Genomic DNA, 56151 nt, shown 5'->3' with positions numbered 1-56151 from the left:
TTGATCGTCTGCTCGATGCGCGAGGCGCTGATGCCCGACACCTCGCCAAGGAAGCTGGAGCGGTAGTCGTCGCTGACGCGGGCCTCGAAGCCCTGGTGCTGGTAGTACAGCGTGGCGTTGGCGACCCACTTGGACAGGCCAGGCACCGTGAGCGGCTCGGGATTGCCGGCGTACACCACCGAACTCTTGGTGCGATTGCCGGTGAGGATCATGCCGAAGCCATCGAGCGGTTGCGCGATCACGTTGAACGGCAGGTTCAACGTCAGCTGTGCGCCCTTGACGTAGCCACGGCCATCGTTCTCCGGACCGGTGTTGGTGCCCAGCGTGGTGCCGAGCTGGGACAACTGGGCCGGCGTCAGGCCGAACGGCAGGTAGGCGCTGAAGTCGTACAGTTCAGCACGGTTCGGGTTGATGTAGTCCTTCAGTTTGATGAAGTAGCCCGACACCGAGAAGTAGCCGCCGCCACCGCTGCGGCACAGATCGGAGTTCTTCTGGTCGGCGTTGTTGCACTCGAAGCCGTTGCCGCCGGAGAAGTAATGCTCATAGCTGACGTTGTAGTTGTCCGCCATGGTCGGCTTGAGCGTGGGATTGCCATGCTTGGCGCTGAAATACGACTGGTTCGGGTCGGTCACCGTGAGGTTGTTGACGTTGCCGGTCACCGCGACGCTTGCGTTCATCTGGTCCATGCGAGCCCGGGCCAGGGTGCGCGCCGCGCTGACGCGCAGGTCGTCGTTGTCGCCGAAGCCGAAGATCAGGTTGGCGCTGGGCAGGTACTTGTTGTAGCTGGTGCTGCCGCTTACCGGAACCAGATCCACTGCATTGCCGCTGGACGGGGTTCCCGGCAGGGCCTGTTCGCCGCTGGCGGTCTGCGAGGTGTGCTGCGCCTGCACGCCGACGTTGCCGCGCAGGCTGACACCGCCCAGATAGGTGTCCAGGTTGAGTTGCACGTAAGGCGTGAGCACCTTTTCGCGCACCTTCCAGTTCGGCGGCAGGTCCAGCGACGAGCCGAAGGTGGGCACGGCCACCAGGGTGCCGCTGGCGATCAGGTCGAACGGGTTGTAGCAGAGCTGCTGGCCCACGCCCGCCCACGACAGCGGATCGCAGGTGTTACCGGTGAACGGTGCGGTCTCGACCGCATTGCCACCGCTGATGGTCCCGCCGCCCAACGTCAGGAAGTCCTGATCGATGTGGTAGGTCTTGTTGCGCGTGCTGTGCGCCACGCCGAACTCGATGCTGGAGAACGGGCCGCTGCCGAAGCTGCGTTCCACCGCCAGGCGCAGGTTGGCGAGGTAGTCGACGGTATGCGGTGCGTTGATGAAGCCCGCCTGCACCACGTCGTTGCCGCCGCCCCAGCCCTGCGGGTCGGTCAGCACCACACCCTGGGTGTAGTCCAGCGAGGGGCTGAAGTAGGTGAGGCCGTTGCTGTGCTGGTCGAAGCCGATGGTGTCGGTGGCGCCGTTGGCCGTAGTGAAGCCGGTACCGGAGTAGCTCTCCAGGTTGATGTCGCGGCGGGTGGCGCGCGAGTAGTTGCCGTCGAGGTCGACCGACCAGTCCTCGTTGATGGTGAACTTGTTGTCCCAGTTGAGGTTGTAGACCCGGGCACTGGTGCTGTTGAAGTCGTTGCGGATGACCGGCTTGACGTTGGTGTAGGTGCCGCTGTCGTCGAAGCCGTTCTGCACCACGCTGCCGGGCTGCAGCTGCGCGGAGCTGTAGAACAGCGGGAACTCCATGCCCTTGGCCTGCTGCACTTCCTTGAAGTTGTCGTAGGTCAGGTCGATGGTGCCGGTGTAGTGCTCGTTCGGCTGCCACTGCACGGTGGCGAGCACGCCGCGGCGCTTCATCGAGTCGGAGATGCCGTAGTTCTTCGAGCCGCCGATGGCCAGGTTGCCATCGGCGTCGGTGGCATAGCCCCACGGCCCTTCGTGCTGGATCTGGGAGGGGTTGTTTTCCAGGTCCACGCCCAGGGTCACGCCCAGGGTGTGGTCGGCGAACTGGTGCACCCAGACGCCGTTGAGGTTGTAACCCTTGTCGCTGACGTTCGGGCCGTCGGCGAGCTGGCCCATGCCGTCCCAGATGTAATGCGCATTCACCGCCGCTTCGGGGCCGCTCTTCTCGAGCGGGCGGATGGTATGCATGTCCACCGTGCCGGCCAGGCCCTGGCCGATCAGGTCGGCAGACGGCGACATGTGCACGACCACGTTGTCGAACCAGCTCGACGGGTACTGGTCGAACTGCACGTCGCGGTTGTTGGAGGTGGACACCTGCTGGCCGCCGTTGACCAGCGCGGTGGATAGATCGGGACCCAGGCCATGGATGGTCAGCACCTGCGGGCGACCGCTCACGGTCTGCACCGCCAGGCCGGGCAGGCGGCCCAGCGAGTCGGCGATGGAGACGCCAGGCAGCTTGCCGACCTGCTCGGCCGAGACGGCTTCGACGATGCCGTTGGCGTTGCGCTTGAGCGCCGTGGAGTTCTCGATGCTGCTGACGAAGCCGCTGACTTCGACTGCCTGCAGCGTCTTGGTCTTGCCCTGGCGGGTCTTCTGATTGGTCTTGCCGTTGTCGGCCTGGTCTGCAGACTGGTTCTGTGCCTGGTCCTGCGCCGGGGCGAGGCCCTGGGCCGTGACGGGCGCGGTCGCGGCGGCTGCCGTCGAGCAAAGCCCGAAGCATGCCGTGGCGATCGCGACCGCAAGAAGGTTGCGTTCTGGTTGTTTCATTCTCCCCTCCGGAAAAACCGCTGAATGGTTGCAAGTCTCTTTGTCGGCGGATCGCGCTCGCAGTCGATCGCCACGTCTGGCAGCGTTATTAAGACGTGGTCCGATCATAAAGACGTTGTTTTGGGCGCAGCGCAGGAGTGCATACGTATTCATGGCGAGCGCGCATGGGCGCGCACCGCACTGCAGCAAGCTGAGTGCGATGCCTGGCCGATCGGTTCGTTGGCATGCACGGAGTGCGTGGTGGCAAAGGGTGCTGGCGCCCGAGGCACGCCCTGCGCTGGATCGCCTACCAGCGTGCAGTGCGCCTGCGATGCTGCAGACCAGCACGAATGAATACGTTTGCACTGCCGAGGCCGGTCTCGCGGCCAACCTTTAAGCTGCCGGCAACCCACGCCGGATATGCCTTGCGCTTTCCGCGTAAAACGTTGCGAGATACGCGAATGAGTGATGCACCCTGGTGGCGAGGCGCCGTCACCTATCAGATCTATCCGCGCAGTTTTCTGGATACCAATGGCGACGGCGTGGGCGATCTGCCGGGCATCATCGAGAAGCTCGACTACGTGGCGAGCCTCGGCGTCGATGCGATCTGGATATCCCCGTTCTTCAAGTCGCCGATGGCCGACTACGGCTACGACATCGCCGACTATCGCGACGTCGATCCGCTGTTCGGAACGCTTGAGGACTTCGACCGCCTGCTTGCCAAGGCGCACGGCCTGGGCATCCGCGTGATGATCGACCAGGTGCTCAGCCACACCTCGGTGGAGCACGCCTGGTTCCAGGAGAGCCGTGCCAGCCGCGACAACCCCAAGGCCGACTGGTACGTGTGGGCCGATGCGAAGGAGGACGGCACGCCGCCGAACAACTGGCTGTCAATCTTCGGCGGTGGCGCCTGGCAGTGGGAACCGCGGCGCGGCCAGTACTACCTGCACAACTTCCTGGCCTCGCAACCGGACCTCAACTTCCACAACCCGCAGGTGCGCGCGGCGATCCTGGATTGCGTGCACTTCTGGCTGAAGCGCGGCGTCGACGGCCTGCGCCTGGACGCGATCAACTTCTGCTTCCATGACGCGCAACTGCGCGACAACCCCCCCAAGCCCAAGGAGCAACGCACCGGCCGCGGCTTCAGCCCGGACAACCCATACGCCTTCCAGTACCACTGGCACAACAACACCCAGTTGGAGAACCTTGCTTTCCTGGCCGAGTTGCGTGCGCTGCTCGACCGCTATCCGGGCACGGTGGCGCTGGGCGAAATCTCCTCGGAGGATTCGCTGGCGACGATGGCCGAATACACGCAGGCCGGCCGCCTGCACATGGGTTACAGCTTCGAACTGCTCACCCACGATTTCAGCGCCGCACACATCCGCGGCACCGTGCAGCAGCTGGAGATGCAGATGCGCGAGGGATGGCCATGCTGGGCCATCTCCAACCACGACGTCGAGCGCGTGCTCAGCCGCTGGGGCAGGGCGCAACCCACCGCAGCGCTGGCCAACCTGTTCACTGCGCTGGTCTGCTCGCTGCGCGGCTCGGTATGCATCTACCAGGGCGAGGAGCTGGGCCTGACCGAAGCGCAGGTACCGTTCGATTCGCTCAAGGATCCCTACGGCATCGCCTTCTGGCCGCAGTTCAAGGGCCGCGACGGCTGTCGCACCCCGATGCCCTGGAACGACGGCGCGCACGGCGGCTTCAGCCACGGCGAACCGTGGCTGCCGGTGCCGGGCGAACATCGCGCACTGGCCGTGTCGCGGCAGGAGGCCGACGCAGCTTCGGCGCTGCACGGCTTTCGCCGCATCCTGCGCTGGCGCAGCAATCAGCCTGCGTTGCGATGGGGCGACATCCGTTTCCTCGATACGCCCGAGCCGGTGCTCGCGTTCGTACGAAGCCACGGCGGCCAGACGCTGCTTATCGCCTTCAACCTCGACCGGAACGCAGCCGAGGCGGAACTTCCGCTGGCCGGCCAATGGCGAGCCGCCGAAGGGCACGGCCTGGCGCAGGGCTCGTTCGCCGGCGGCCGTCTGCGCCTGCCCGGGCACGGCGTCCTGTTCGCCAGCCAGATGTAAGGTCGCTCGGCAGGACGTACCTGCGCGCGGCGTCACGCGGCCATGAACGTGCCTCCCGTAGGCTTGCTGCACATTCCGCCGCGGAGCCCAAGCCATGCCCAATCCCATGCCTCCCGCCAGCCGCAAGCACGGGACCGGCGACCGCAACGACGACGACGTCGCGCGGCGCGACCACAAGCTGCAGGAAAGGCGTGACGCGGAGGAAACCCGCGACGCAAAGGAAGCGAACCGCGAGGCCAAGCGCGAGGAAGGCTTCAACCATCCTTAGTGCGCCTGCGTTCGCCGCAACGGCCCGGCCGCAAACCGAAAGCCCCGGTAGCTCGCGCTACCGGGGCTTTCTTGTCTGGAACGATTGGTGGAGTGGAGGAGGATCGAACTCCCGACCTTCGCATTGCGAACGCGACGCTCTCCCAGCTGAGCTACCACCCCACGCAAGCCGCGCATGTTAGCAGCGTCATGCGGTGCCGCCAAGAGCCCCGCCAGGGTTCCAATGCATTCGCGAAGCGAGCCAGCCTTTGGGTGAGGCACAACGCTCCGCGACCTTCCTCACATGGCGACAGTGGCGTCCGGCAGCAGCGTGCTGAGGCGCTCGTGCAGCACGCCGCGGCGCCAGCCTTCGAGGAACTCCGGCCATTCGCCAGTGGTGAGGTATTCCTCCAGCACCTTGCGCGGACACAGCAGGCCCGGCGGCAGGTCGAGCTCGCCGGCCAGCCGGTCGACGGCCTCCTTCATCGCTGCGAGTGCTTTTTTTGCCGGTCCTGGCATGGACGCTGGGATGGGGGCCGTGGCGGCCAATTCGTCTGCATCCGGGGTACGCGCGAGCAGTTCGAACAGTTCCGCGCGCTGCGCCGAACGCAGAGCGCGCTGTCCGCGGCTGCGCTGTTCGAATTCGGCGAGGCTGCGTGGCAGGTCCTGCACCAGGCTGAGCGCCAGCGCATCCTCCAGCAGCCATGAGCGTGGGCGGTCCAGCGTGCGGGCGCTGCGGTCGCGCCAGAGAAGGATGCGCCGCAGCAGCGCCTGGCGCGCGCGGGACCAGTCGGCCGCGGCGCGAAAGCCGCGCTGCGGCTGCGGGTCACCCTCGTGCACGTCGGCGCGGCGCTTGAGCCGCTCGCAATCCTCCGCGTGCCAGGCGGTACGGCCGCGTTCGGCCAGGCGCGCAGCCAGTTGCGCGTGCACCGGCTCCAGGTAGACCACATCGAGCGTGGCATAGAGCCGCTGCGATTCGGTGAGCGGGCGTTGCAGCCAGTCCGAGCGGGTCTCGCCCTTGTCCAGTTCCACGCCCACCAGTTCGGCGACCAGCGCACGGTAACTCAATCCCAGGCCCATGCCGACGAAGGCGGCGGCGATCTGCGTATCGAACAGCGTGGCCGGACCCTGCGGAAGGAGCGGTGCGAGCGCCTCGAGGTCCTCGCCGGCGCTGTGCATCACGGTCACCATGGGTCCCTCCGCCACCCGCGCGCGCAACGTATCGGCGATGTCGAAGGCGAGCGGGTCCACCAGCGCGTAGCGGCCGCTCCAGCCCAGTTGCAGCAGGGCCAGTTGCGGATGGAAGGTATTGCGGCGCATGAACTCGGTATCGACGCCCAGCGCGGCGTCGGCCGGCAGGTGCGCGAGCCACGCTTCCAGTGCGTCGCGGCGGTCGATCCATGGGGTGGCGGCCGCTTCGGGCACGGACATGCGGAAGATTCCTCGGCGTCGGACCGGCGGACCTCGGGGTGCGCGGCGCGCATTGCCCTGTCATCGGCCCTGCCATATGGTGAGCAGCGCACGATAACAGCCCACGCCCAGAGACTTCCATGCCGAGCAACGAGACCGTCCGCCGTCAGCGCACCATGGGGGGCGCATTGGGCGTGATCGTGCTCGGTTCGGCGCTGGTGTATCACTTCTTTCCGCGGGTATTCCATGTGGATCCGGCGACCCTGACCGCCCACCGCCCGGCCTCGGGCGGTTTCTCGCCTGCTGGCGGCCGACGCCCGGCACGGACGCCGCTGAACGCCGAGCTCGACGCCGGACCGCCGCTCACGCTGGCGCCGGCCGCGGTCATCGCCGCGCGCATGAACCGGGGCAACCAGCACCTGCCCGAACAGCTGAGCGCAGACACCCCTGCGGTGCAGGCATTGCTCGCCAGGGGCGGCAAGGCCCTGCAGGCGGGGCGGCTGGTCGGCGGCGAGGAAAGCGCGGCGTTCCTGTACGCCAAGGCGCTGCACGACAAGCCGGACAGCCGCGCGGCCGCGCAGGGACTCAACCAGGTGCGGGCGCAACTGGTGGCGCAGATAAGCCAGGACATCGCGGTGGGCGATGCCGATTCGGCGCAGGAGTTGCTCGACGGCCTGCGCGGCCTGCCCAACAGCGCCAGTGACGTGGCCCAGCTGGAGCAGGGCCTCAAGACGCTAGCGACGGTCCGTCCGATGCTGGCCCAGGCCGCCTCGATGTTGCAACGGGGCAAGGCCGACCAGCCTCAGGGCGCCAGTGCGTTGGACCTGTACCGCAAGGTGCAGGAGCTCGATCCGCAGAACGCGATGGCCGAGCAGGGCATCTTCCAGGTGCAGCGGGCGGTGCTGGACCGGGCGCTGGCGGCCGTCGCGCAGAACGACTTCGCCGCCGCCGACCGGGCGCTGGCCGAGGCTGACACGATCCGGCCCGGCTCGCGGCAGCTGGTCGACGTGCGCAGCCGCGTCGAGGGGATCCGCCAGCAACGCGCCAGTGGCCTGCTGGCACAGGCGCGTTCGGCGCTGGATGCCGGCAACCTCGAGCTTGCGCAGCGGCTGGCGGGGCAGGCGCAGGCGCTGCAACCCGACCTGAAGGGCATCGACGAATTCGAGCAGCAGTTGACGAATGCCCGGCTGTACGCCAGCTATAAACCCGGACAGGTGTTCAGCGACCGCTTCGTCGACCTGCCGGGCCACACTCCATCGATGGTGGTGATTCCCACCGGCAGCTTCCAGATGGGGGCTCCGGACGCGGAGGACGACCGCACCGACGCCGAAACCCCGCGCCACCAGGTCACTATCGCCAAGGGCTTCGCGATGGCGCGCAGCGCGGTGACCGTTGGCCAGTTCCGCGAGTTCGTGCGCGCAGCCGGCTATCAGCCCGACTCGATCAAGCTTGGCGGCGCCAGCGTCTACGACGAACGCAGCGGAGCATTGCGTGACGATTCGCGCGCCAGCTGGCAGGACGATTACGCCGGCCACCCCGCGCAGGACGACTTGCCGGTGGTCAACGTCTCCTGGCGCGACGCCAAGGCCTATGCCGACTGGCTGAGCCAACGCACGGGCAAGCATTACCGGCTGCCTAGCGAAGCCGAGTTCGAGTACGCGCTGCGCGGCGGCACCCAGACCCGCTACTGGTGGGGCCAGCGTGCGCCAACCAGCAAGGTCGAAAACCTCACCGGCAGCGGAGACCGCTCGCCCAGCGGCCGGCGCTGGAGCAACGCCTTCCCGAGCTACCGTGACGGATATTGGGGTCCTGCGCCGGTGATGAGCTTCGCCGCCAACCCATTCGGGCTGTATGACATCGATGGCAACGTCTCGGAGTGGGCTGCGGACTGCTGGCACGACAATTACGTGCGCGCGCCGGTCGACGGCAGTGCCTGGCTCAATCCCGGCTGCAGCGTGCGCGTGGTGCGCGGCGGGTCGTGGGGCAGTTCGCCCGAACAGGTGCGCTCGGCCTACCGGCAGGGAGCCGACGGCAAGGTGCGCAGCGCGCGCGTTGGGTTCCGTGTCGTTCGCGAGCTGTAGACGCCCCTCTGGCGAGCATCAGGCGGGAAGCCCGAACGGAGGCCAACAAGGCTGCCTTGGTGCCTATCCAAGCCTTGCGACATCTGCAAAACTGCCGATCCGGCCAGCGGAACATGCGGCCCGCCGGTAGCCCGGCAGGCCGACCCATCCGAGGGAGGGACGCGATGAACCCGGAAACCGTACGCCTGTTCGTGCCGTTCAGCGCCGAGGCCCCCTGGATCGTGCGCGGCGAGGCTTCCCGAGTGGGCACCTACCCGACCCGGGCCGAAGCGATCTCGGCTGCCGTAAGGGTGCGTGCCAAGCTGGTGCGGGCCTGGGGGCTGCAGCATCCGCCCGTGCGGGTGCAGGAGAGCGACGGCAGCTGGCGCGAACTGTCCGATCCGGATGCCACGACCTTGTTGCAATAGGTAGCACCATGGAAAAAACATCCGGCCCCTGGCGGATACTGCTAGTCGAAGACGAGATGCTGGTGGCGATGTTGCTGGAAGACATGCTGGCCGAAGCTGGCCACACCATCATCGGGCCCATGGCCCGCATCGACCAGGCCGTGGAAGCGGCGCGCAGCGCAGCGATCGACCTGGCGATCCTGGACGTGAACCTCGGCGGCGAGGAGGTTTACCCGGTCGCCGAGGCGCTGGCCGCCCGCGAGATCCCGTTCGCCTTTGCCACCGGCTACGGAGCCCATGGCCTGCGCGAGCCGTGGCAGGACCGGCCCACGCTGCAGAAGCCGTTCCATCGCAATGACCTGTTCCGAATGGTGGCCGAGCTGGCTTCCTCCTGTTCCTGTTGAGGCTGCCTGCCGGGCTCCGGGGGTGTATGGGATAGCGCCCCCGCTGGGCGTCGCCCCTCCAAATGCACGTGCGGTGGCATCCGATGGGCCACCCGGAATGCGACGCGGGGCACGGCCCGCGCAAGGCACTCACGCGTCCCCAGCACAGGTGCGCTAAGATAATTTACAGGCCGTTGGTTTCACTAACATTTCACGCTTCGGTCGGTTCAGTATCGGGTCAATGTGCCGATACATCGGTAGCGGGCGATTCGGGATCAGCCAGGGGACGGAAGATGCCAAAGGGGATAGGGACAAACATTTGGCTCCGGCACGTCGCCGTGGCCTTGGGGTACGCGCTGGCGTACACCCTTTTGCGCCACGTCTCTTTTTCGTTCTGGCTGATCTTCGCCGGATGCCGTCTCGGCGTCCTGCTGTTTGTCCCTTATCGGTATTGGCCTGCGCTCGCCATAGGCGAGTGCCTCGCCTTGGTACCCCATGGCATGGCGTGCGCGCCCGAGTACGGCTGGCTCTGGGGCGTTGGCTACATGCTGCCTCCGATACTGTTCGCCATGCCGGTCGTCCGGTGGTGCCGCGAACGGCGTCGCATGTTCCCTTCGCGGAACGCGACGAACATCAACGTCTTCTTGTCTTGCACGTTGGCCGTTTCGGCTATCTGGACGGCGGTGAACATGGTCACCTTCTCGGTGATGCAGTGGCCGGCAGGAGCGTTCCACTACCAGCTCAGGTCGGTCGTCGGCTGGTATTTCCTGGGCAACTACATCGGCATCCTCACCCTCGTCCCGCTGATCCTGTTTGTCCGCGAGGAACTCCCGATCGCCGACCTGCGCCAGCTGTGGGCGAAGTTCTCGGAAAGCCGCCTGGTGATGGATTCGGCGTTTTTGCTGGTTCCCGCACTGGTTTTGTTGGTGTGGCTGGTACGGGGAGCATCCGGGGATGTGAGCCGCGAGGCACGGGTGGCCATGTTTTTGCCCGTGGCCTGGTTGGCGCTACGGCATGGGTGGCGTGGCGCGGCTTTGGGTGGGACGGCCGCCAGCATCGCCGTGGTGCTTACCGTTACGGGCGTTCGCGACACGGACACAGTACAGGCTTTGGTATTCATCGCGTTCACCATTACCACCATGCTGATGTTGGGCGGGCGCATTGCGCTGCTCCACGAGGGGGAGATGCGCGAGAAGACCGATGCCCGGTTGGCGCTGGCCATGGCACAGCGGAATGTCTTCATGGGGGAAATGCAATTACGGCAGACCTCCTACGCCCTGGAACAGGTCAGCGGCGCCATCCAGGCGTCCTACACGCAGCTGGTTGGGCGCCTACGTGGCCTGCTTCCGGGCCTCGATGAACGTACCTACTATCGCCAGGCGGCACTCACGCAGCACCAGATGTACCGCCTGGCCGACTCGTTATATCCGTTGGCATGGCGCGAGCGTGGCTTGCTGGCCGCCCTGCGCGAAGGCTCGATGCCGCGCGCCCTGGACGAAGCTGGCATCGTCTACTGGTGCGACGTGCGCGACGGGAAATTGGATGAACTTCCAACCAGCGTGCACATCACGCTTTATCGTCTCGCCTGTGAGGCAGTTGCCCTGGCTTGCTCCAAGCGCAATATCAGCCACATCCACGTGCGGCTTCGCGGGGGATCGTTCGGAGGTCGCCGCTGGGTAGCGCTTTGCGCGGACACTCGTGTCGAGTACGAGCGACTTAGCCGCGTACGTTGGGATGACCTGGCGTCGGCTCTTGGCGGGAGCGGGTTGGGCTTGGGCGCCATCAAGGACCGCGCCGCAATCTTCCGCGGTAAAGTCCGGGCAAGGTCGCTGCCAGGTGGCGAGCGTTTGAGCCTCATGCTCTTCGAGCCGGACCTGCTGTAATTCGCGTGAAAAAAAAACCGCCTTGAAGGCGGTTTTTTTTTTCAATTCAAGTGGGCATTGCATTCCACTGGATCGTTGCATGGGGCAACTGCCGCAGCCGTCGTCGGCGTGGTAGCGCTGAATACGGTCGTGCCATCGCTCATGGGCACCGCATTGAGCTGGACGCTGTCGTCGCGGTAGACGGTTTCGGTGTACGAGCTCAGCGGTACCACGGTGTTGGACGCCGTCACCGGCTGCTGCGGGGTCGAAAGGCTGTTTGCGTTGCGGCCCATCGGCAGCACCAGGAACTGGCCGTTGGCGGTGGCGAAAGCCACGCGCACGTTGCCATCGAGGTCGTTGACCTGGATATACCTCACGCCATTGCTGGCAAACGTATAGACGTGCCAGTGCGCGCTTGCACTCACGTCCTGCGCATTCGGCCAGCTTTGACCCAGGCCAGTGCCCGGCGCCTGTGCCGCAAAAGCGGGAGCCGAAAGGCTCATGACAACCAGGCCGGCGCAGAGCGCACGGCGCGGCAGGAATTTGATCATAGCCATGTCCCCTTGTTGGACTGCTCACTAATTGAGCAATGTCACTCTAACAGCAGCAAAAGTGATTTTTTTGAGAAACATCATGGAAAATCGAGCGCATGAGCCATTGCGGTTGCCCATCCGATCGTTTCCATTGCCCGGCGGCAAACAAAAAGCCCGCACGCGGCGGGCTTTTCCGGCGCGAACAGCACGCCTTCTTGTGGTACCGGTGATAGGACTCGAACCTACACTCTGTCGCCAGAAGCGGATTTTGAGTCCGCCGCGTCTACCATTCCGCCACACCGGCACAAGAACGCGAATTATGCCCGGGTCAGTGCACCGGGTCGAGTCCCAGCTGGCGTTCGCAGCGCTCGTAGCCATGGTCTTCGGGCAACGGCTGGAAGATCGCGCAGCGCGTCATGTTGCCGGAATAGATGTGCAGGCTGACTGCGATCGCGTCATCGCTGGGATTTCGGATGGTGTGGTACTCGTGAGGCGGTATCAGGCTGCCGGCGGAGCCGGGGCCGGCCTGAATCGAGCCGACCGGCTGGAAGCGGCAATGGCCGTTCTCGTCGGCCAGGCGCTCGTACTGCACCACTTCCAGCGCTCCGCTCCAGACGCCCTCGACGCACCACATGCCGCAGTGGTCATGGATCGGCGTGCCCTGTCCGGGACCCCACGTCATCGCCACCACGCAGTAGCCATGCTGCTCGCTGCGGTACAGCTCGCGGCGGGCGTACCGGCCCTCGGCGGTCTCGAACACGCAGTCGGGCAGTTTCACTGCGCCGCTGCGCATGAGCTTGCACAGGCTGTTGCGCAGGGTATCGGTCACCGCGAACGTGGAGTTCATGGCGACGGCATGGTCGATCGCGTCGATCAGCTCGCGGCAGCCGGGGAATTGCGTGGTGAGCATGGGGTTTTCTCGCAGTACAGCTTCACGCCGAGTTTAACGCACCGGTGTTAGCAGGCCGAGACAGGCCCGTCAGTAATTCACAGACCGGCCAGAAAACCGCCGATGGCGCGGCTGTAGTTGGGGATGTCGACCAGGAAGGCGTCGTGGCCCTGCGGCGAGTCCAGTGCCACGAAGTCGACGTGGGCGCCAGCGGCGGACAAGCCAGTGGCGATCTGCTCCTGCTGCTCCAGAGGGAACAGAATGTCGGTGCTCACGCCGATCACCAGCGCGCGTTCGATCTGAATGCGCTTGAGGCCCTGCATGATGTCGCCACCGCCGTACTCGCCGATATCGAACCAGTCGCTGGCACGTGAGAGGTAGAGATAGCAGTTGGGATCGAAGCTGCGCACGAAGCGTTGCGCGTGGCCCTGCAGATAGGATTCGACCTGGAACTCGAAGCCGAATGGCTCCCCTTCGCGCTTTTCCGGGTCCAGCCGGATGCGCGCGAAGCGGCCATTCCACTCCATCGCGGAGCGATAGGTGATCACACCCAATTTGCGCGCGATGCTCATGCCCATCTCCGGATAGCGCGTGCCGTGGCCATCGTGGATGTCGTAGTCGCCGCCGTTCCATTGCGGGTCCAGCCGGATCGCCTCGCGTTGCAGCGAGCGGATGGCGATGGCGAACGGCTGCGCCTGCGGTGCGGTATCGACGCTGACGTGTGCGCGCACGCTGCCGGGGTGCAGAACCATGTAGGCCAGCGCACCCATGCCACCCATCGAGCAGCCGACGAGACAAGCCAGGCGTTCGATTCCGAGGCCATGGTGGACCAGTTCGAAGGCGGCATTGGCGACATCTTCCAGCGCCAGTTCGGGAAAGCCGAGGCGGTAGGGCTCACCGGTGGCCGGATCGATCGAGGCTGGACAGGTCGAGCCCTTGTCGCTGCCCAGCGAGTTTGCGCAGATGACGAACCAGCGGTCGGTGTCGATCGCCTTGCCGGGACCGAGCATGCCTTCCCACCAGCCGGGGGTCGGATCTTCCGCGTTCGAGGCCGCATGCGCGCTGGGCGACAGGCCGGTGAGGATCAGCACGGCGTTGTCGCGTGCCGCGGTGAGCCGCCCCCAGGTCTCGTAAGCCACCTGTGCCCCGAGCAACCGGCCGCCGCGCTTCATCGCGAATGGCGAGGGCAGGGCGTAGTAGCGGCGGGCGTCAGGGGCTCCCGTGTTCATGGGTGAACCTTGTCGATGACGATCCGTATCGGGCCGGCATGGTCCACATCGACCACGCCCGCATCACCTTCCAGGTCGCCCGCCTGGGCGATCGCCTGGCCGCTGGCGCTGACCCGGGCGCCGACGAAGACCTTGTCGGTGGAGGAGAGCTTGAACTGCGGCGACATGGCCATGGCATCGGTAAGCGTGACGGTGGCCGGCAGCCGTGAAGCTTCGAGGCGGGCCACCGCCAGCGGCATCGGAGGGCCTTGCTCTGCGCGCGCATAGACGAACAGCACGGCCCCTGGCCTGAGCTTGCCGCGCAACGACGGATCGAGCTCGACCTTCACCGTCAGGCGCGGGCCCTGGGGCGCGGCGGCAGCCGCCGGGGCCGGCTTGCCGCCAGCCCTAGCCTCGGCCACGGCAATCTGCTCGGTCACGGCCTTGGCCACGTTGGAGCCGGGATCCAGCAGCGGCTGCAGGCGGCGCCAGGTGGCGGTGGCGGCAGTGTAGTCGTCATGCTGGAACTGGCTGATGCCGAGCAGCCACAGACCGCGCTGGTTGGCTGGGTCGGCCTTTACGGCCTGCTTGAGCAGGTCCAGCGCACGGCCCTCAATGCGATGGTCGCTCCGCGCCATGGAATCGGCTTCGGCCCAGCCGACCATGGCCGTGCTGCTGTGGGGATCCAGCCGCAGCGCCTGGCCATAGGCGCTGCGTGCCTGCGCGTCCTGGTGCATGGCCGCCTCGGTCTGCGCCAGCAGCAGCCAGCCCTGGAGATCGTCCGGCTGCTGCTTGAGGTGGTCGCGCAATTCGGCCACCGCCTGGTCGATGTCCATGGTCGGCTGCGCCGCCACGCCGTCGAGCGTTACCGGTGTACCCACGAGCAAGTAGAGCCCGCCGGCGGTCAGCGGCAGCACGAAAGCGACGACCAGCGTCAGCGCGAAGATGCCAGCTGGGCGGCCCTGCCGTCGGCCATGCCGCACCAGGGGCCAGAGCAGCAGGGCGAGCGCCACCGCGATCATCGCGGCAGCGATCAGGTAGAACGCGAGCTTCACCAATCATCCCCTTGTTCGATCGTGGCGTTGTCGACCAGGCGGCTGTCGATGCGCGTGGCACGGCCGCGCTTGCGGATGGTCACCAGCACCACGGCGGCGCCGAGCGCCAGGAACAGGCCCGGACCGAACCACAACAACCAGGTGGACGGCTTCACCGGCGGGTCGTACAGCACGAAATCGGAGTACCGATCGACCAGGTACTGTTTGATCTCATCGTCGCTCTTGCCCTGCTGCATCAGCCCGAACACCTCGTGGCGCAGGTCGCGCGCCAGGTCGGCGTTGGAGTCGGCGAGGTTCTCGTTCTGGCAGACCAGGCAACGCAGCTGCCGGGTGAGGTTCTGGAAGCGCACTTCCTGGGCTTGATCCTTGAACGGCAAGGGGTCGATCGCCTGGGCCGCGGCGAGGCCCGCAAAAGCCAACAGCAGCACGGCGAGCAACCGGACAAGCGCACGGCTCATGGCGCGGTCCCCCGCTTCAGCTGCGCGATCAGCGGCTTCAGCTCGCGCTCGATCACCTCGGGCGTGAACGGACCGATGTGCTTGTAGCGGATCACGCCCTTGGCATCGATCAGGAAGCTTTCCGGCGCCCCATATACTCCGAAGTCGATCGCCGTGCGGCCGGGCTGGTCGGCCACCACCATGTCGTAGGGGTTGCCGTGTCGGGCGAGCCAGGCCCTGGCATCGTCGGGCGCGTCCTTGTAGTCGTAGCCGACCAGCGGTACGCCCAACGTGCGGCCCTCGGCCATCAGCACCGGGTGCTCCTCGCCACAGGCGACGCACCAGCTGGCGAACACGTTGACCAGGTAGGGCTTGCCCAGCATGGAAGCCTTGCTGACGGTCGTCGCCGGATCTTCGAGGAGCGGCAGTACGAACGCTGGCGCCGGCTTGCCGATCAACGGCGAGGGTACTTCGCGCGGATCGTGCCGGGTGTTCCACCAGATGCCGAAGCCGAACAGCCCGACCAGCAACAGGAAGCCGATCAGCGGCAGCGAACGGGTCATGCGCGCGATTCCTTCGCCAGCAGCGCCGGCTCGACCGCGACCTTGGCGGGCGCACGCCCGGCGCGGAAGCGCCGGTCAGCCGCGGCGACGAAGCCACCCAGCATCATGAACAGGCCGCCGCCCCAGATCCAGCGCACGAACGGCTTGGCGTAGAGCCGCAGCGCCCAGGCACCCTCGAGGTTGTTCGGATCCATCGGTTCGCCGAGTGCCACGTAAAGGTCGCGAGTGACGCCGGGGTCGATCGCCGACTCGGTCTGCACCTGGCCGCGCGGATAGGTGCGCTTCTGCGGGTGCATGACATCGATGGTCCTGCCGTCCTGCAGTACGGTGACCGTGCCCTGTTCCGCATGCCAGTTGGGGCCGCGGGTGGCATGGACGCCGTCGAAGCGGAAGGTGTAGGTGCCCACGGTCTGCATATCGCCCGGGGCCATGCGCACGTCACGGGTGACGCTCAGCGATTCGGACAGCAACACACCGACGAGGAACACGCCCAGGCCGAAGTGCGCCAGCAGCATGCCGGCCATTTCGGCGGGATAACGCCGTCCGCGCGGCATCTCGCGCCAGCGCTTGTAGACGTAAAGCAGCGTGCCGACGCCGCACCACACTGCCGCGGCCACGCCGGCGATCGCCCTGGCCTGGCCCTGCACGAAGAAGGCTGCCACGATGGCACAGGCGACCGCGGCGACGGCCACCCGCAGCAACACGCTTTTGAGCGGCCCGGCCTCGCTCTTGCCCCAGCGCAGGAACGGCCCGAACGGCAGCAGCAAAACCACCGGTAGCATCAACAGTGGGAACAGGAAGCCGAAGTAGGGGGGGCCGACCGAGATCTTGCCCAGGTGCAGCGCATCGCCGATCAGCGGGAACAGCGTACCCAGCAGCACCATGGCGGCGGCGACGGTGAACATCAGGTTGGCGATCAGGATCACCGTCTCGCGCGAGAGCAGGGCGAACGCCTTGCCGCCGGCCACCTTGGGCGCGCGAACCGCGTACAGCAGCAGCGAGCCGCCGATCACGATGGCCAGGAAAGCCAGGATGTACAGGCCGCGGCGCGGATCGGACGCGAACGCGTGCACCGAGGTGAGGACGCCCGAGCGCACCAGGAAGGTACCCAGCAGCGACAGCGAGAAGGCGAAAATCGACAGCAGGATGGTCCACGCGCGCAGGCTGCCGCGCTTCTCCGTCACCGCCTGTGCGTGGATCAGCGCCACGCCCACCAGCCACGGCATGAAGCTGGCGTTTTCCACCGGATCCCAGAACCACCAGCCGCCCCAGCCCAGCTCCGCGTAGGCCCACCAGCTGCCGGCCACGATGCCGCAGGTGAGGAAAGCCCAGGCCGCGTTGGTCCACGGCCGCGCCCAGCGCACCCAGCCCTGTTCCAGCGACCCGCCGAGCAGCGCGGCGATGGAGAAGGCGAAGGCCACCGAGAAGCCCACGTAGCCCATGTACAGCACGGGCGGGTGGAAGGTCATGCCCGGATCCTGCAGCACCGGGTTGAGGTCGCCGCCGTCGGGGGGCATCGGCAGCAGGCGCGCGAACGGGTTGGAGGTAAAGATGATGAAGGCGAGGAAGCCGACCGCCACGATGCCCAGCACGCCCAGCACGCGGGCCAGGAAAGCTTCCGGCAGCTGGCGGCTGAAGGCGGCCAGCGCGACCGTCCAGACGTTGAGGATCAGCACCCACAGCAGCATCGAGCCCTCGTGCGCGCCCCAGACCGCGGCGATCCGGTAGTACCAGGGCAGGGCGAGATTCGAGTTGTCGGCCACGTACTGCACCGAGAAATCGAATCGCAGGAACGCCCATACGAGCAGACCGAATGCCATGGCCACGAAGACCGCCTGGCCGGCGGCGGCGGGACGGGCGACGGCCATCAGCGCGCGGTTGCCGCGCCAGGCGCCAACCAGCGGGAGCACGCCCTGCGCCAGGGCCAGCAGCATGGCGAGTATCAGCGCGAGTTGACCGAGTTCCGGAGTCATTGCGGCATTCCGCTGGCGGCCACCGCCTTGCCACCATGGTGCGCCTTCTCCATGGCGTCCTTCAGTTCCTTCGGCATGTAGGTTTCGTCGTGCTTGGCCAATACTTCGGTGGCGACGAAGTGGTCGCCATCCATGTGTCCGGTCGCGATCACCGACTGGTTGTCGCGAAACAGGTCCGGGAGGATGCCGGTGTATTCGACCGGCATGGCGCCGTCGGCGTCGACAACCGTGAAGCCGACCTGGAGCGATTTGCCCGAACGCTGGATCGAGCCGGCCTTGACCATGCCGCCCAGCCGGAAGGTCTTGTACGCCTCCGCCTGGCCGGAACGCACCTGGCTGGGCGTGAACAGGTAGTTCATGTTCTGCTGCAGGGCGAAAACGGTCAGCCCCACGGCCACCACGGCAGCAGCGAGGACAAGCAGGACAATGATCAGGCGGCGTTTGCGGGTCGGATTCATGAATTCACGGCAGGCGTAGCGGAGCGATGCTGGCGCGCGGTTTGACGCGCCAGGCGGGCGCGAAGTTCACGCAGGTTGCGACGGCGGCGCAGCAGGGGAGAAACGAAATCGGCGAGCAGCACGATGAAGAACACTGCATAAGCCGGCCAGACGTACGCGGCATAACCACCCATGGCAAAGAAGTGGCTCATGCCTGCTCTCCGGGGACGCTGTTCTCCGTGGCGATCCTGCGAACCCAGTCCTTGCCGCTTTCCAGCTCAAGCAGGTCTGCGCGCACGCGACCGAACAGGCTGGCGACGTAGTAGAGCTTGGTCGCCACCATCATCGTCAGCAGCGGCCACAGCATGCTGGCGCTGATCTTGGACGGGCCCAGGATGCGCACCGTCGAGCCCTGGTGCAGCGTGTTCCACCAGTTCACCGAGAAGTGCACGATCGGCACGTTGATGATGCCGATGATGGCGAGGAAGGCGGCGGCACGCGCCCCCTGGCGCCGGTCCTCGAAGGCGTGGTAGAGCCCGATCACGCCCAGGTACAGGAACAGCAGCACCAGTTCGGAGGTCAGCCGCGCGTCCCAGGTCCACCAGGTGCCCCACATCGGCTTGCCCCACAGCGAACCGGTGACCAGGGTTATGAAGGTGAAGGCTGCCCCGATCGGTGCCGACTCCATCGCCACCGCTTCGGCCAGCTTGATCCGCCACACCAGCGCGACGAACGACGCGACCGCCATCACACCGTAGATGAACAGCCCCATCCAGGCGCTGGGTACGTGGATGAAGATGATGCGGTAGGCGTCGCCCTGCTGGTAATCGGCAGGCGCCAGCGCGAGCCCGCCGTAGAGCGCCACCGCACCGGCGACCAGCGCCAGGCCGAGGAACCAAGGCCGCAACGTGCCCGCAAAACGATAGAAGATCGGCGGCGAGCCGAGCTTGTGCAGCCAGAGGGGAATCCACTTGGACATGTCTTAAGCGTCCAGCGCAATACGAAGGGCGGCCGCGCAGGCGAGCGGCGCCAACACCAGGGCCAGGGCGAGCGCTGCGCCTAGCCAGGCGATCGGTGCGACCCACGGTAACCCCTGTTGGGCGGCCGCGACCGCGCCTGCGGCAAAGATGACCACCGGCACGCAGAGTGGCAGCAGCATCAGGGCGAGCAGCATACCAGAGCGCCGCGTCCCGGCCGTCAGCGCGACCAGCACTGCGCCCAGCAGGCTGAGCATCGGGGTAGCCATCAGCAGGGCCAGCAGCAGTACGCCCATCACCGCCAGCGGCAGATGCAGCATGCCGGCGAGCAACGGCGCCACCACGATCAATGGCAAGGCCGTGGTCAACCAGTGCGCCAGGATCTTCATCGCCAGCATCAGCGCCAGCGGCTGGGGCGCCAGCACCAGTTGCTCCAGCGACCCGTCCTCGATATCGCTGCGGAACATCGCATCGAGCGCCAGCAGCATGGCCAGCAGCACGGTGACCAGCACTACGCCGCCTGCGATGCGTTGCAGCAGGGCGTCTTCCGGGCCCAGGGCGAACGGGAACAAGGTCGCCACGATCAGCGCATACAGCACCGGCATGGCGATATCGCCGCGCCGCCGCCAGGCCAGTGTGAGGTCGCGCCGCAATACTTCGGCGCAAGCACGGGGCAGGGAGGCCTGGTTCATGACGAAGCACCCCAGGCCCGCGCTCTTGCAATCGCGACCAGGGAGGGCGCGAGGCAAAACCCTGGCCTTCTCCCTCGGTCGCGCAGGGGCGAGGGCACCAGCCGGTGGATACGCACACTAGCCATGCATGCGAATCCGCTTCGGCTCGCCGCCATGGAAACTCACGGCCCCATGGCTGGTCACCAACGCCGCGCCACCACCAGCGATGTGCTCCTCGAGCAACTGGTTGACCAGCGCGATACCCGCCCGATCGAGGTTCGCGTAGGGTTCGTCCAGCAACCACAGCACCGCCGGCAACAACAACAGCCTCGCCAGTGCGGCGCGCTTCTTCTGGCCCGCGGACAGCCGCCGCACCGGTTCGTCTTCGTAGCCGGCCAGGCCCACTTGGATCAGTACCGATGCCGCGGTACGCCCACTGCGCGTGCCATGCAGCCCGGCGGCGATGCGCAGGTTCTCGCGTGGGCTCATGTCCATCTTCAGGCCCAGCTGGTGGCCCAGGAAAAGCACGTCGCCCGCGCGCTCATCACGATTCCAGCCCCGGCCACGCCAGCGCAGCTCGCCTTCACCGACGTGCAGCAGGCCGGCGAGCAGGCGCAACAAGGTGGTCTTGCCGCTGCCGTTGTCGCCCTCCACCAGCGCCAGCTCGCCGGCATGCAGGGCGAAGTCCAGCGGCCCGAACACCGGCTCGTCGGCGCGCAGGAAAGACAGGCCCCGCGCTTGCAGCAGCGGAATGGCATCGGTGGGAGTCATCCGGGGAATTGTCCGCAATGGGTGCGAGGGTTGTCCATGCGGTACGGCGGCGCACCCAGGCGCGGCGGTATTCAGCCCAGTCGCAGCCCGGCCGTTCCCGCCCCATGCCCGGACAGCCAGGCATTCTGGCCGTATCGCTCGCCCAGTTGCTGCAGCGTGGCGGGCGCGATACCCACGATCCAGAAACTCGGTTCACGCCATCCGTCCGTTCCACAGCCCAGTGCCGGGTGGACATCCAGCGAGGCATCGTCCTGCAGGTCGGCCAGCAACTGCCGCTGGGCCTGACGGTTGGCCTTGGCCGATTGCGGGCGCGAACGCGGGTTCCAGGCGGTGAAAAATCCCCAGTCGCGGTCGCCGGCAAGCGGTCGCAAGGCCGCCGGCAGCGGCTCGCCGATACGGATGATGGCGGCACCGCCCGAATGCAGCCGCACGCGGTAGGCGCTGCGACAGTAGGCCCGGAGCAGCTCATCGTCCACGGCGCAGCGCTGGCAGGGGCGGCAGCGTGGCCTTGAGTGTCGCCACGGCCACGTCCAGGTCGACGCCGGCCGGATCGCTCGAATCGCGCAGCAGCTGGTCCAGCAACATGTCTTGCGCGCGCCCCCGTTCGAGTGCGTAGGCGTAGTCCAGGTGCGTAAAGGTGACCATGCGATAGCGCGCCATGAAATGTTCCGGCGCCCTCGCGGCCAGGCGGGCACCGAGCTCGCGTTTGGCCAGGTAGCGGGGATCGGCCACCGAATCGCGCATCTCGACGTAGTTTTCCAGCGCCATCGCGGCAATGGCGTCCGCGTTCGGCTGGCGAAGGCGCTGGAACTCGGCGAAAGCCTCGGCCGGGTCGTTGCCATCCAGCAGGCGGGCCAATGACACCGTGTCTTCGAAACCGCAGTTCATGCCCTGACCGTGAAACGGCACGATCGCGTGCGCCGCATCGCCGACCAGCAGCGCGCGGCCGTCGAGGTGCCAGCGCTCGAGGTACAGCGTGGCCAGCGTGCCGACCGGATGGGTGTCGTAGTCGGTTCCGAAGCGCGGCAGCAGTGGCAGCAAGTCCGCGAAGTCGTGGCGGAAGAACGTCTCGGCCGCGCGTGCGTCCGGCAGCGTGGCGAAGCTCGGGTACGGCCCCTGCGCCGGCAGGAACAGTGTGACGGTGAAGCTGCCTGCGGTGTTGGGCAAGGCAATGCACATGTATCCGCCGCGTGGCCAGATGTGCAGAGCGTTGGGCTCGATGGCGAACTGGTCATGGCCGCCGCCGTGCTCGAGCAACTCGGGAGACAGCTCGGAGGCCGGGGGAATTTCCAGCTCCTTGTAGCCATGCCCCAGCCACTCGACGCGTTCGCCCAGCGCACGATAGGCGTTCATCGCCGAACGCAAGGTCGAGCCAGCGCCGTCCGCACCGATCAGGACGGGAGCGTCGAACACCCGCTCGGTGCCGCCAGCATCGACCAGGCGCATGCGTCCAGCATCGAAATCGGCAGCCACCAGGCCCTGGCCGAAGTGGAAGCGCGCACCGGCCGACTCGGCCGCGTCCAGCAGCCACATGTTGAGTCCACCGCGCGAGACCGACCAGATCACCTCGCTGTCGTCCACGCCGTAGCGTTGCAGCCCGCTGCGGCCGTCAGGTGTGTGCACCATGCGGCCGCGCATCATCACCGCGCGTTGCAGCACCTCTTCGGCCAATCCCGCGCTGCGCAACGCCTGCAGGCCGCGTTCGGCCAGCGCCAGGTTGATCGAGCGGCCACCTGCGAACCCGGCCATGCGCGGATCGGGGCGCTTCTCGAACACGTCCACGGAGAAACCGCGCCGCGCCAGTTGCTGGGCCAGCAATGAGCCGACCAGGCCGCCGCCAATCAGGGAGAGGGAGGGTTTGCTGCTCATGGGCGATCCGTGGCGGGCATCGCCGAACTGTTCCGCAAGCGCGGCAGGGTTGCAATGGTTGTCAGAGCCGGATCGGCATTTCGACGACCACAAGAGTGATGGCTCGTCCCGAGACCGGGCCCTGTTCCCAGCCTTCTCCGGGAGGGTCGAAAGGGCGAACGTCGTCCTTGCGGGCGACCCTTACCTTGGTCAGGAGCTGATCAGCCCTTGCGGTTCTTGTTTGGCGGCGTCTGTGCGGCCGCGTCGAGGAAGCCGCGTTGCATGGTCTTCCATGCGTCCAGGTTGCGCTCGGTCAACTCGTTGAGCATCGACCAGGGAGTCTGTCCCATCAGGCTGTTCAATTGGGCGCGGAACTGCTGCTGCTGGTCGAGGAACACCTGCAGGCTTCGTTCCAGGTAGGGTCCCATGAAGCCCTGCAGCGAATCACCGTAGAACCGGATGATCTGGCTGAGCAGCTGCGGCGAAAGCATCGGCTGACCCTTTTCCTCGTGCTCGGAGATGATCTGCAGCAGTACCGAGCGGGTCAGGTCCTCGCCGCTCTTGGCATCGCGGACCTCGAAGGTTTCGCCGTCCAGTACCAGCTGACGGACTTCTTCCAGCGTGATGTAGCTGGAGATCTCCGTATCGTAGAGCCGGCGGTTCGGATACTTCTTGATGATGCGCAGTTTTTGTGCCATGCGGCACACGCTAGCAGAACGTATTGCGCTGCACCAGATATCCATGCTGCACCCGCCGGTGCAGCAAAGAAACCCATGCCGCTAAGCGTCAATGCCCCACTGCGCCGCCTGCACTGCCGAACGGCGGCCTGGCGAACCACAGGATCGGGATCAGCAGCACGAACAGCACTGCGCAGCCGAGAAAGACGTCGTTCACCGCCAGCGTCAGCGACTCGCGCGTAACCAGTTGGTTGAGCAGGCCCAGGCCCTGGGTGTGCGACATCCCCATGTGCGAAACCTGTTGCAGGAAGCCGGTGGTGGCCGGATGGACAGCGTCGATGTTCTCGGTCAGCGTGGCATGGTGCGTCTCGCCACGATGCTGCCACAGGGTCACGGTCGCCGCGGTGGAGATGCTCGATCCCATCGTTCGGCAGAAATTGGACAGGCCGGTCGCGCTGGCGATCTGTTCCGGTGGCAGGCCGGAGAGATAGATCTGGTTGAGCGGAATGAAGAAGCAGGGAATGGCAATGCCCATCACGAAGCGCGGCCACACCAGCGAGGAGAAAGAAGCCAGGCTGTTGAACGTGGAGAACCAGTAGGACGTGATGGCGAAGACGATGAAGGAGAACGTCACTACGCCGCGAAGTTCGAGCCGGTGCAGGTTGCGCCCCAGTATCGGGGCCATCAGGAAGGCCAGCACCCCCACCGGCGCGGTCGCCAGGCCGGCCCAAGTGGCGGTGTAGTTGAGCGTCACCTGCAACCATAACGGGAACACCACGTTGATGCCGAAGAACGCGAACATCCCCAGGGTCAGGGCGACTACGCCCACGGTGAAGTTGCGCTCCTTGAACAGCGCCAGGTCCACCACCGGATGCTTGGCGTGCAACTCCCACACGATCAGGAAGGTCAGGCAGACGAGCGCGACGATGCCCAGCGCGGTAATCATCGGCGAGGCGAACCAGTCGTTGTCGTTGCCGTTGTCCAGCATGAATTGCAGCGCGCCCACGCCCAACACCAGCAAGCCCAGGCCAACCGCGTCGATCGGCGTCTTGGCCGTCTTCGTTTCGCGCTTGTGCAGCAGGCCCCAGGTGATCACCGCCGCGGCGAGGCCCACCGGCAGGTTGATGTAGAAGATCCACGGCCAGGAGAAGTTGTCGGTCAGCCAGCCACCGAGGATCGGCCCGAAGATCGGCGCCACCACGACCGTCATCGCCCATAGCGCCAGCGCGATGCCCTGCTTGGCCTTCGGATAGCTGGACAGCAGCAACGTGAGCGACAGCGCCACCATCGGGCCGGAACCGGCGCCCTGCAGCAGACGTGCGATCACCAGCAGCGGCATCGAGGTAGCCAGGCCGCAGACCATCGAGAAGGTGACGAACAACAGCACCGACACCACGAAGCTGCGCACTTCGCCGAAGCGCCGCGCGATCCAGCCGGTCAACGGCTGCATGATCGCGCTGGCGAGCGCATACGAACTGATCGTCCAGGTGCCCTCGCTCGGGCTCACACCCAGGCTGCCGGCGATGTGCGGCACGGCCACGTTGACGATGGTCATGTCCAGCACTTCCATGAAGGTGCTGAATGCGACGGCGATGGTGAGCAGCACCAGCGCCGCGCCATGCAGGGGCGGCAGCGGCTTGGTGTCGTTGGGCGTGTCGGCCATGGGGAAGGGCCTTCGGGTTAGTGGGCGGCGCGGGGCAGGTTGGCCTGGATGATGCGCTGGGCCTCGTCGTCGGCCTTGCCCATCAGGCGGTCGTACACGTTCGTCTCGGCGACTGGCTGCTGTGCGGGAGCCTGGGCGAGCACCGGACCGCGATCGTCGGTGATGTCCACCGTGACCGTGGTCGACAGGCCCACGCGCAGCGGATGCTTGTCCAGCTCTCTGTTATCCAGGGCAATGCGCACGGGGACGCGTTGCACCACCTTGATCCAGTTGCCAGTGGCGTTCTGCGCCGGGAACAGCGAAAACGCGCTGCCGGTGCCCGCGCCTAGACCGACGACCTTGCCGTGGTATTCGACGCCGCCGCCGTAGATGTCGGCCTCGATGTCCGCAGGCTGTCCGATGCGGATGTGCTGCAGCTGGCCTTCCTTGAAGTTCGCGTCGATCCACAGATCGTGCAGCGGCACCACGGTCATCAGCTGCTGGCCAGGCTGCACGCTGTTGCCCAGCTGCACGCTGCGCTGGGCAACATAGCCGGACACCGGCGCCAGGATCGCGTTGCGCTGCGCGGCGATCCAGGCGGCGCGGAAGTTGGCGCGGGCCTGCAACACGGCCGGGTTCTCAGCCACGTCGGTGCCTTCGATCGCGGCGTGGGCCGCGGCGGCTTGCGCCTGCGCCGCTTCCAGCGCCGCGCGCGCCTGCGCCTCGCCGTCACGCAGGTGCTGCACGATCTCGGGCGACTCGGCGTGCGCGGCGAGCAGCGGCACGTGGCGCTTGAGGTCCGCCTGCAACTTGTCCAGTTCGAGTTTCCGCGCAGTGACCTGCGCATCGGCGCTGCTGGCCGAGCTGGTTTGCTGGCGCACGCCTCGTACCGCCTGAGCCAATGCACTGCGTGCCTGCGCCAGGCGCACCCGGGCATCGGTCGGGTCGAGCTTGACCAGCACCTGGCCAGCCTCCACGCGCTGGGTGTCATCGGCCATGATCGCGACGACGGTGCCTGGCACCTGCGCGGAAATCGTCACTTGGTTGCCGCCCACGTAGGCGTTGTCGGTCTTCTCGCGGTGCGAGAAGACGAACAGCCACAACAGCAGCCAGACCAGCGCGATAAGAATGAACACGGCGGCCACGATGATCAGCGCGCGTCGGCGCTTGGCCGGGTTCTTGGCGGCCAGGCCGCTGTCGTTGTCGGCGGGCTTGTCGGCTTCAGTGGCGCTCATGGATGGCGGCTCCGGCAGGGGAAGGGGAGGAAGAGGCAACGGCAGGTGTGGGTGCGCTGCGGTAGCCGCCACCCAGCGCCTTGATCAGCGCCAGGTCGGTCGCCAACGCCTGCGCGTGCAATTGGGTGGCTGCATCGCGTTGCTGCAGTAGCGTGAGCTCGGCCGCGAGGCTTTCGCGGGCATCGCGCACGCCCTGGCGCAGCCGGGCCTGCGCATTGGCAAGCAGGCGTTCGTCCGCGGCGAGTTCGGACTGCTGTTCCTTGCGCTGGGCAGCAAGCTGTTCGGCGCTCAGCGCCTGCGTGGAGACCTCGCGTGCCGCCCCCAGCACCGTGCTGCGGTATTGCGCTACGGCGCTGTCCAGCTGGGCACGGCTCAAGCCGTAGTTCGCCTCCAGTGCGCCGCCTTCGAAGATCGGCAGATGCAGCGCCGGGGTCACCGCGAACACGCGGCTGCCGGGAGTGAACAGCTTGCCCATGTCGATGCTGGACAGCCCCGCCAACGCGGTGAGGCTCAGGTCCGGGAAGAACTGCGCACGTGCTGCATCGGTCTGCTTCAGTGCGGCTTCGACCTGCCAACGACTGGCAGCGATGTCGGGGCGGCGCGCGATCAGGTCGAGGCCGGCGTTTTCGGGCAGGCCGGGCGCCACGTCCGGCAGCGGGCGGGCATCGAGTTGGGGCAGCTCGGCTGGCGCCACACCCAGCAGCGAGGCAAGCACGACCTGGCGCACCTTGGCTGAGCCGTCGATGGCGGTGCGCAGCTGCTTCAGTCCGGCCACCTGCGCCTGCGCCTGTTCCACCGTGTCGGCCAGGTCGACGCCCTGGCGGACACGCAGCTGGGCTATCCGCAACAGCTTCTCGCCCGCGGCCAGCGAGCGGTCGGCGAGCGCGAGCCGCGCCTGGTCGGCCAGCCAGTCGAAATACGTGCTGGCGACGGCGTACTGCAAGGCCAGCGCCGCCGCACTGCGTTGCGCCTCAGCCGCATGCGCCTGGTCCAGCGCCGCCTCGACCGTCGCGCGCTTCTTGCCCCACCAGTCGAAGTCGTACTTCAGCTGCATGCCCAGGTCGGCCTGGTTGTACCAGGTGAAGCCGAGGAATCGTGACGGGATCAGGCCGTGCTCGCTCATCCGCTGGCGCGCGTACTGCGCGTTGCCGTTGATGCTCAGGCCCATCTGCGCCGCGGCCAGGCGGGCCGATTGCTCCGCGCCCTGCACGCGGCTTTGCGCCAGCGCGAGGTCAGGCGCCTGGCGCAGTGCGCGGTTGATCAGTTCGTCCAACTGGGGATCGTCGTAGGCATGCCACCATTGCGCACCCGGCCAGCCGGCACGGCTGGTTGCCTGCAGGCCGGCAAGAGGCACGTCGTTGCGCAACGGCGGCGGCGCAAGTCTCGCCGGCGGCGCGGCGCACGCGGCCAACGCCAGCAAGGTCGCCGCGGCCAGCGCGGTGCGAAGGCGAAGTAGGGCAGGTTTCATGGGGCGTCCTTGGGAGAGGGAACCTCGTCCAGGCGGTCGAGGTTGTCGGCGAGCTTGCGTAGCAGCCGGCTGAAACTTCGCTTGTCGGTATCGCTGAAACCGACGAATGCTGCGCTCACGCGGGGGAATAACGGCGGCAGCAGCTTCTGCACGAAGCGACGCCCGGCCGGCGTGATGCGGATGACCACCCGACGGCGGTCCTCTTCGCTTGCACCGCGGGTGATCAGCCCACGCTTGACCAGCGCGTTGGCGATCCGGGTCATGTTGGTGGCCCCTTGCGAGGTGTATTCGCACAGCTCGCCGGGCGTGGAGCTGCCGTCCGGGCGGCTATACAGGATCATCAACGTGAGGAAGTCGCTGTGGTTGATCTTGCTGGGCTTGAGCGCCTGCTCCACCGCTTCGTCGAAGGTGTGGCCGACCATCAGCAGCAGGCGCGTCAGGCGCGCTTCGGCAGCGGGCATGTCGGGAATGACCTGACTGACCCGGCCGATCCCCTCGTCCATCATTGCGATGCAATCGCCCAACCGTGCCATTTCACCAGCTCATATTTCACCAGTGAAGTAAAGTAGCGCGGCAATATGGGACAGGCAAGTGTCGCGAGCGCGCGTTGCAGCGGTTGCTACCCATATGTTGCAGGCGCAGTGGGGCGCCCCTGGGCCCCGCAAGCTCAGCCGTGGGCTTGCAGCCCGAACAGGCGGCAGGCGTTCGCCGTGGTGGCGGCTGCAATGGCTTCGGGCGACTCGCCGCGCAGCGCTGCAATCGCCTGCAGCGTCCCCAGCATGCGCACGGGCTCGTTGCGCTCGCCCTGGTGACCTGCGCTGGGTTGGTCCGGCGCGTCGGTTTCCAGCAGCAGGAACTGGATCGGCATCCTGGCAACCAGGTGCCGCAGCCGCTTTGCGCGCGGGTAGGTGACTGGACCGCCGATGCCAAGCAGGAACCCCATCTCGAAGAGCCGCTCCGCCTGCTGCTCGCTACCGGCAAAGCTGTGCACGACACCATGCAGGCCCGGAAACCGGCGCAACGCAAGCAGGACTTCTTCCACCGCCCGACGGGCATGCACGATCACGGGCAACTCAAGCTCCCGAGCAAGGTCAAGTTGTGCCTCGAAGTAGTATTGCTGCTGGGCGCGATCGAGTTCTTCCATATAAAAGTCCAACCCGATCTCGCCGAGCGCGACGGCGCGGCCATCGCCCAATCGCTCGCGCAACAGTTCGAGATGACCGGGGCGATGGCGTGCCAGGAACAGCGGGTGCAACCCGTAGGCGGGAGCGAGGCCGGCGTGGCGATCGCACAGCCTGGCGATGCGCGGCCAGCTCGCCGCATCGATGCCGGGCACGACCATCAGCCGCACGCCCGCTTCGGCAGCGCTTGCCAGCACTTGCTCCCGATCGCGGTCGAAGCTCGCATCGTCGATATGCACGTGGCTGTCGACCAGCCACGGAGCCGCGTGGGGGGCGGGCGGATGTGAGTTGTCCGTCACGCGTTTGTCACCTGGGGTGCGCATAGGGGGCGGATGTCTAGGTCGGATTCAGTATGGCGAAGGTTCAATGGTTCCGCAGGTGAATGGCGGTCGCATGGCGCGCCCGACACGCCGCATGAAACGAAGGAGAGGCAAGTCATGAACAGGTTGATGGTCAATGCGCTTCACATGGGGATCGCGGCAGCGCTCGCGATGGGCATTTCGGCTTGCAACCGCGACGCCAGTGCCGATGCAGGCCTGGCCAATGGATCGTCCAGCGCCGAAGCTGGCAGTACCGGCGCAGGCGCCAAGTATGCGCGCGTGGTGAGCGTCGACCCGGTCCGCAAGACGGTCAACAACCCGCGCCAGGTCTGCCACGACGAGGTCGTTACGCACACCGAGGCGCCGAAGGACCAGCATCAGATTGCCGGTACGGCGATCGGCGCGGTCGCCGGCGGCCTGCTCGGTCACCAGGTCGGCGGCGGCAAGGGCAAGACCCTCGCCACCGTGGCGGGCGCGGTGGCCGGTGGCTATGCCGGCAAGAAGATCCAGGAACGGCGCCAGCATCCCACCGAGACCAGCACGACCGAGCGCAAGTGCGAGACGGTCAACGACAGTAGCACCAAGGTGGTCGGCTACGACGTGCGCTACGAGTACAACGGCGTCACCCGCACGGTTCGCATGGACCATGACCCGGGTGACCGCGTACAGGTGCAGGAAGGCGTCGTCGCCGTTTCCGACGCGCATTGATGGGTTGACGCCGCCTGCGCGGTCCATGGACGGACCGCGAGCGATCATCCGGCTCACCCATATCGAGGAGTCGCGCCATGACCGTCTACCGATCCCGCCACTTCGCGCTCGCTGCCGCACTGGCCGGTAGCCTCCTCCTAGGAGGATGCGCCACGGGCCCGTACGACAACGGCGGCAACAACAACCGCGTCTATCAGAGTTCCGGCTACGGCAGCTCGCGTTGCGAGAACTGTGGCGTGGTGCAAGACGTGCAGCAGGTCAGCATCGAGGGCGGCGGCCATGGCACGTTGGGCGCCGTGATCGGAGCCGTCGCCGGTGGCGTGCTGGGCAACCAGGTCGGGGGAGGCAAAGGACGCCAGGCGGCCACCGTGGCCGGAGCCGTTGCCGGTGGCGTGGTCGGCCACGAGGTGGGCAAGCGTTCCGGCGGCGGGCAACAGTTGGCCTGGCGCGTTACGCTCCGGCTCGACAATGGCCAGTACGCGACCGTGACACAAAAGGAAGACCCCGGATTGCGGGTCGGGGATTACGCCCAGATCCGCGGGGACCACGTCTACGCGATGTAGCGTGGACGTAAAGACGTCCAAAAAAAAGGCTCTCTCGCGAGGGCCTTTTTTGTTGCAGGAAAGTCCGCGTCAGTTGACCGCGTAAAAACGGTGCTCGCCGATGGTCGTGCTGGTGTGGTTGAGCGACCAGGTCGGTGCGATGGCCACGGTAGCGAAGTGATCGGCATGCGGCACCAGCAGTTGCCGCTGTGCAAGCGGCAGGGCCCAGTTGTCCATCGAGTAGCCGGCGACCTTCCACGCCTTGGTGAAGGCCTTGAAGTTGGCGATGTCGTAAGAGCCGGGTGTTGCAGTGATGGCAAACTGGTGCGGGGCGGCCACTACCTTGCAGACGGTGTTGCCCCAGCGGCCGCGTTCGCGTCGCCGCAGTGCGACCTCGGCCACGGCGAGCTGGCCGATGGTCGACTCGCTGCGCGCCTCCAGGTACACAGTCGTCGCCAGGCACGCCTGGTCGGCGATCGGCTGGGGCAGTACGGACGTCAGCCACAACAGCATGGAAAGTTTCATTGTCTGCCTCCAACGTGCTGTACGCGCGGGATGAAACCTCCATCTCGTGCGCCGTTGCGGTGGACGGGCGGGCAGGCCGTTACCACCTGGATTGACCGTTACGACCGAAACCAAGAGTCGTGAACGCTTTGCCACGGGACTGTGGCGTTTGCCGGCTGGTCCGAGACCGGCGTGATCATTTGCGCGCGCACTGCTAATCGCGACCGGTCGAGGTCTGCACGATTGCGGCTGCTGCTCTGATTGTTCCGCGTAGGCGGTCGTTCCATCCGGCCTGGGGCTGCCGGGTCGCGCCGATCCGGACCCCTCCGGTTCGTCGCGTGCAGATGCCCGTGGGCAATGGGCATCATCTAAAGTCGGCGGGAGCGTAGTGGTCGTGACGCTCGCTGGCAAGTGCCGGACCGGCCGGATTTAGATTCGACTCACGTTGATGCATGGCGCATCGCTGCAAGGTGAATGCATGCGTTCGCGCACTCAAGGCCCGTGCCTGTGCAACCGTGCCGTGCAGCTGGGGCATGCCTGTCATCCAGCGGTTCTCGTGCGCTGCAGGCGTGAGCTCTGAATGAATGTTTCGTCGTTGAACGAACAGTCCAGCGAGCTTGTCCAGCGTGGCTTCACACGCGCCGCAGCGGCCGCATCCGACACGGTGGATCGCTGCGTGATCTGCTTTGGCATCTTTCGCGCAGGACAGATCGGCGATCCGCTGAAGACGTTGGAAAGGATCCATCTTCATCAGCGATATCGGCCGGGGCAAAGTGATGCGCGCCAATGCAGGCGCTCGCCGACGCCGGCACGGAACGCTTCGGACGCGTCGATATGTGGACCAACGATGCGAGCGTGGGAAGGGTGCGCTCTTCCGCCCCGGCGGGGTGGTGGGTGTACGGGACTGGGCCGCACCAGCGCAGGCATGGCCTGGTGTTCCCTCGGAGAGCGATCACGCCTTTGCGTCGTGGAAGATGATGCCCAACATGTGGCGCGAACCACTGCGCAGGCGGCTCACACCATGGCGCATGTTCACGCGGTAGCAACCGCGCGTGCCCGGCACGGGGCGCTGGTGCACGGCGAAGATCACCGCATCCCCCTGCGCCAGCGGCACCACCTCGGCGCGCGACTGCATGCGCGGTCGCTGCTCGGTCAGCACGAATTCGCCGCCGGCGAAATCGGTGCCGGGTGCGGACAGCAGGATGGCCAATTGCAGCGGGAAAATGTGCTCGCCATACAGATCCTGATGCAGGCAGTTGTAGTCTCCGGTCTGGTAGCGCAGCAAAAGTGGCGTGGGCCGCGATTGGCCTGCTGCATGGCAGCGCGCGAGGAATCCAGCATGCGTCGGCGGGTAGCGCACGTCGATGCCCATCGCCTCGTTCCATCGGTCCGCCAATGGGACCAGGTGCGGATACGCGCCCGTACGCAATGCTTCGACCGGCGCGGGCAGCGGATAGTTGAAGTACTGATACTCACCGCGCCCGAAGCCATGCTGCGCCATCACCACGCGGCTGCGGAAATGCCCGCGCTGCGGATAGAGTGCGGCCAGCGCGCGGCATCCGTGCGGCGAGATCAGGGCGGGCAGTACGGCATGGCCATGGGCATCGAGTGCGCTGTGGACATTTGGCCAGTCGACTGCCCGCAACCTGGCTATGAAGTGATCGGGGTCCTCAGTCATCGCACCAGGCTAGAGCCCGATGCGCGAGCGCGCTCTCCGTTTCTTGCGCTTCAATGTTCCTCGGCTTCGTCGCTGCGGACCTGGGCATGGCTGATCAGGGCGAAGATGCAGCTTCCACCGACGACGTTGCCGGCCAGTGTCGGCAACGCGAAGTGGAACACGAAGCCGCCGAAGGAAAGCTCGCCAGCGAATACCAGGTAGAAGGTCTCCACGGACCCCACGATGATATGGGTGAAGCCGCCCAACGCGATCAGGTAGGTGGTGATCACGATCACGGCGATCTTGGCGTGTTCCGCGGCCGGCACCAGCCACACCATGGTAGCGATCAGCCAGCCGGCGACGATGCCCTTGGTGAACATCTGCAGCGGCGTGTTGCCCATCACCTCGGTGCCGATGCCGCGCAGCGCGGACCGTGTGCCATCGTCGAACAATTCCATGTGCAGGATGCCGTACGAGAACAGCGCCGTACCGACAAGGTTGCCCAGGAACACCACCGACCACAGCCGCAGCAGCGAACCGAGCTTGCGCAGGCTCGGATGGGTCATCAGCGGGAGCACCGCGGTCATGGTGTTCTCGGTAAACAACTGCTGACGCGCCAGGATCACCACCAGGAAGCCGAACGGATAGCCGAGGCTCTCGATCAGGAAGGCGCCAGGCACGCCTTCCAGGTAGCGGTGCAGCAATCCGCGCGCCAGCATCGAAAAGCCCATCGACAGGCCGGCCGCCAGCGCCGACAAGCTCAGCGCGGACAAGCCGCGGCCGAGTTCCTCCTCACCTTCGAGGCGGATCGTTTCGTGCAGCACGGCCACGCGCGGCGGTCGTTTCTGCTCGACCTCGCCTTGTTCCTTCCGCGAGAGCGAGAAGCCGTCGCGCGCGTCGGCTTCGTTCGGGTCTTGTGCGTCGGCGCTCCCCGGGCGCCCGGTTGGCTGCGGCATGGCAGGGCTCCTCTGCGGCGAGCCCTGCAAGCTACGAGGCGCGGCGTGTGCGTGGCGTGGCCTTTAGGCCGGCACGTCGACCAGCACCAGTTCGGCATCTTCCAGCGCGGCAACGTGCAGTGAAGGCTCGTCGCTAATGGCTGCGCCGTCGCGTGCGTCCAGCCGCATGCCATTGAGCTCGATGGCGCCCCTGGCAGAAACCAGGTAGGCATACCGGCCTGCAGCCAGCGGATAGTCCGCGTGCTCGCCCGCGCGCAGCGTGGCCCCGAGCACGCGGGCGTTGGCTCGCAGGGGCAGGGCGTCGGCATCGCCGGCAAAGCCGCTTGCCAGGGGCACGAAGCGGCCGGCGCGCTCGCCGCTCGGGAAGGGCCGCGCGCCCCAGGTTGGCGCACCGCCACGGCGGTCGGGAACGATCCAGATCTGGAAGATGCGGGTGGTGTCCGGTTCCAGGTTGTATTCGGCATGGGTGATGCCGGTCCCCGCGCTCATCACCTGCACGTCGCCCGCGACGGTGCGGCCTTCGTTGCCCAAGTTGTCGCGGTGGCTGATCGCGCCCTCGCGCACGTAGGTGATGATCTCCATGTCCGCATGCGGGTGCGGCGGAAACCCGCTGCGCGGGGCGATGGTGTCGTCGTTCCACACCCGCAGCGCACCCCAGCCCATACGGACCGGATCGTGATAGCCGGCGAACGAGAAATGGTGTTTGGCGTCCAGCCAACCGTGGTTGGCACCGCCCAGGGTGTCAAAAGGCCTGCGTTCGATCATCTGTGTTTCTCCTGCCGGCGGATGCCGGCCCCGACTTCCAAGGTAAGGCTGCGCTGGCGGTACTCAAATGCGCGTCGGTTGAACGGATCGTTCGCCAGCGGGCACCCATCCATTGACCGCGGCGCGGAGGCATGGGTTAGGCTAGCGCCGGGGATTTCCAGGGGAGTGCGCGTCATGCGCTGGCGAGTCATGGTCGCTTGGCTGCTGGCCGGCAGCGCGGGCCCGTTGTGGGCGGGGCAACTGGTGGTGCGGATCAGTGACGCAGGCGGCCATGCCGTGGGCGACGCGGTGGTGATGGTCACCCCTGCAACTCCGGCATCCACGCCCCCCGTCGCGCCCGTCACGCGCTACGTGGACCAGCGCGACGAGACGTTCATTCCCTACGTGCAGGTGGTGCGCCCGGGCGACCGCGTGGTGTTCCGCAACAGCGACGGCACCCGCCACCACGTCTACTCCTTTTCCGAGGCCAAGGCCTTCGAGTTCCTGCTGCGCCCGGGGGAGAGCTCGCCGCCGCTGGCCCTGGACAAACCCGGCCTGGTCGCGGTCGGCTGCAACATCCACGACCACATGATCGCCTATCTGCTGGTTTCGCCCGAACAGGCGCAGGTGACGCCGTCGCAGGGGCAGGTGGCGTTCGAGCACTTGCCGCCAGGCGTCTACACGGTGACGGTGTGGCATCCCCAGCTGCGGCCAGGCCTGGCGCAGCCCCGCGAGATCCGCACGCTGGGTGCCGGGGAGGAGGTTCAGCAGGTCGACTTCACCCTTTCGCTGATTCCCGACCCGCGCGGCTTTGCCGATCGCGAGCATCTGGACTACTGAGCCCATGCGCGCTGCCGTCGGTTTCCGGCTTCGTCTCGCGCTGTTCTTCGTCGCCACGCTGGTGACCGTGCAACTGGTCACCGCGGCGCTGGTCTACGGCGTGACGCGGCGGGCGCTGGTCACCGAGGGCGAGCGCCAGCTGGCGGTCAACGCACAGGCCTTCGTGGCGCAGATGGACGACCTCTCGGCTCGCGTGGCCGGTAACGTCGAGGTCATGGCGCTTGATTACGCACTGCGCTCGGCGATCGCCGAGCGCGACCACGGCACCGTGTTCTCCGTGCTGCGCAACCACGGGCGTCGCGTGGGCGCCTCGCGCATGCAACTGGTGGGCCTGGACGGGGTGGTGGAGGTCGATACGGCGGACGTCCGTGCCAGCGGCCAGCGCTTTGCCTTCCCGGACCTGGCCGAGCATGCATTCGACCGACGCACGGCCGCGGTCGTGTCGCTGCAGGCGAAGGCCTACTGGGTAGTGGTGGTGCCGATCTACGCGCCGCAACCGGTCGGCCTGGTGGTGGTCTACGTGCCACTGGACGATGCGCTGCTGGCCCACCTGCGCGAGCTCTCCGCGTTGCCGGGCGATATCGAGCTGGCGGTGCGGCCCGGCGTTTCGGGCTGGGTCGCCGCCGCGCAGGGCCTGAAGCATGCGGGCCTGGTCGCCAGCCTTGCCGGTCAGGCATTGCCCATGCGTCCGGCCGTGCGCAGCATCAAAGGCCGCGAATACCTGGTGCTGGCACAGCCGCTCAGCCAGGCGCGCAGCAGTGCACCCGTGGTGGCGGTGCTGGGCTATTCGTTGGGCGATGCCCTGCGCCCGTTCCGGGCGGTGGTGATCGCCTGGGCCATCCTGCTCGGGCTCGGGCTGGCCGTCGGCCTGATCGGAGCCTGGCTGACCGCGCGCAGCGTGTCGCGACCGGTCGAATCGCTGGCCGGCGCGGCACGGCGCATCGAGGCCGGCGACTACCGCGCGTTGCCCCGCCTGGATCGCCGTGACGAGCTGGGCCAACTCGCCGCCGCCTTTGCTGCGATGGCCGACGCGGTGCGCCAGCGCGAGGAGCACATCCGCCAGCAGGCCCTGCATGACCAGGTGACCGACCTGCCCAACCGCGTCGCCGCCGAGGCCGCGATCGACCGCGCGCGAGACGCCGGAACCACCCACGGCGCGTTGCTTATGGTCGGCCTCACGCGCGCGCCCGACATCATCAAGACGATGGGCCACAGCCTGTACGATCGGTTGATGCGCGAAGTGGGCGCGCGGGTGGGCCGGGTAGCCGCCTCGGCCCAGCTGGCACGCGCCACCGATACCCAGTTCGTGGCCTGGCTGCCAGGCGCCGACCGCACCGAGGCGGTCGCCTCGGCGCTGCGCATCCTCGACGCGCTCAATGCGCCCTACGTGGAGGCGGACGTCAGCATCGACACCTTGCCGGCGCTCGGCATCGCGATGTACCCGGAAGATGGCACGATGGCCTCGGTGCTGCTGCGCCATGGCGAGGTGGCGCAGTTTGCCGCGACCGGCTCGACCCGCCCGCTGGCGTTCTACGACGCGGCGACCGATCCGCACCGCACCGAACGCCTGTCGCTGATGGGCGAGTTGCGCGAGGCGCTCGATCACGACCGGCTCGTACTGCACTACCAGCCCAAGCTGGCGCTGGCCAGCCGCCGCGTCGATGGCGTCGAGGCCCTGGTGCGCTGGCACCATCCGCGGCGCGGGATGGTGCCGCCGCAGGATTTCATCGGCATGGCAGAGGACACCGGCAACATCCAGCGGCTTACCCGCTGGGCGCTCGCCGCCGGCATTGCGCAGGCCAGCCGCTGGCACGCGCGTGGGCTTGAGTTGAAGGTGGCGGTGAACCTCTCTGCGCGGGACCTTGGGGAAGCCGAGCTGCCGCTGCGCATCGGCCGCCTGCTGTCCATCCACGGCCTGCCGCCGGGCCAGCTCACCGTCGAGATCACCGAGCGCGCCGTGATAGGCGAGCCGGAAACCGCCATGCGCGTGCTCAAGGGGCTGGCCGACCTGGGCGTGGGCATCGCGGTCGACGACTTCGGCGTGGGCCAGTCTGCCTTCGCCTACCTGCGCCACCTCCCGGTGAGCGAGCTGAAGATCGACCAGACCTTCGTGCGCCACCTGGCCCGTGACGCCAACGACCAGACCATCGTGCGTTCCATCGTCGAACTCGGCCACCGGCTGGGTTTCCAGGTCACGGCCGAGGGCGTGGAAGACCGGGGTGCGCTGGAACAACTGGCGGCGATCGGCTGCGACCATGCGCAGGGATTTTTCATCGCGCGGCCGTTGCCGGCGGCAGAGCTGGCCGGCTTCTCGTTCGAGCGGGCCGGGATCGCATGAACCCACGCCTGCGCATGGGCGCCCTGGCGCTGGCCTGCATGTCGGCATGGACAGCGACGGGCCGGGCCCAGGATTTCAGCCTGCACGGCTATCTGGACGGCCGCCTGGTGGTAGCCCCGGCCGAGCGCAGCTGGGTCGAGGGCGGCCTCGGCAAGACGCGCTACGGTGGCGGCGGTACGGCATTGCGCTTCGGTGGTGCAGCGCTGGTGGGCACCGCGCAACTGACACCCTCGCTACTCGCCCTTGCGGGCGCGCAGCTGCAGGATGGCGATCGCGCAGGCGTCGACCTGCTCGAGGCCTACCTGCGCTGGCGTCCGGCATCGACCACGCCCTGGCGCGGATCGGTCCAGGTCGGTGCGTTCTTCCCGCCGGTGTCGCTGGAGAACGACTCGATCGGCTGGACCAGCCCCTGGACGATCACGCCTTCGGCGATCAACAGCTGGATCGGCGAAGAGCTGCGCGCCACCGGCGCCGAGGCGCGCATCGAGCGCCGCGGCGAGGTCGCCCGTTGGGAGCTGCGTGGCGCGCTGTTCCAGCGCAACGAGCCAGCCGGCAACCTGCTGGCGATCCGCGGCTGGTCGCTCAGCGACCTGACCTATGGATTGGGCAGCCGCCTGCGCGAGCCGGACGCCTACGTGCGTGACGACGGGGACATGCCGCCGATGCGCTACGACCCGTTTCGCGACATCGGCCATGCGTGGGGGAACTACGTCCAGCTCGACTGGCGTGCGCGCGGCTGGGGCCGGCTCAGCCTGATGCACTACGACAACCACGCCGACCCCCAGCAGTGGGTTCCCTATGAAGGCGGGCACCGCCTGTACGCCTGGCGCACCCGCTTCTGGAGCCTGGGCGCGACAGCGGAAACCGGCCCGGTTACCTGGATCGCCCAGGCGATGGATGGCGATACCGTCATCGAACCGGTACCCGACCTCGTGTTCACTACCCGTTACCGTGCCGCCTACCTGCTGGCCGGCTGGAATCGTGGCGCCTGGCGGCCGGCGCTGCGGTGGGACCACTTCAGTACCCGCGAGCTGCCCGTGGCGCCGGGCGTGCACGAAGGCGAGCACGGCAACGCCGTGACCGCCGCCCTCAATTGGCGCCCGCACCCGTGGTTGCGGTTCACCCTGGAAGCGCTGCACATCGACAGCACCCGCACCGTCCGCGCCGACTACGGCCTGCCCACCCACACCCGCGGTACGCAGGTCCAACTGAGCGCCCGGTTGTTCTACTGACGGCAGTTTTCCTCCGCGTTTCACCCAGGCGCCACGTTTTCTTCCCTGCGCCTTGATCAAGCCCCTGCGCCAATCGCATGAACCTGCGGCAACGACGCAAAAGACGGTCGTAACGGACCTGCCGGACGGAAAAGTTGCTGCAAGACCGACACGCCTCATGCGTGGCGTTGCCAGGAAAGGGCACAGGGAGGCGACATGAGTTGCACGATGAGCAATTGGATCTTGCCGGAAGGGCTGCGCACGCCGGACTTCATCATCGGCGGGGCGATGAAGTCGGGTACGACCACGCTCCACTACATCCTCGGGCAGCATCCGCAGGTGTTCATACCCGACCGGGAAGTCAACTTCTACGACATCGACAACCTGTTCCAGCACCCGGACTTCAACTACTTCGATGGCGCCAACTGGGTCAGCCAGCGGCTGGAGGACGACCCGGAGCGGTTCTGGCAGTGGTACGCCTCGCACTTCGAAGGGGCAGGCAAGGACCAACTGGTGGGCGAGGACTCGACCACCTACCTGTCCTCCGAAATCGCCGCCAGGCGCATCGCGGTGCAGAACAAGCAGCTGAAGCTGATCATCCTGCTGCGTCATCCCACTGAGCGCGCCTACTCGCAGTACTGGCACCTGGTGCGTACCGGCCGCGCCATCTACAGCTTCGAGGACACGCTGCGCTACGACCCGTTCTCCGTGCTGCAGCGCAGCCTGTACCTGGACCAGCTGAACAAGTTTTTCCGGCACGTCGCGCCGGAGCGGGTCAAGGTAGTGATCTTCGAGGAGTTCATGGCCGACAAGCAGGGGGCGCTGCGCGAGATCTGCGGACACATCGGCATCGACTACCGGCAACTGCCGCCGGCTGCGGTCGAGGCACACAAGAACGGATCGCTGGTTCCGCGCCATCCCGGCTTCGAGGTGGCGAAGAACCGCTTCTTCCGCGCCGGCGGCAGCATGTCCTACCAGGCGCGCCTGCCGATGAACCCGGCGCTCGCGGGTGGACACATCAATTTCCCGCGTCTGGTCAACATCGCCCATCGCAGGATCAATCCGCTGGTCAAGGCCAAGCCGCCGGCGATGAAGCCGTCCACCCACCGCCTGCTCGATGACTACTTCGAGCGCGAGCTGGACGGGCTGGATGAGCTGCTCGGCCGCCCCGTGTTGCCGATCTGGTTCGGGCATCGCGGCTGAACGGCCTCTCGCGCCCGATCGCGGGCCAAGGGCGCCGCCGCGTAGCCGGTCGCGGCGGCGCTTTGCTATCCTTCGCCGTTCCCGCCAGCGCCCGTCAGGGCGCCACCACCACGGCCAGACGTTTTCATGATCGAGACCAATCCGATCCTTGCGCAGATCGCGGACCTCACCGGCCGCGTCGAGTCGCTTAGGGGGTATCTTTGACTACGCCACCAAGCGTGAGCGCCTCGAAGAAGTAATCCGCGAGCTGGAAAGCCCGACCGTCTGGGACGATCCGCCGCGCGCGCAGGAACTGGGCCGCGAGCGCGCCCGCCTGGACACCGTCGTCACCGGTATCGACGAGCTCACCGCGGGCCTGTCCGACGCGAAGGAGTTGCTGGACATGGCCGCCGCCGACGGCGACGAGGACACCGTCGGCTCGGTCGCCGCCGACGTCGAGAAGCTCGAGGCGCGCGTAGGCAAGCTCGAGTTCCAGCGCATGTTCTCAGGCAAGATGGATTCGGCCAATGCCTTCGTCGACATCCAGGCCGGCGCCGGCGGCACCGAGGCGCAGGACTGGGCCGAGATGCTGCTGCGCATGTACCTGCGCTGGGCCGAGTCGCGCGGCTGGAAGGTCGAACTGATGGAAGTCTCCGGCGGCGAAGTGGCGGGCATCAAGTCCGCGACCTTCCGCGTCGAGGGCGACTATGCCTACGGCTGGCTGAAGACCGAGATCGGCGTGCATCGGCTGGTGCGCAAGAGCCCGTTCGACTCGGACAACCGCCGCCATACCAGCTTCACGTCGGTGTTCGTTTCGCCCGAGGTCGACGACGACATCGACATCGAGATCAATCCGGCCGACCTGAAGACCGACGTCTACCGCTCCTCCGGCGCCGGCGGCCAGCACGTCAACAAGACCGAGTCGGCGGTGCGCATCACCCACGTGCCCAGTGGCGTGGTGGTGGCCTGCCAGACCGAGCGCAGCCAGCATGCCAACCGCGACCGCGCCATGAAGATGCTGGCGGCCAAGCTGTACGAACTGGAAGTGCAGAAGCGCAATGCGGAGAAGGACGCGCTGGAGGCAACCAAGTCCGATATCGGCTGGGGCAGCCAGATCCGCAACTACGTGCTCGACCAGAGCCGCATCAAGGACCTGCGCACGGGCGTCGAACGCTCCGACACGCAAAAGGTGCTCGACGGCGACCTGGACGAGTTCATCGAGGCCAGCCTGAAATCGGGCCTGGACGCCGGCGCCAAACGGATCGACGCGTGAGTCCGCACCCCGGTCCCTCCGCACGGAGGGGCCGGGACGGCCGTCGTCAGCGCCCGGATCGAGGCGTGGAAAGGTCCGGCCGGTACAGGAAGATCGTGTACGCGCTCTTCTGGATCCCGCTGTCGAACCTGTTCATGGTTTCTTTCGCGCTCTCCTTGGTTCCCAGCGAGCGGGCGAGCACGCTCATCAGGCTGGGATTGGGCTCGGCCATGTCCGCGTAGCTCTTCATCGGTTCGACGATGTCCAGCGAGCCGCGGCCACCGATCGATGTGTCGATTTCATACGGGTAGGGCCACTTGGCCGCTTCGACCGCCGTATGGACCTTGGCGATCGCGTCCTCCACGCCATCGCGGCCTTCCGGTTTGAGCTGGAACTCGTAGACGCCGAAATACTTGTAATCCTTGCTCTGGATCCAGTGGCTGTGGTCCATGTCCGTCTTGGAAAAGTAGTGTTCGACGCGCTTCACGTAGCGGCCGGCGTCGCGGTCGAACTCGGCCGCGCCATGTTCGCGCTCCCACGTCTCGTTGGCATCGATTTGCGGCCAGGTGTGTTCTTCCGACCGGATGACGTAGAAGCCGAGGTCCTCGCCGACCACCGGCTGGTAGATCGACCAGACGAAGCCTTCGCCGTTCTGCTTGCGCCACGCGGCGTGCGCCTTGAGCGCGGTCTCGAAGGGCTGGGCCTGGCCGTCTTTCGGCCAGATGATCCAGACCGACGCCACGTTGCCGGTAGAGGCGGTGGGGGCCGGGCTTGCGGCGTAGGCGCCGGCGGTCAGCATCGAACCGAACGCCAGCACGGCTGCCAGCGCCCATTTGGGATGGGTGGGAAACATGGGGTGCTCCTTGCTCGTCGTTCCCCTGCAGGCGCGCCGATAGCACGGCCGGCGTGAAGGCGGGGCATGCCTGAAGGCGTACCGGCGAGGGCGGACGCCGTCGCCCCTTTTGTGGGGCCGTGGGCGTCGCATACACTGCAGGGCCGGCATCGCAGGCTTGACCCGCGCGGCCAAGCGGTGGCATCCGGCGCAGGGAAAGCCGTGGCAAACGCAGGGCCGAGTCTCTCGTCCCGTCCGACCCAGGGCGTTCCCTTCCTGGGCGCCCGGTGTGCCCGGGCAAGCCAGTCTCACGCTGTTCGCATCCAGAAAATCATCAATCACGCCCGGTCGAAACGACACCGGTTGCTGCACACGGAAACCCAAGCATGACCGACAACCCTGCGCCCGTTACCGCCAACGACCCCATGGCGCCTGACGAGAACAAGCTCATCGCCGAACGCCGCGAGAAGCTCAAGGAACTGCGCGGGCGGGGCATTGCCTTCCCGAATGATTTCAAGGTCGACGCGTTCGCGGGCGACCTGCGCATGGAGTTCACCGACCATGACGCCGAGGCCGTGGATGCCGCCGCGCGCCGCGTGAACGTAGCCGGTCGCATCGTGCTCAAGCGCGTGCAGGGCAAGGTCAGTTTCGTGCAGATGCAGGACTTCACCGGCCGCATCCAGCTGTTCATCCACCAGGGCACGGTGGGCGAGGGCACCTACGAGGCGTTCAAAGGCTGGGACGTGGGCGACATCGTCGGCGCCCAGGGCCTGCTGATGCGCACCAAGACCGGCGAGCTGTCGGTCAAGGTGGACGGTTTGCGCCTGCTCACCAAGAGCCTGCGCCCGTTGCCGGACAAGTTCCATGGGCTGGCCGACGTCGAGCAGCGCTATCGCCAGCGCTACGTCGACCTGATCGTGACCGAGGAGGCACGTCGCACGTTCGCGCTGCGCTCGAAGATCATCGGTTTCATGCGCAAGTGGCTGGAAGCGGACCCGCGCCGCTTCATGGAGGTGGAGACACCGATGATGCACGTCATCCCCGGCGGCGCCACCGCCAAGCCCTTCATCACCCACCACAACGCGCTGGACATGAGCCTGTACCTGCGCGTGGCGCCGGAGCTGTATCTCAAGCGCCTGGTCGTGGGCGGCTTCGACCGCGTCTACGAGATCAACCGCAACTTCCGCAACGAAGGCGTGTCGACCCGGCACAATCCCGAGTTCACGATGCTGGAGCTCTACCAGGCCTACGCCACCTATCAGGAGATCATGGATCTTACGGAGGCGGTGATCCGCGAGACCGCTCAGAACGTGCTGGGCGGCACGGAACTGACCTGGGAAGGCGCGCAGATCGACGTCGGTCCCGCGTTCCGCCGCTGGCGGATGGAAGACGCCGTGCTGGAGCACAACCCGGACATCCGTCGCGAGGAACTGCGTGACCGCGACGCCATGGCGGCGCATGCCAAGCGCCTGGGCATCCACGTCAAGCCTGGCTACGGCTGGGGCAAGCTGCTGCTGGAAATCTTCGAGAAGACCGTCGAGCACACGCTGATCCAGCCGACCTTCATCACCGACCATCCGGTCGAGGTCTCCCCGCTGGCGCGCGAAAGCGATACCGACCCGGGCATCACCGATCGCTTCGAGCTCTTCATCAATGGCAAGGAAATCGCCAACGGATTTTCCGAACTCAACGACCCGGAAGACCAGGCGGCCCGTTTCAAGGCCCAGGTGGAGGCCAAGGACGCCGGCGACGACGAGGCCATGCACTTCGATGCCGATTACATCCGAGCGCTGGAAGTCGGCTTGCCGCCGACCGGTGGCCTCGGCATCGGCATCGACCGCCTGGTCATGCTGATGACCGGTTCAGCCTCGATCCGCGACGTGCTGCTGTTCCCGTACATGCGCCCGGAAGCCTGATCGGCCTCGAGCCTTTTGTTGCAGGAGCCCGCTTGCGGGCGGTGCCTTTTCACCACGCGTGCAGGGAGCATCGCCCGCAAGCGGGCTCCTGCAAAATCACTGCGGCGCGCGGTTGCCCACGCGCCGCCGCAGCAAGCGCCGGCAAGCCACCTTGGCGCGCCAGGCCTACGCCTTTGCGTGCGAGGGCAGGGGATCGTTCCACGACTTGACCGCCGCCCACGCCACGCCCGTAAGCGGCACCGCCAGCAAAGTACCGACGATCCCGCCCAGGATCGTGCCGGCGGTAAGTGCCAGCAGCACCGCCAGCGAATGCAGGTGCAGCGAGCGGCCGAGCACCACGGGCGAGAGCAGGTTTCCTTCCAGCTGGTTGACCACGACCACCACGGCAGACACCCAGACGGCCGAGCTCATTCCCACGGTGACCAACGCTACCAGCGCCGCTATGACACCGGTGACGGTCGCGCCCACGATGGGCACGAAGGCGGCCAGGAACACCAGAATCGACAACGGCACGGCCAGCGGCACGTCGAGAAACCACAAGGCGCCACCGATGAACACAGTGTCGACCAGCGCCACCAGCGCGGTTCCGCGCAGGTAGCCGCCCAGCACGCCGATCGCGCAGTCGCCGGCATGTGCCACGCGCGCATGCCAGTCCGGCCGCAGGGGCCGTAGCAGGAAGCCCCAGATGGACGGACCGTCCTTAAGGAAGAAGAACAGGATGAACAGCACCAGCACGAAGCCGGTCGCCAGTTCCATCGTGGTGAATACCCCGGCCATCGCGTGCTGGCCGAACTCGCTGCTCGTCATGAAGTCGACCACGTCCTGCCGCGCGCGATCGATCTGCTGTTCGCTGATCGAGAGCGGCCCGCGGTGCAGATAATGCAGTGCCTGCCCGAGCCCGTCGATGGCCGACGACTGCAGGCTGGGCCACTGTGCCGCCACCCGCGCTACGGCCAGCGCGATAACCCCGCCGATGCCCACGCCGCCGAGCATGAGCGTGAGCAGCGCCGCCAGCGCATGCGGCAATCGCAGCCGCCGCAGGATGGCGACCAGCGGGAACAGGGCCGCGCTCACGATCAGCGCCAGCAACAAGGGAATGACCAGGAGCCTGAGCCGGATGGCCGCCTGCACCACGGCCGTTGCCACCAGCAGCACGAGGACCACCTGTGCGGAGCGGACGGCCAGGCACCCGAACGGATCGGTCCACATTGCGCGCAGCGATCGATGGCCTGCGGGCGAGGGGGATGACGAATCGTTGGGGCGGTCTGCCATGCATGGGTCTCTTGTCGGGGGCCGGCCGGTCCGCGGGTGCGGTGACGTCGCCCCCACAAGCCGGCGTTGTGCCGGCAGCCGAAGCGACGACCGTACAGGGGAAGCACGCACCACGACGTGTAGGGCCGCCGGGACCTGCGCGGCTGTGGGCAGTGGCCGGGTCGGCTAGACTTGGCGGTTTTCCGGTTGGAGCACTACGCCATGTGGTTTGCCATCGTCGGCACCGACGTCCCCGATTCGCTGGAAAAGCGCAAGAGCGCGCGCCCGGAGCATCTGGCGCGCCTGGAAAAGCTGCAGGCCGAGGGCCGCCTGCTGCTGGCCGGCCCGTTCCCGGCGATCGAATCGGAAGACCCGGGTCCGGCCGGTTTTACCGGTAGCCTGATCATTGCCGAGTTCCAGACGCTGGAGCATGCGCAGCGCTGGGCCGAGGCCGATCCTTACGTGGCGGCCGGCGTCTATGCCGGAGTCGAGGTCAAGCCGTTCCGCCAGACCCTGCCGTGAGCGAGGCGATGGTCGAGCAGATCCGCCGGCGCCTGGCCGGCGCGCTGGCGCCGGTCGAGCTGGAAGTGCTCGACGAGGGGCACAGGCATGCCGGCCACGCCAACGCCGGCAAAGGCCACTTTCACGTGCGCATCGTCAGCCCGGCTTTTGCCGGCGTGCTGCCGATCAGGCGCCACCGGATGGTGTATGCCGCCCTGGAGGACCTGATGGACCACGGCATCCACGCGCTTTCGATCGACGCCAAGTCGCCATAGCCTTTTATTTCATATAGTTGAACCCACATCTTGAAGTTCATTGTCACGCCGGATCCGCATTGCGACCACGCCCGGCGTTTGGCACAGTGACCTGTCGCCCGATCCACCCGCGGGCCTACCGATTTGTTGAGCCCGCATGCGCCTGACCACGATCAAACTCGCCGGATTCAAATCCTTCGTCGACCCCACCACGCTGCACCTGCCGACCAACATGACCGGCGTGGTCGGACCGAACGGCTGCGGCAAGTCCAACATCATCGACGCCATCCGCTGGGTAATGGGCGAAAGTGCCGCCAGCCGTCTGCGTGGCGACTCGCTGACCGACGTGATCTTCTCTGGCTCCAACTCGCGCAAGCCGGTAGGGCAGGCGACCGTCGAACTGATCTTCGACAACGCCGACGGCACCGTGCAGGGCGAGTACGCGCAGTACGCGGAGATCTCGGTCAAGCGCCAGGTCACCCGCGACGGGCAGTCCTCCTATTTCCTCAATGGCGCGCGCTGCCGCCGGCGCGACATCACCGACCTGTTCCTGGGCACCGGCCTGGGTCCGCGCAGCTACTCGATCATCGAGCAGGGCATGATCAGCCAGATCATCGAGGCCCATCCGGAAGAGCTGCGCACGCATCTGGAAGAGGCCGCCGGCATCTCCAAGTACAAGGAGCGCCGCAAGGAAACCGAGAGCCGCATCAAGGCCACCCGCGAGAACCTCGACCGCGTCAAGGACGTCCGCGACGAGGTCGACAAGCAGCTCGAACACTTGAATCGCCAGGCCCGCGCCGCCGAGCGCTGGAAGGCGCTCAAGGAAGAGCAGACGCGCAAGGAAGCCGAGCTGCGCGCGCTCGAATACCGCGCGTTGAAGGGACAGCACGAAGGCGAGGGCCAGGGCCTGTCCGCCGCCGAGATCGAGATCGAGAAGCAGCTGGCCGGCCAGCGCCAGATCGAGGCGCAGCTGGAGTCGGTGCGCGAGCGCCACACCGGCGCCACCGAGCACCTCAACGAAGTGCAGGCCGAGGTCTACAAGGTCGGCGCCGAGATCGCCCGCGTCGAGCAGCAGGTGCGCTTCAACCGTGAGACTGCCGACCGCCTGCAGCGCGCTCAGGGCGAAGCCGAACGCGAGCATGGTGAACTCTCCGCGCACATCGCCAACGACCGCGAGCAGATCGAAACGCTGCGCCTGGCGTTGTCCGAAGGCGAGCCGAAGCTCGAGGCCCTGCAGCAGATGCAGGACGACACTGCCGAAGCGGCGCGCAGCACCGAGTCCAGGCTGGCCGACTGGCAGCAGCGCTGGGACGTCTATACGCGTACCGCCGGCGAATCGAGCCGCGCCGCGGAAGTCGAGCGCACCAAGCTCAATTATCTCGACCGCCAGGCGATCGACCTGTCCAAGCGCCGCGAAGCGCTGGAGGCCGAACAGAAGGCCACCGACGTGGCGGCGCTCGATGCCGCCGCCGAACAGCTGCACGTCGAGCACGACACCCAGCGCGAGCGTGTCGAATCGCTCGGCAGCCTGCTCGACCAGCACAAGCTGACCCACGAGAAGGTGCTCGACGAGGAGCGCCAGGTGCAGTCCGCACTGAACGAAGCGCGCCAGCAGCTGCAAAGTGCACGCGGTCGCCTGTCCTCTCTCGAAGCCTTGCAACATGCCGCGCTGGGCCAGGAGGAAAGCGCCGCCAGCGGCTGGCTTTCCAGCCTCGGCCTGGACAAGGCGCGCCGCCTGGGCGAGGCGCTGCAGGTCGATGCCGGCTGGGAATCGGCCGTGGAAACCGTGCTGGCCGGCCTGCTCGACGGCGTGCTGGTCGACAACCCCCTGGGCCTTGCCGGCGACTTTGGCACGCTGGGCGAGGCCGACCTCGCACTGCTCGCCTCGCTCGAGGGCGGGCAGGGCGCCGACGGCACGCTGGCCGCCAGGGTGCGGGGCCCGGCCGCGGCCATGCATTTGCTCTCCCACGTGCACACCGCCGAAACGCTGGAAGAGGCGCGCAACCGTGTGGGCTCGCTGGCCGAGGGCCAGTCGATCATCACCCGCAGCGGCGAGTGGCTGGCCCCGCAGTGGGTGCGCATCCGCCGCGCGCAGGGCAACCAGGTCGGCGTGCTGGCGCGTGAGCGCGACATCCGCCAGCTCACCGGGCAGATCGAAACGCTCGAGGCCCAGCTGGAAGAATCCGCCGCGCGCCTGGACGAACTGCGCACCGCGAAGTTCGAAGCCGAGCGCGCCCGCGACGACGCCCAGCGTGAGCTCTACAACGCGCACCGCCGCCAATCCGAACTGGCCGGCCAGCTGCAGAGCCATCGCGGCAAGGTGGAAACCGCCCGCGCCCGCGCCGAGAAGGTCGCCGGCGAGCTGTCGACGTTGATCGAGCAACTGGACGAACTGCAGGTGCAGACCCGCGAGGCGCGCGCGCGCCTGGACGAGTCGGTCAACCACATGGGCGACCTGGAAGACCAGCGCCGCGAGCTGGAAAACGAACGCCGCGCCTTGCTCGAAGCCCGCGAGGAAGCTCGCATGAACGCCCGCGAGGCCGCCGACCAGGCCCACGCGCTGGCGCTGTCGATGGAATCGAAGCGTTCCTCGCTGGCCTCGTTGGAACAGGCGCTGGCACGTCTGGACACGCAACTGCGCCAGGTCGAGGCCCGCCGTACCGAGATCGCCGGGCAGCTGGCGGCCGGCTCCGATCCGATCGCCGAGCTGGAAGCCGAGCGCCAGACCTACCTCGACCAGCGCCTGCTGGTCGACCGCCAGCTGGTCGAGGCGCGCCGCGCGCTGGAGGATTGCGACATCGAGTTCCGCAAGCTGGAACAGCAGCGGCATCTGGCCGAGCAGGGCCTGGCCGCGCTGCGCGAAAGCCTCTCGGAAAAGCGCCTCGCCGCGCAGGCGTTGCAGATGCGCGCCGACCAGCTGGCCGAAGCCATCGCTGCTTCTGGCCTGGAACTCGAACCGCTGCTCGCCGAACTGCCCGAGCAGGCCGACGCCAACCAGTGGCGCACGCAGCTGGGTGACCTTGCGCAGAAGATCGTGCGCCTGGAACCGGTCAACCTGGCCGCGATCCAGGAGCACGCCGAGCAGAGCGAGCGCAAGACTTATCTTGATAATCAGCTTGCGGATTTGGCCAGCGCGATGGAAACGCTCGAGGGCGCGATCAAGAAGATCGACCGCGAGACCCGCCAGCGCTTCAAGGAAACCTTCGACAAGGTCAACGCCGGCGTGCAGGAGCTGTTCCCGCGCCTGTTCGGCGGCGGCCACGCCTACCTGGAGCTGACCGGCGACGACCTGCTCAACACCGGCGTGTCGATCATGGCGCGCCCGCCGGGCAAGCGGCCGTCCAACATCTCGCTGCTCTCCGGCGGCGAGAAGGCGCTCACCGCGGTGGCGCTGGTGTTTTCGATCTTCGGCCTCAACCCCGCGCCGTTCTGCCTGCTCGACGAGGTCGACGCGCCGCTGGACGAAGCCAACGTGGGTCGCTTCTCCAACATGGTCAGGGAAATGAGCGAGAAGGTGCAGTTCATCTTCGTCAGCCACAACAAGGCCACGATGGAAGCGGCCAGCCAGCTCTGCGGCGTGACCATGCGCGAGCCCGGCGTTTCGCGCCTGGTGCAGGTGGACCTGGCCGAAGCGGCTAAACTGGCCGGAGCTGCGTGAGGATTCATCCATGACCATGCTCGCCTTTGCCTGGAACCCCGCCGTCGGCCTGCCGCTGGCGATCGTCGGCGCCATCGTGCTGGCGCTGATCTGGCTGTTCGGCCAACCGAAGAAGGAGCAGGGCAGGCGCCGCATGCCGACCGGGCAGGGCAGTGGCGAACGTCGCGAGCCCACGCTGGTCGAGGGCGATGCAGACGACATGCTGATCGAGGACAACGATCCACGCATGCACCGCGACGAACCCATGCCGCAGCAGGGCGAACTGGAAATCGGCCTGCGCGAGGAACTGGAAAAACTCGGCGCCACCCTGGCTGGCGAACGCAGCACTCCTGGCAAGCCTTCGAGCCGCGCGTCCTCGATCATCGATGCGCTGCGTGCACCGTCGGCCGCGCCGGCCGCTGTGGTGCCGGCGGCGGTACCGGCCTCCACACCTGCACAGGCTCCGGCACCGGCTCCCAAGGCGCCGCCCGCATCGGATCTCGGCCGCCGACCAGCGCAACTGCCGATGGAACGCATCGTCACGCTGTTCGTGATGGCCCGCGACGGCGGCGCATTCAACGGCGCGGACCTGATCGTGGCCGCCGAGAAGGCTGGGCTCGAGTACGGGCACCTGGGCATCTACCACCGCCTGCTCGACGGCAAGCGCGAACAGGGCCCGATCTTCAGCGTGGCCAACATGTTGAAGCCCGGCAACTTCGACCTGACCCGCCTGGATGCCCTGCGCACGCCGGGCCTGAGCTTCTTCATGACCCTGCCGGGCCCGCTGCCCGCGCTGGACGCCTGGGACGCCATGCTGCCCACCGCGCAGCGGCTTGCCGAACTACTTGACGGCCAGGTCCTGGATGAAGAACGCAACGCGCTCGGCCGTCAGCGCATCGCCCACATCCGCGACGAGTTGCGCGGCTGGGACCGCGACCACGAGGGCAAGGAAATCATTTTCGGCCGCTGAAGGCGCCAGCCATGTACATGCCCACGGCGTTCCGCGAAACACGGCTGCCGGAACTGCACGCCGCGATCGACGCGATCGCCTTCGCCACCCTGGTCAGCACGACCGCCAAGGGCCTCGAGGTCAGCCACATCCCGCTGCTGCTGACGCCGGACGAGGGACCGTACGGCACGCTGTACGGCCACGTCGCCCGGGCCAATGCCCACGCGCTCTGCAAAGACGCGCCGTCGCTGGCGATCTTTCTCGGACCACACGCCTATATCTCGGCCGGCTGGTATCCCGGCAAGCAGACCCATGGCAAGGAAGTGCCCACCTGGAACTACATCGCCGTGCACGCCCACGGTCCGCTGGAAACCTTCGACGATCCGGCACGACTGCGCGAGCTTCTGGTCCAGCTCACTGACCGCCACGAGCGTGCCATGCCCACGCCCTGGCAGGTGGACGATGCTCCGGCCGACTACATCCGCCGCAATCTTTCCGCGATTGTCGGCCTGCGCCTGCCGATCGAGCGCCTCGAAGGCAAGTGGAAACTCAGCCAGAACCGCACCGGCGCGGACCGCGAAGGCGTGCTGGCCGGCCTGGACGCGCAGGGGGGCGAGGCCAGCTGCCTCATGGCCGAGGCGATTCGCGAAGCCAACCGCGGATCCGGTTCCTAGTCGGCGGCGAGCGAAGCCTGCAGCGCGGTGGCCAGCGCGACGTCGCCGCTGACCAGGTCCTTCCAGAGCAGCTCCACGCCTCGCCGGCGACCCTTCTCCGTGAGCTTCATGCCGTCCGGGTCGATGGTCAGGGTGTAGGTGGTCTCGCCGATCGCCAATTCGCGCTTCAGCGGTTTATCGAGTGGTGTCATGGTGGTTACCTCGTCCTCGCCGATCCGTTGCAACATAGCCGCGGCTGCGTGAAGCGCACCCTTCGAGGCTGCTTCGAAAGCGGGGCAAAGGTCTGCGCTTGTCACCTGGTTGCACCAGTACAACTGGCACCGGCCACATGCCAGCCTGGACTACCGACCGCCCATCACCCGCATCGGCGCCATGAACAACCTGGTGGGTTTACACACCTAGGCGGTGCTCAGGCGTCTGCTGGGACGGCCTGGCGGCAGCACGCTGTACAAGCAGGTCGATCGTTATGTCATCCCAGCGATGGTTAGTGCCGCCTAGAACCGGCGGTGGCGAGACGTCAGTGTGGCCTCAAAAACCAAGCTCTCGCCGTGCAATGGCCCCGAACCAGCGCATGAACTGTCCCGCCAGGCTCTGGGCCTTGCCGTGCACGATCGCCTGGCCTGGCAGCTCGCGAGGCAGCGCGCCGGTCGCCCCGCATGCATCGAAACGCAGGCGAAAGACCGAGTCCAGCGGCGCAAGGCTCCCGTCCGGACGGCGCACGCTGGCTACCTCACCTCCGTAGACGCTGGCGACGTAGAGCTCGTCCAGTGCGGCGAGGTTCAACCGGTCGACGTCGGCGACACGGCAGCGCAGGGTAGGCTGCTCCGGCAGCGCGGCGACGAAATCCACCACCTGGCCGCCGTCCACCCGTGCGAGCTCGGCCTCGTCGACGAACGCGTCGCCCTTGGCCCCGCCGGTGCCGACCACGCCCAGCAAGGGCTCGCCGCCCTTGAGCCATTCGCCCGCGTGCAGCCCTGCCGCCAGGTCCACCACGCGGCCGGCGAAGGGCGCGCGCAAGGTGAGCCGACCGCGCTCGGCGCGGTAGCCGGCGGCCGACTCGCGGGCAGCATCCCAGCGCTTGTGCAGCGCCGGGCCAAGGGCACGCAGGTCCTCGTCGAACGGCTGTTGCTGGACCTGCCACTGCAACTGCGCAGTCTGCTGCTCGGCGCTGGCGAGCTGGTAATCCAGCTCCGGCGCCTGTAGCTGCGCTAGCACCGCGCCGGCATCGACGTGCTGGCCCTCGCGCACGACCAGCCGCGTGAGCTGTGCCGGCCTGGGCACGTAGATGACTTGTGCCTGCGCCTGGCCCAGCACCGCCGGCGCATGCACCTCGTGTTGCCACGGCAGCAGCAGCGCCAGTGCAAACACCGCGGCCAGCACGCTCGTGCGCATCGTCTGCCGGTTCCATCGCACCTGGGCACGCCGGCGCCACCACACCGCCAGCTCGCGGGCGATAGGCAGCGCCAGGAAGAAGCCGATCTCCACGCACATCAGCACGAAACCCAGCGCGCGGAAGAACACGTGGAACACCAGCAACGCGATCGACAGGAACAGCACGAACCGGTAGATCCAGGTGACCCAGGCGAAGCCGATCAGGAAACGGTGCAGGCGCCGCGGCAACACTTCGGGTGCCGCGTCGCCGAAGCCGAACAGCCGCTCGCGCAGCCACCAGCGGCCCAGCGCGAAGGTGCGCTCGTGCAGGTTGGGTACGTTGAGCCAGTCGCCCAACAGGTAGTAGCCGTCGAAACGGGTGAACGGGCTGGCGTTGATCGCCACAGTGACAAGCCACGTGCTGGTGGCGAGCATGAACACGCCGGCGCGTAGCGGGCCCTCCGGCAGGAAGCTCCACAGCAGCGTCGCCCAGGCGGCCAGCACCAGCTCGGCCAGCACGCCGGCGGCGCCGACCTGGATCCGCGCGTGGCGCGACTTCAGCTTCCATGCCTCGTTGGTGTCGGTGAACAGCACCGGCCACATCACCAACAGGGCGATGCCCATCGTCGGCACGCGGCAGCCGTGGCGGTAGGCGGTAAAGGCGTGGCCGAATTCGTGCAGCACCTTGGCCAGAGACAGCGCCAGTGCCAGGCCGAGCAGCCCCTGCCAAGTGCCGTACGCGCGAAAGGTGTGCACGAAGCTGTCCCACTGGCGCGAGACAAGGTACAACCCGAGCAGCAGCGCGGTGAGCGTCAGCCACCAGAAGCCGCGGCGGTAGACAAAGGCGACCCACGGATAGGCGCGGCGCAGGAAGGGCATCGGCCGTACCAGCGGCACGCGCAGGAACAGGTAGTTCTTCAGCAGCCACATGGCCACGCCGGGGCGATGCCGTGCGGCGGAGGCGGCCAGCCGTGCCGTGTCGTACGCATCCGCGGCCAGGGTCAGATGGTGGCCTGCGAGGAAATACATCAGGCCGGTCACGTCCTCGAGGTCGACCCGCACGGTAGTTTGCGCGTTGACCGCCTCGACCACAGCTTCGGCCTTTCCCAGCGACCAGCGCGAGAGGATCTCGAACGCCGCCCAGCCGAGTTGGTAGAACTGGTTGGTCGCCGGGTCGTGCAGGGTCCAGCAGGGCGAGCCGTCCGGCGAGGCCGGCGCGGGATTGAGGGTCAGTTCCTGCCGCAATGGCGGCAGCGGCGTGATGGCTAGCTCCGGTTGCATGCGCTCAACCCACCCATTGGCGCAACGTCGCCAGGGGCCGGCGCAGCAGCAGGTAGGCCAGCGGCACGCGGCCGCCGTACAGGCGCGCGGTGCCCATCAGGCCCAGCCGCGGCGGCGCGCCGGCGCCGGTGAAGTGCGCCTTCACCCGATAGGCGAGGATGCCCTCGTCGGTGGGCGCGGCCTTGTAGGCCACGCTGTCCACCTGGGCGTGGAACGCGGAGAACGGCGAGGCCTTGGGGTAGAAGGTCACGTCGGCGCCGGCCGCAAGCGCGAGCTGGTCGCCCACCGGCAGGTAGCCGGTCAGCTCCACTTTCGCCGGGTCGGCCAGCACCAGCACCTTCTCGCCAACCGACACCGCCTTGCCGGTCCAGTCGTTGACATCGGCGAACACCGCCACGCCGGCGCGCTCGGCCTTCACCTGCACGCGCGCGAGCTGGTCGGCGCTGTAGCCCAGGTCGACCTGCTTCTGCTTCAGGTCGCCCAGGCGCTCGGCCATCTGCAGCTTGCTCTTGTCGTCGGTGACCGCCAACTGGGCGCTTTGCCGGTACTCCTCCAGCGCCGTCTCGTAAGCCTTGCGCGCGCTGGCGTAGCGCCCGCGCAGCGTGGTCGCGTCCAGGTCGAACAGCAGCGCGTCCCTGGCCACCGGCTGGTTGGGCGCGACGGCGAGCCGATCGATCACGCCATCGAGCGGCGAGCGCACCACGAACGGATCGATCGGCGTCACCTCCGCCGGCGCCAGTGCGGACAGCCGCACGGGAAGGGCGCCGACTACCAGTACGCCGAGCGCGATCTTCCACCACAACCGGCGCGTGCGCAGCCGGGTCAACAGCGCTCGCCACCAACGCTCGCGCGGGCGCAACGCAAACAGGCCGTGGCCGAGCAAGGCGCCGAGCTCGCCGGCGAGCGCCATCTCCTCCTCGCTCCAGGCCGGGTCGCGCGCCAACAGCAGCGTGCCCTGCAGCCCGCCCCCGGTGCGCGGCAGCGGGACGGCAAGGGCATGCGCCGGCAACCAGCTCCCCCACTCTTCGGCAAGAAGTCGCGGCAGCGCTTGAACGTCCACCGCACGCGGCGCCGGCAGCGGCGCCAGCTCGCGGAACAGCCGCGCCAGCCACTGCGCGTAGGGCGTGCCCGGATCCACCTGCGGCACGCCTGACAGCGCCGCGATCCGGTGGGCATCGCCGTCGCGCCACAGCACGGCCTGGCGATAGGCCAGCACGGCGCGCGTCTCGTTCACCGCGATGAAGCCCAGTTCCTCCACGCTCGCGGCCGCGCGCACACGCTGGCCGAGCTGGAGCAGGCCGAGCAGGCCCTGGATGGAGGCGTTGACGGTGGTCATGCGATCAGTCGGTACGGAGGGATTAGGCAATCGCCAACCTGGGCGGGCGCTGCAGTGTCACTGCGCGTGCCCGGCAAAACTTGCCCACCCGCTCATGCCGGGCAGCAGCTCCGCATGGGCGTCGAGGATGCGCCCGCTCACACCAACGGTCTGGCTCACCGGGTCGATGTTGGCGCCCAGGCGCGCCACCTGCGCGGGGTAGTCGGTGCCCAGTTCGTCCACGTGCACGGTGAACTTCGCACCGGGCCGGAGCCAGGCCAGCCATTTCGACGGCACGATCAGCTTCACTTCGAGCGCGCCCGTAGCGAGGATCTCCAGCAGCGGCTTGCCCGGCGTGACGTATTCGAACGGTGCCGCCTCGCGCTTGGCGACGCGGCCGGCGAAGGGCGCCCGGATGGTGCACTTGTCCACCGTGGTGCGCATGTAGGCCGCATCGGCAGCGGCCTCCTTGGCGCGCGCCTTTGCCTGTACCACGTCCATCGCGCCGGCCGAGTGCAGCGCGGCGAGCTTGGCGGTGACGTCCTGCTCGCGCCGGGCCGCCTCGGCGGTGGCCTCGGCCTTGGCCAGCTGCGCCTGGTACAGGCCACAGTCGAAGGCGACCAACAGGCCGCCCTTGGCGAAGGCATCGCCTTCCTTCAGGGGCAAGCGGGCGATCTTGGCGGCCACCTCGCTGGAGATCTCCACGTCGTGCTGCGCGGCCAACTGCGTCCGGATATGCCCGGCGGCATCGGCCGGGCCGGCGTCCTGGGCATCGACGGCACCGGAAAGGCCAAGACCGCAGAGCGCGAGCCAAACCACAGCGGCCGCGGAGGGGGCGCGCTTGCGAGCGACGCTGATTTTCCGTGGCCCACCGTGGAGCGTCGGCCGCGTACGGGTTGCTACCGAGGCATTCACTGGGCGGCGCCCTCGCTCCACTGCTGCCCGGTCTCGTGGATGGCCTTTTCCAGCGAGGGCAGGTCGTGGCCAACGACCGTCGCCGGCACCGGGTCCAGGCCCAGCGTGGCGACCATCTGGCCGTAGGCACCCTGGTAGGCGGCGTAGCTTTGGTAGAGCCTCAGTTCGGCCATCAGCGCGCCGGTCGCCGCACGGATCTCGCTCAGCTTGCCCTGTGCGTTCGCCGCGGTGGCGTTGCGCGTGTGTTCCAGGATGCGCTGCTCGACGTCGTTGAGCTGCTGCGTCCACTCGAACTGC

53 protein-coding genes, 2 tRNA genes and 1 pseudogene (2 of these 56 running past the window's edge) are annotated in these 56151 nt (G+C 67.2%); 20 read left to right on the top strand and 36 right to left on the bottom strand.

What is annotated here, in order from left to right:
* On the bottom strand, positions 1-2714 hold the 5' portion of the coding sequence (locus BMZ38_RS08085; RefSeq protein ID WP_091336190.1) for a TonB-dependent receptor. Its footprint begins 199 nt before the window's first position; only the first 2714 of its 2913 coding nucleotides appear in the window; it begins with the start codon at positions 2712-2714; its stop codon lies beyond the left edge, outside the window.
* 440 nt (positions 2715-3154) lie between these two features.
* Between BMZ38_RS08085 and BMZ38_RS08080 the strand changes: the two genes are divergently transcribed.
* Together BMZ38_RS08080 and BMZ38_RS17745 are read left to right on the top strand one after the other, a co-directional pair.
* A complete protein-coding gene (locus BMZ38_RS08080) occupies positions 3155-4771 on the top strand; it encodes an alpha-glucosidase family protein (RefSeq protein WP_091336188.1) in 1617 nt (538 codons plus the stop codon).
* Between the two features lie 94 nt (positions 4772-4865).
* A complete protein-coding gene (locus tag BMZ38_RS17745) occupies positions 4866-5039 on the top strand; it encodes a hypothetical protein (RefSeq protein ID WP_175483706.1) in 174 nt (57 codons plus the stop codon).
* 85 nt (positions 5040-5124) lie between these two features.
* Here the strand turns inward: BMZ38_RS17745 and BMZ38_RS08075 are convergent.
* Both BMZ38_RS08075 and BMZ38_RS08070 read right to left on the bottom strand, forming a co-directional pair.
* Positions 5125-5200: transfer RNA gene (locus tag BMZ38_RS08075), tRNA-Ala, on the bottom strand.
* 117 nt (positions 5201-5317) lie between these two features.
* A complete protein-coding gene (locus BMZ38_RS08070) occupies positions 5318-6448 on the bottom strand; it encodes a ribonuclease D (protein WP_091336186.1) in 1131 nt (376 codons plus the stop codon).
* A gap of 119 nt (positions 6449-6567) precedes the next feature.
* Between BMZ38_RS08070 and BMZ38_RS08065 the strand changes: the two genes are divergently transcribed.
* The 4 genes from BMZ38_RS08065 to BMZ38_RS08050 all read left to right on the top strand — a co-directional run bounded on the left by BMZ38_RS08065 (position 6568) and on the right by BMZ38_RS08050 (position 11160).
* Positions 6568-8508, top strand: a complete 1941-nt coding sequence (locus BMZ38_RS08065; RefSeq protein ID WP_091336184.1) for a formylglycine-generating enzyme family protein — start codon at positions 6568-6570, stop codon at positions 8506-8508.
* 164 nt (positions 8509-8672) lie between these two features.
* Positions 8673-8915: a DUF2188 domain-containing protein gene (locus tag BMZ38_RS08060; RefSeq protein ID WP_091336182.1), complete on the top strand. Its 243-nt coding sequence runs from the start codon at positions 8673-8675 to the stop codon at positions 8913-8915.
* 8 nt (positions 8916-8923) lie between these two features.
* Complete coding sequence (locus BMZ38_RS08055; protein ID WP_091336180.1) at positions 8924-9298, top strand: response regulator; 375 nt, start codon at positions 8924-8926, stop codon at positions 9296-9298.
* 317 nt (positions 9299-9615) lie between these two features.
* Positions 9616-11160, top strand: coding sequence for an MASE1 domain-containing protein (locus BMZ38_RS08050; RefSeq protein ID WP_175483707.1), 1545 nt, complete (start codon positions 9616-9618; stop codon positions 11158-11160).
* A 41-nt stretch (positions 11161-11201) separates the two neighbouring features.
* Here BMZ38_RS08050 and BMZ38_RS08045 read toward each other — a convergent pair whose 3' ends face one another.
* The 21 genes from BMZ38_RS08045 to BMZ38_RS07945 form a co-directional block, all read right to left on the bottom strand.
* Positions 11202-11696 (bottom strand): hypothetical protein, encoded by a 495-nt coding sequence (locus BMZ38_RS08045; protein WP_139202403.1) that lies wholly within the window; start codon positions 11694-11696, stop codon positions 11202-11204.
* 194 nt (positions 11697-11890) lie between these two features.
* A tRNA-Leu gene (locus tag BMZ38_RS08040) sits at positions 11891-11976 on the bottom strand.
* A 24-nt stretch (positions 11977-12000) separates the two neighbouring features.
* Positions 12001-12582 (bottom strand): cysteine dioxygenase family protein, encoded by a 582-nt coding sequence (locus BMZ38_RS08035; RefSeq protein WP_091336174.1) that lies wholly within the window; start codon positions 12580-12582, stop codon positions 12001-12003.
* 77 nt (positions 12583-12659) lie between these two features.
* Positions 12660-13790 carry a homoserine O-acetyltransferase MetX gene (metX, locus tag BMZ38_RS08030; protein WP_091336171.1) on the bottom strand — a complete coding sequence of 377 codons (1131 nt, stop codon included), beginning with the start codon at positions 13788-13790 and terminating at the stop codon, positions 12660-12662.
* Entirely contained in the window at positions 13787-14824 is a 1038-nt protein-coding gene (locus tag BMZ38_RS08025; protein ID WP_091336169.1) for a tetratricopeptide repeat protein, read from the bottom strand. The genes metX and BMZ38_RS08025 overlap by 4 nt, the downstream gene beginning before the upstream one ends.
* Complete coding sequence (locus BMZ38_RS08020; RefSeq protein ID WP_091336167.1) at positions 14821-15282, bottom strand: cytochrome c-type biogenesis protein; 462 nt, start codon at positions 15280-15282, stop codon at positions 14821-14823. The genes BMZ38_RS08025 and BMZ38_RS08020 overlap by 4 nt, the downstream gene beginning before the upstream one ends.
* The gene (locus BMZ38_RS08015; RefSeq protein ID WP_091336165.1) at positions 15279-15824 is read right to left on the bottom strand and encodes a DsbE family thiol:disulfide interchange protein; all 546 of its coding nucleotides are present in this window, start codon (positions 15822-15824) and stop codon (positions 15279-15281) included. Before BMZ38_RS08015 ends, BMZ38_RS08020 begins: the two co-directional genes overlap by 4 nt.
* Positions 15821-17797 (bottom strand): heme lyase CcmF/NrfE family subunit, encoded by a 1977-nt coding sequence (locus BMZ38_RS08010; protein ID WP_091336163.1) that lies wholly within the window; start codon positions 17795-17797, stop codon positions 15821-15823. Before BMZ38_RS08010 ends, BMZ38_RS08015 begins: the two co-directional genes overlap by 4 nt.
* Positions 17794-18255, bottom strand: a complete 462-nt coding sequence (gene ccmE, locus BMZ38_RS08005) for a cytochrome c maturation protein CcmE (protein WP_091336161.1) — start codon at positions 18253-18255, stop codon at positions 17794-17796. The genes BMZ38_RS08010 and ccmE overlap by 4 nt, the downstream gene beginning before the upstream one ends.
* Positions 18252-18446, bottom strand: coding sequence for a heme exporter protein CcmD (ccmD, locus tag BMZ38_RS08000; RefSeq protein WP_091336159.1), 195 nt, complete (start codon positions 18444-18446; stop codon positions 18252-18254). Before ccmD ends, ccmE begins: the two co-directional genes overlap by 4 nt.
* The gene (locus tag BMZ38_RS07995; protein ID WP_091336157.1) at positions 18443-19213 is read right to left on the bottom strand and encodes a heme ABC transporter permease; all 771 of its coding nucleotides are present in this window, start codon (positions 19211-19213) and stop codon (positions 18443-18445) included. Before BMZ38_RS07995 ends, ccmD begins: the two co-directional genes overlap by 4 nt.
* Positions 19214-19216: 3 nt before the next feature.
* Positions 19217-19903, bottom strand: coding sequence for a heme exporter protein CcmB (gene ccmB, locus BMZ38_RS07990; RefSeq protein WP_091336155.1), 687 nt, complete (start codon positions 19901-19903; stop codon positions 19217-19219).
* Between the two features lie 117 nt (positions 19904-20020).
* Positions 20021-20653, bottom strand: coding sequence for a cytochrome c biogenesis heme-transporting ATPase CcmA (gene ccmA / locus BMZ38_RS07985; protein ID WP_091336154.1), 633 nt, complete (start codon positions 20651-20653; stop codon positions 20021-20023).
* A gap of 71 nt (positions 20654-20724) precedes the next feature.
* Complete coding sequence (locus tag BMZ38_RS07980; protein ID WP_091336152.1) at positions 20725-21129, bottom strand: DUF3293 domain-containing protein; 405 nt, start codon at positions 21127-21129, stop codon at positions 20725-20727.
* Positions 21119-22522, bottom strand: a complete 1404-nt coding sequence (locus BMZ38_RS07975) for an FAD-dependent oxidoreductase (RefSeq protein WP_091336150.1) — start codon at positions 22520-22522, stop codon at positions 21119-21121. Before BMZ38_RS07975 ends, BMZ38_RS07980 begins: the two co-directional genes overlap by 11 nt.
* A gap of 200 nt (positions 22523-22722) precedes the next feature.
* The gene (gene phaR / locus BMZ38_RS07970) at positions 22723-23199 is read right to left on the bottom strand and encodes a polyhydroxyalkanoate synthesis repressor PhaR (protein WP_091336148.1); all 477 of its coding nucleotides are present in this window, start codon (positions 23197-23199) and stop codon (positions 22723-22725) included.
* Between the two features lie 88 nt (positions 23200-23287).
* Positions 23288-24841 (bottom strand): DHA2 family efflux MFS transporter permease subunit, encoded by a 1554-nt coding sequence (locus tag BMZ38_RS07965; protein ID WP_091336146.1) that lies wholly within the window; start codon positions 24839-24841, stop codon positions 23288-23290.
* A gap of 17 nt (positions 24842-24858) precedes the next feature.
* Positions 24859-26055 carry an HlyD/EmrA/EmrK family protein gene (locus BMZ38_RS07960; protein WP_091336145.1) on the bottom strand — a complete coding sequence of 399 codons (1197 nt, stop codon included), beginning with the start codon at positions 26053-26055 and terminating at the stop codon, positions 24859-24861.
* Positions 26042-27523: an efflux transporter outer membrane subunit gene (locus tag BMZ38_RS07955; RefSeq protein ID WP_091336143.1), complete on the bottom strand. Its 1482-nt coding sequence runs from the start codon at positions 27521-27523 to the stop codon at positions 26042-26044. Before BMZ38_RS07955 ends, BMZ38_RS07960 begins: the two co-directional genes overlap by 14 nt.
* Entirely contained in the window at positions 27520-28056 is a 537-nt protein-coding gene (locus BMZ38_RS07950; protein WP_091336141.1) for a MarR family winged helix-turn-helix transcriptional regulator, read from the bottom strand. Before BMZ38_RS07950 ends, BMZ38_RS07955 begins: the two co-directional genes overlap by 4 nt.
* 134 nt (positions 28057-28190) lie before the next feature.
* On the bottom strand, positions 28191-28943 hold the full coding sequence (locus BMZ38_RS07945) for a TatD family hydrolase (RefSeq protein WP_246807282.1): 753 nt from the start codon (positions 28941-28943) through the stop codon (positions 28191-28193).
* 198 nt (positions 28944-29141) lie between these two features.
* On the opposite strand from BMZ38_RS07945, the gene BMZ38_RS07940 reads away from it, so the two are divergent.
* Positions 29142-29732, top strand: coding sequence for a glycine zipper 2TM domain-containing protein (locus tag BMZ38_RS07940; RefSeq protein ID WP_091336137.1), 591 nt, complete (start codon positions 29142-29144; stop codon positions 29730-29732).
* A 77-nt stretch (positions 29733-29809) separates the two neighbouring features.
* A complete protein-coding gene (locus tag BMZ38_RS07935; RefSeq protein WP_091336135.1) occupies positions 29810-30295 on the top strand; it encodes an outer membrane lipoprotein in 486 nt (161 codons plus the stop codon).
* Between the two features lie 69 nt (positions 30296-30364).
* Here BMZ38_RS07935 and BMZ38_RS07930 read toward each other — a convergent pair whose 3' ends face one another.
* The 5 genes from BMZ38_RS07930 to BMZ38_RS07915 all read right to left on the bottom strand — a co-directional run bounded on the left by BMZ38_RS07930 (position 30365) and on the right by BMZ38_RS07915 (position 34156).
* Complete coding sequence (locus BMZ38_RS07930) at positions 30365-30799, bottom strand: cell wall hydrolase (protein ID WP_091336133.1); 435 nt, start codon at positions 30797-30799, stop codon at positions 30365-30367.
* Between the two features lie 343 nt (positions 30800-31142).
* Positions 31143-31529, bottom strand: a complete 387-nt coding sequence (locus BMZ38_RS17550; RefSeq protein WP_139202404.1) for a hypothetical protein — start codon at positions 31527-31529, stop codon at positions 31143-31145.
* A gap of 201 nt (positions 31530-31730) precedes the next feature.
* Positions 31731-32456, bottom strand: coding sequence for a 2OG-Fe(II) oxygenase (locus BMZ38_RS07925; RefSeq protein WP_091336132.1), 726 nt, complete (start codon positions 32454-32456; stop codon positions 31731-31733).
* Between the two features lie 50 nt (positions 32457-32506).
* Complete coding sequence (locus tag BMZ38_RS07920) at positions 32507-33391, bottom strand: formate/nitrite transporter family protein (protein ID WP_091336130.1); 885 nt, start codon at positions 33389-33391, stop codon at positions 32507-32509.
* A gap of 63 nt (positions 33392-33454) precedes the next feature.
* Positions 33455-34156: a pirin family protein gene (locus BMZ38_RS07915; protein ID WP_091336128.1), complete on the bottom strand. Its 702-nt coding sequence runs from the start codon at positions 34154-34156 to the stop codon at positions 33455-33457.
* A gap of 174 nt (positions 34157-34330) precedes the next feature.
* Between BMZ38_RS07915 and BMZ38_RS07910 the strand changes: the two genes are divergently transcribed.
* From BMZ38_RS07910 to prfB, 5 genes are all read left to right on the top strand, one after another.
* Positions 34331-34975: a cupredoxin domain-containing protein gene (locus BMZ38_RS07910; protein ID WP_091336126.1), complete on the top strand. Its 645-nt coding sequence runs from the start codon at positions 34331-34333 to the stop codon at positions 34973-34975.
* A 4-nt stretch (positions 34976-34979) separates the two neighbouring features.
* On the top strand, positions 34980-37313 hold the full coding sequence (locus tag BMZ38_RS07905) for a putative bifunctional diguanylate cyclase/phosphodiesterase (RefSeq protein ID WP_091336124.1): 2334 nt from the start codon (positions 34980-34982) through the stop codon (positions 37311-37313).
* On the top strand, positions 37310-38545 hold the full coding sequence (locus BMZ38_RS07900) for a porin family protein (RefSeq protein WP_091336123.1): 1236 nt from the start codon (positions 37310-37312) through the stop codon (positions 38543-38545). The genes BMZ38_RS07905 and BMZ38_RS07900 overlap by 4 nt, the downstream gene beginning before the upstream one ends.
* A gap of 207 nt (positions 38546-38752) precedes the next feature.
* Entirely contained in the window at positions 38753-39727 is a 975-nt protein-coding gene (locus tag BMZ38_RS07895; protein ID WP_175483708.1) for a sulfotransferase family protein, read from the top strand.
* A gap of 126 nt (positions 39728-39853) precedes the next feature.
* A protein-coding gene (gene prfB, locus BMZ38_RS07890; RefSeq protein WP_139202405.1) for a peptide chain release factor 2 occupies positions 39854-40979 on the top strand; the annotation gives its coding sequence in 2 pieces (ribosomal slippage) (positions 39854-39928 and positions 39930-40979; 1125 coding nt in all).
* Between the two features lie 46 nt (positions 40980-41025).
* Here prfB and BMZ38_RS07885 read toward each other — a convergent pair.
* Complete coding sequence (locus tag BMZ38_RS07885) at positions 41026-41811, bottom strand: hypothetical protein (protein WP_091336119.1); 786 nt, start codon at positions 41809-41811, stop codon at positions 41026-41028.
* 365 nt (positions 41812-42176) lie between these two features.
* Here BMZ38_RS07885 and lysS point away from each other — a divergent pair, with 365 nt between their 5' ends.
* Positions 42177-43706, top strand: coding sequence for a lysine--tRNA ligase (lysS, locus tag BMZ38_RS07880; protein WP_091336117.1), 1530 nt, complete (start codon positions 42177-42179; stop codon positions 43704-43706).
* Between the two features lie 165 nt (positions 43707-43871).
* Here lysS and BMZ38_RS07875 read toward each other — a convergent pair whose 3' ends face one another.
* The gene (locus BMZ38_RS07875; protein WP_091336115.1) at positions 43872-44978 is read right to left on the bottom strand and encodes an AI-2E family transporter; all 1107 of its coding nucleotides are present in this window, start codon (positions 44976-44978) and stop codon (positions 43872-43874) included.
* Between the two features lie 201 nt (positions 44979-45179).
* Here BMZ38_RS07875 and BMZ38_RS07870 point away from each other — a divergent pair, with 201 nt between their 5' ends.
* The 5 genes from BMZ38_RS07870 to BMZ38_RS07850 all read left to right on the top strand — a co-directional run bounded on the left by BMZ38_RS07870 (position 45180) and on the right by BMZ38_RS07850 (position 50972).
* Positions 45180-45479, top strand: coding sequence for a YciI family protein (locus BMZ38_RS07870; RefSeq protein WP_091336113.1), 300 nt, complete (start codon positions 45180-45182; stop codon positions 45477-45479).
* An 8-nt stretch (positions 45480-45487) separates the two neighbouring features.
* Entirely contained in the window at positions 45488-45733 is a 246-nt protein-coding gene (locus tag BMZ38_RS07865; RefSeq protein ID WP_175483732.1) for a BolA family protein, read from the top strand.
* Positions 45734-45869: 136 nt separating this feature from the next.
* Entirely contained in the window at positions 45870-49370 is a 3501-nt protein-coding gene (gene smc / locus BMZ38_RS07860) for a chromosome segregation protein SMC (RefSeq protein ID WP_091336109.1), read from the top strand.
* 10 nt (positions 49371-49380) lie between these two features.
* Complete coding sequence (zipA, locus tag BMZ38_RS07855; RefSeq protein WP_091336107.1) at positions 49381-50319, top strand: cell division protein ZipA; 939 nt, start codon at positions 49381-49383, stop codon at positions 50317-50319.
* Positions 50320-50330: 11 nt separating this feature from the next.
* The gene (locus BMZ38_RS07850; RefSeq protein ID WP_091336105.1) at positions 50331-50972 is read left to right on the top strand and encodes an FMN-binding negative transcriptional regulator; all 642 of its coding nucleotides are present in this window, start codon (positions 50331-50333) and stop codon (positions 50970-50972) included.
* Here BMZ38_RS07850 and BMZ38_RS07845 read toward each other — a convergent pair.
* Positions 50969-51163 carry a hypothetical protein gene (locus BMZ38_RS07845; protein ID WP_091336549.1) on the bottom strand — a complete coding sequence of 65 codons (195 nt, stop codon included), beginning with the start codon at positions 51161-51163 and terminating at the stop codon, positions 50969-50971. The genes BMZ38_RS07850 and BMZ38_RS07845 overlap by 4 nt on opposite strands.
* 97 nt (positions 51164-51260) lie before the next feature.
* On the opposite strand from BMZ38_RS07845, the pseudogene BMZ38_RS07840 reads away from it, so the two are divergent.
* A pseudogene (locus tag BMZ38_RS07840) lies at positions 51261-51374 on the top strand (IS481 family transposase); the annotation flags it as partial.
* 126 nt (positions 51375-51500) lie between these two features.
* Here the strand turns inward: BMZ38_RS07840 and BMZ38_RS07835 are convergent.
* From BMZ38_RS07835 to BMZ38_RS07820, 4 genes are all read right to left on the bottom strand, one after another.
* Positions 51501-53624, bottom strand: a complete 2124-nt coding sequence (locus tag BMZ38_RS07835) for a site-2 protease family protein (protein WP_091336101.1) — start codon at positions 53622-53624, stop codon at positions 51501-51503.
* Between the two features lie 4 nt (positions 53625-53628).
* The gene (locus tag BMZ38_RS07830; protein ID WP_091336099.1) at positions 53629-54960 is read right to left on the bottom strand and encodes an efflux RND transporter periplasmic adaptor subunit; all 1332 of its coding nucleotides are present in this window, start codon (positions 54958-54960) and stop codon (positions 53629-53631) included.
* Positions 54961-55017: 57 nt separating this feature from the next.
* Positions 55018-55662 (bottom strand): efflux RND transporter periplasmic adaptor subunit, encoded by a 645-nt coding sequence (locus BMZ38_RS07825; RefSeq protein ID WP_217638733.1) that lies wholly within the window; start codon positions 55660-55662, stop codon positions 55018-55020.
* A gap of 188 nt (positions 55663-55850) precedes the next feature.
* A protein-coding gene (locus tag BMZ38_RS07820; RefSeq protein WP_091336096.1) for a TolC family protein crosses the window boundary here: on the bottom strand, positions 55851-56151 show its end. It continues 1199 nt past the right edge of the window; the window shows 301 of its 1500 coding nt (coding positions 1200-1500); the start codon falls outside the window, past its right edge — the gene reads right to left on this strand; its stop codon occupies positions 55851-55853.

Origin of the sequence: Frateuria terrea (assembly GCF_900115705.1) — a bacterium.
Classification (GTDB): domain Bacteria; phylum Pseudomonadota; class Gammaproteobacteria; order Xanthomonadales; family Rhodanobacteraceae; genus Frateuria_A; species Frateuria_A terrea.
This window is presented reverse-complemented; position numbering and strand designations above follow the sequence as displayed.

Coding starts and splice junctions, on each gene's coding strand:
- BMZ38_RS08080 (WP_091336188.1), top strand. CDS start 3,155: ATGAGTGATGCACCCTGGTGGCGAGGCGCCGTCACCTATCAGATCTAT.
- BMZ38_RS17745 (WP_175483706.1), top strand. CDS start 4,866: ATGCCCAATCCCATGCCTCCCGCCAGCCGCAAGCACGGGACCGGCGAC.
- BMZ38_RS08070 (WP_091336186.1), bottom strand. CDS start 6,448: ATGTCCGTGCCCGAAGCGGCCGCCACCCCATGGATCGACCGCCGCGAC.
- BMZ38_RS08065 (WP_091336184.1), top strand. CDS start 6,568: ATGCCGAGCAACGAGACCGTCCGCCGTCAGCGCACCATGGGGGGCGCA.
- BMZ38_RS08060 (WP_091336182.1), top strand. CDS start 8,673: ATGAACCCGGAAACCGTACGCCTGTTCGTGCCGTTCAGCGCCGAGGCC.
- BMZ38_RS08055 (WP_091336180.1), top strand. CDS start 8,924: ATGGAAAAAACATCCGGCCCCTGGCGGATACTGCTAGTCGAAGACGAG.
- BMZ38_RS08045 (WP_139202403.1), bottom strand. CDS start 11,696: ATGGCTATGATCAAATTCCTGCCGCGCCGTGCGCTCTGCGCCGGCCTG.
- BMZ38_RS08035 (WP_091336174.1), bottom strand. CDS start 12,582: ATGCTCACCACGCAATTCCCCGGCTGCCGCGAGCTGATCGACGCGATC.
- metX (WP_091336171.1), bottom strand. CDS start 13,790: ATGAACACGGGAGCCCCTGACGCCCGCCGCTACTACGCCCTGCCCTCG.
- BMZ38_RS08020 (WP_091336167.1), bottom strand. CDS start 15,282: ATGAGCCGTGCGCTTGTCCGGTTGCTCGCCGTGCTGCTGTTGGCTTTT.
- BMZ38_RS08015 (WP_091336165.1), bottom strand. CDS start 15,824: ATGACCCGTTCGCTGCCGCTGATCGGCTTCCTGTTGCTGGTCGGGCTG.
- BMZ38_RS08010 (WP_091336163.1), bottom strand. CDS start 17,797: ATGACTCCGGAACTCGGTCAACTCGCGCTGATACTCGCCATGCTGCTG.
- ccmE (WP_091336161.1), bottom strand. CDS start 18,255: ATGAATCCGACCCGCAAACGCCGCCTGATCATTGTCCTGCTTGTCCTC.
- ccmD (WP_091336159.1), bottom strand. CDS start 18,446: ATGAGCCACTTCTTTGCCATGGGTGGTTATGCCGCGTACGTCTGGCCG.
- BMZ38_RS07995 (WP_091336157.1), bottom strand. CDS start 19,213: ATGTCCAAGTGGATTCCCCTCTGGCTGCACAAGCTCGGCTCGCCGCCG.
- ccmB (WP_091336155.1), bottom strand. CDS start 19,903: ATGAACCAGGCCTCCCTGCCCCGTGCTTGCGCCGAAGTATTGCGGCGC.
- ccmA (WP_091336154.1), bottom strand. CDS start 20,653: ATGACTCCCACCGATGCCATTCCGCTGCTGCAAGCGCGGGGCCTGTCT.
- BMZ38_RS07975 (WP_091336150.1), bottom strand. CDS start 22,522: ATGAGCAGCAAACCCTCCCTCTCCCTGATTGGCGGCGGCCTGGTCGGC.
- phaR (WP_091336148.1), bottom strand. CDS start 23,199: ATGGCACAAAAACTGCGCATCATCAAGAAGTATCCGAACCGCCGGCTC.
- BMZ38_RS07965 (WP_091336146.1), bottom strand. CDS start 24,841: ATGGCCGACACGCCCAACGACACCAAGCCGCTGCCGCCCCTGCATGGC.
- BMZ38_RS07960 (WP_091336145.1), bottom strand. CDS start 26,055: ATGAGCGCCACTGAAGCCGACAAGCCCGCCGACAACGACAGCGGCCTG.
- BMZ38_RS07955 (WP_091336143.1), bottom strand. CDS start 27,523: ATGAAACCTGCCCTACTTCGCCTTCGCACCGCGCTGGCCGCGGCGACC.
- BMZ38_RS07950 (WP_091336141.1), bottom strand. CDS start 28,056: ATGGCACGGTTGGGCGATTGCATCGCAATGATGGACGAGGGGATCGGC.
- BMZ38_RS07940 (WP_091336137.1), top strand. CDS start 29,142: ATGAACAGGTTGATGGTCAATGCGCTTCACATGGGGATCGCGGCAGCG.
- BMZ38_RS07935 (WP_091336135.1), top strand. CDS start 29,810: ATGACCGTCTACCGATCCCGCCACTTCGCGCTCGCTGCCGCACTGGCC.
- BMZ38_RS07930 (WP_091336133.1), bottom strand. CDS start 30,799: ATGAAACTTTCCATGCTGTTGTGGCTGACGTCCGTACTGCCCCAGCCG.
- BMZ38_RS17550 (WP_139202404.1), bottom strand. CDS start 31,529: ATGAAGATGGATCCTTTCCAACGTCTTCAGCGGATCGCCGATCTGTCC.
- BMZ38_RS07925 (WP_091336132.1), bottom strand. CDS start 32,456: ATGACTGAGGACCCCGATCACTTCATAGCCAGGTTGCGGGCAGTCGAC.
- BMZ38_RS07920 (WP_091336130.1), bottom strand. CDS start 33,391: ATGCCGCAGCCAACCGGGCGCCCGGGGAGCGCCGACGCACAAGACCCG.
- BMZ38_RS07915 (WP_091336128.1), bottom strand. CDS start 34,156: ATGATCGAACGCAGGCCTTTTGACACCCTGGGCGGTGCCAACCACGGT.
- BMZ38_RS07910 (WP_091336126.1), top strand. CDS start 34,331: ATGCGCTGGCGAGTCATGGTCGCTTGGCTGCTGGCCGGCAGCGCGGGC.
- BMZ38_RS07905 (WP_091336124.1), top strand. CDS start 34,980: ATGCGCGCTGCCGTCGGTTTCCGGCTTCGTCTCGCGCTGTTCTTCGTC.
- BMZ38_RS07900 (WP_091336123.1), top strand. CDS start 37,310: ATGAACCCACGCCTGCGCATGGGCGCCCTGGCGCTGGCCTGCATGTCG.
- BMZ38_RS07895 (WP_175483708.1), top strand. CDS start 38,753: ATGAGCAATTGGATCTTGCCGGAAGGGCTGCGCACGCCGGACTTCATC.
- BMZ38_RS07885 (WP_091336119.1), bottom strand. CDS start 41,811: ATGTTTCCCACCCATCCCAAATGGGCGCTGGCAGCCGTGCTGGCGTTC.
- lysS (WP_091336117.1), top strand. CDS start 42,177: ATGACCGACAACCCTGCGCCCGTTACCGCCAACGACCCCATGGCGCCT.
- BMZ38_RS07875 (WP_091336115.1), bottom strand. CDS start 44,978: ATGGCAGACCGCCCCAACGATTCGTCATCCCCCTCGCCCGCAGGCCAT.
- BMZ38_RS07870 (WP_091336113.1), top strand. CDS start 45,180: ATGTGGTTTGCCATCGTCGGCACCGACGTCCCCGATTCGCTGGAAAAG.
- BMZ38_RS07865 (WP_175483732.1), top strand. CDS start 45,488: ATGGTCGAGCAGATCCGCCGGCGCCTGGCCGGCGCGCTGGCGCCGGTC.
- smc (WP_091336109.1), top strand. CDS start 45,870: ATGCGCCTGACCACGATCAAACTCGCCGGATTCAAATCCTTCGTCGAC.
- zipA (WP_091336107.1), top strand. CDS start 49,381: ATGACCATGCTCGCCTTTGCCTGGAACCCCGCCGTCGGCCTGCCGCTG.
- BMZ38_RS07850 (WP_091336105.1), top strand. CDS start 50,331: ATGTACATGCCCACGGCGTTCCGCGAAACACGGCTGCCGGAACTGCAC.
- BMZ38_RS07845 (WP_091336549.1), bottom strand. CDS start 51,163: ATGACACCACTCGATAAACCGCTGAAGCGCGAATTGGCGATCGGCGAG.
- BMZ38_RS07835 (WP_091336101.1), bottom strand. CDS start 53,624: ATGCAACCGGAGCTAGCCATCACGCCGCTGCCGCCATTGCGGCAGGAA.
- BMZ38_RS07830 (WP_091336099.1), bottom strand. CDS start 54,960: ATGACCACCGTCAACGCCTCCATCCAGGGCCTGCTCGGCCTGCTCCAG.